The sequence below is a fragment of the Chryseolinea soli genome, from assembly GCF_003589925.1.
Lineage (GTDB): Bacteria > Bacteroidota > Bacteroidia > Cytophagales > Cyclobacteriaceae > Chryseolinea > Chryseolinea soli.
On record NZ_CP032382.1, the window covers coordinates 7,205,031 to 7,262,701 of the forward strand.

Consider the following 57,671-nt stretch of genomic DNA (forward strand, 5'->3'; position numbering starts at 1 on the left):
GCTTTCGTAGGCGCCCTGCTGGCGGCCATGTCCGGAGCGTTTTGGGGATACGACGGTTGGAATAACATCACGTTTATTGCCGGGGAGATCCGGGAGCCCCAGCGCAACATTCCCCGCAGTCTTTTTATTGGATTACTGATTTGCATCATCACCTACACACTCATCACGCTAAGCTTTCTCTATGTGTTGCCGATCGATGCCATGGCGCAATCGGGTATGGTGGCTTCGGATGCGGCACAGGTGGTGATGGGCACGTTGGGGGGTGGCATCATTGCGTTCATGGTGATCATCTCGATCATCGGCGCCACCAACGGCAACATCCTGCCCGTGGCCCGGGTGTTCTTTGCCATGGGACAGCAGAAACAATTTTTTGGATGGGTCGGCAAAGTGCATCCTCGCTACGGCACGCCCGGCAATGCCTTAGTGATCCAAGCACTGTGGACGGTCGTGCTCATTCTCAGTGGCTCGTTCGACATGCTCACCGACATGCTGATCTTTGTGAGCTGGGTTTTCTATGGGCTGAGTGCCTTTGGCATCTTCGTGCTGCGAAGGAAAATGGCACATGTTGAGCGACCTTACAAAGTGTGGGGATACCCGGTGGTACCCGCCGTGTTTGTTTTATTTTCGACGTTCTTTGTGGTGGCTACGTTGTGGATGGATATCTACAATTATGCGATTGGAAAAACACATCTTATCAATTCTTTGCTGGGAATGTTTTTGACAGCGTCGGGGATACCGTTGTATTGGTTGTTTAGAAAGCGGTATGGAAAATCATTTTGAGCCGCCTCATGACTTCACACGCCGTCGCTCAAATAAATATGCCCGTCTTTCACCGTGAGATGGGACGGAACATTATTCTCATAGATCATCCCCGTTCCTAATCCCTGCGGAAGCGTTATGGGATAGTTCGCCGTGAACTGGCAAATGGCATTGAGGCCGACGTTGGACTCCAACGCTGAGGTGATCCACCATCCGATGTCAAGACTTTCCGCCAGTGCGATCCACTCCCGGCAACCGCTCATTCCCCCGTGAAGCGTAGGCTTCAAAATAATGAACTGCGGACGGAGGCGCGTCAGCAGCGCCATCTTCTCCTCGCTCGCTTCCACCCCGATGAGTTCCTCATCCAACGCAATGGGAATGGGCGACTCCCGGCACAACTTCTCCATCTCCGGAAGCCCCGGTTTGATCGGTTGCTCGATGGACTGGATCTTCAACCGCGCCAGCTCGCGCAAGCGCGACAACGCTTCGTCTACTTTGAAAGCACCATTGGCATCCAGCCGTATGGTGATGTTCTCCCGGAAATAACGCTTGCGCAGGTAGTCAATCACCTCACACTCGCGTTCAAAGTCAAGCCCGCCCACTTTCAGCTTGATGCAGCGAAATCCCTGCGCCACCTTTTCGTTGATCTGGCTCATCATAAAATCCAGGCCACCCATCCAGATGAGGCCGTTGATGGGAATGCGCTGGCCATCGAGGAAGCCGTTCTGGAAAATGATTTTCTTGCCGCCGTTCATCAGATCCAGCAGTGCTGTTTCGATGGCGAAACGAATGGAGGGATAACCCACCGGCACCAGGGCCAGTGCTTTTTGCAGCACCGGGTTGTCAAGGGATGGAGGGCCTTGCAGGTCCTCTGTGGAGATGTGGTGTGGGAACTTGGCCAGCACGTCGGCAAGCACGGTCTCAAAGTCCGGGCGGTCATCCGTGCTGAGGCCAGGAAGCGGGCCACTTTCTCCGAGACCGGCGACGTCGGGCTGGGTGTCGTCCCAAAGTTTTACAAACCACGACAATTTATCTTTCATCAATCCCCGCGAGGTGCGGGCGTTGAAGCTGAAACGGAACGTTTCCTGTGAATACGATGTCTGTAGCGCCATAGGCAAACAATGATCTGCTAAAAATAAGGTTTTAGAATTAACTTTGAACCCTTTATTCAGACATGGACATTTCCATCAGCGATTATACTTATACGCTTCCCCCGGAACGGATTGCCGTCTATCCCCTGGCAAACCGTGACCAATCCAAACTGTTGTTCTACGACCGCGGGGTTATCGACCATCAAATCTTTTCGTCGCTTCCCGATCTTTTGCCGGCCGACACTCTCCTGTTTTTTAACGACACCAAAGTGATCCCCGCGCGGCTTCACTTCCAGAAAGATACGGGCGCCGTCATTGAGATCTTTTTGCTGCACCCGGTGCTCCCTTCGCCGCTGGTCATGGAAGCCATGCAGGCCCACCATCGCTGCACATGGCAGTGCACGCTGGGAAATCTGAAGCGCTGGAAAGATGAGCCGTTATTCAAAACATTTCACGGCATCACCTTAAAGGCCACGCTGAGCGATCGCGAAGAAGGGTTGGTGGAATTTGAGTGGGCTACGGAACATTCCTTTGCCGAGGTGGTGAACCTTGCGGGAGAAACCCCCTTGCCCCCTTACCTCCATCGCAAGCCCGAGCAAGCCGATCGCGATCGCTATCAAACCATCTACTCGCACCACGAAGGGGCCGTGGCAGCGCCAACGGCCGGACTGCATTTTACGCCAGCCATCTTTGAACAATTGAAAGCCAAAGGCATCGCACACGACTTTGTCACGCTTCATGTGAGCGCGGGAACATTTCAGCCTGTGAAGGTCGAGAATGCCATGGAGCATGTGATGCACAACGAACAGGTGGTGGTGACACGGGCCAACCTGGATCGCCTTTTGTCAGGACGATATATCGTGCCGGTGGGCACGACGTCGATGCGGACGTTGGAGAGCTTGTATTGGTATGGCGTGAAATTATTGAAAGACCCACGGGCTGTTTTTACGATCTCACAACATGAAGCCTATGCTGCTGCAGACCGTTGGCCCTCTCGCGACGAGGCGCTGCGTGCCGTGGTGGCGTATATGGAACGGAATCAATTGGATCTGCTCACCGGCGAAACGTCCATCTACATCATGCCGGGTTATACGTTCCGGGTATGCGAGGCGTTGATCACCAATTTTCATCAACCCGGTTCAACGCTGATCTTACTGGTGGCCGCGTTTATTGGAGCGGATTGGAGGAAGGTCTATGACGAATCGCTTGCTAACGGCTATCGCTTCCTCAGCTATGGCGATAGTTCACTATTAATCCCGCGTACGGAGGGCTAAGCGCTGCGCCTTTCTTTGCGTCTTTGCGCCTCTGCGGTTTAAAATTCTACCGCTAAGGCGCAAAGACAGCGCGAAGAAGCTGTCGCTATTTTATTTCGGACAGCGCGTTGAGATCGACGATGTGCACTTCTACGCGGCGGCCTTCTTCTTTGGAGGCGCTTTGATCTTTTGTGGCACCATAGCCTTTCGCTACGATCCTGCGACGCACCACGCCTTTATGGTTGATATAGTCAAGCACAGAGATGGCCCGCTTGTTGGAGAGGTCACGGTTCATTTCTTCCGTACCTTCCGCGGAAGCGAAACCAAGGATCTCGATCCCCAGGTCGGGATTTTTATTCAACTCCGCCAGGATACCATCCAATTGTGCATTGTACTGAGCCTTCAGGTCGCTCTTGCCGGCGTCGAAATATATTTTGGCGCTCTTGGCCAGCACCGCCTTGTCGATGACCGAAGCTTTTTTAGCCGTCTGCCCTTTTTGCTTCATGATCTCCTCGTTCACCATGAAGGTGGGCAACGAGAAGATGGTCTTGCCGTCTACCTGCTTTTGCTCGAACTTGCTTTCGTCGCTTTCGTCATAGTAGTAGGTGCGTGTAGCCATCTCAATGCGTGAGTTCTCTTTTTCGTTGAAGTTCACTTCTTCGATCGGGTCCTTCATCTGGATCAGGTCGCTCAGATAGTTGATACCATCCTTGTCCTGCGCGGCCATGAGGTCGAGCATCATGTCGTATACGTCAACATTGCCACCCTGCACCAGTTTGGCTTCATGCGTTTTGCGGAGATCGGCTTTCACATCGCTGTCGGTATCATAGAAAGCGTTCTTCACCTGCACTTCCTGACCCACGACCACGTCGAACTGTTTGATGGTCTTGAGGCTCACCATTTGATACAGCTCGTAGAAATAGGTCTGGTTCGGGATGTTGATGTTCAGCGTATAGGGCAGGAAGCCCTCGGACTCGATCACCATGTCGTAGTTCTTCGATGGCGGCAGGATCACGAGATAGTTACCGGTCTCCGGATCGGGATCATATACGAAGTCGAGCTTTTTATCCGTTTCATTGTCGATGAGATAGATCTTCGTCGGCATGGGCTTGCCCGTTTCGGCGTTCAGGATCTTTCCTTTGATCATGGTCAACGGAATATTGGCCGACTCTGCCGGCAGGTCGATGTAGTAGATGTCCTGTCCCCCCATGCCGCCTTTGCGGTCCGAGGAGAAGTAAGCACGGGTTCCGTCGGCGATGAGCGTGAAATAGTTGTCGTTCACCGTGGTGTTCACGGGGTAGCCCATATTTTCCGGCGACGTCCATTTGGTGCCCACCATGCGGGTCACAAAAATATCGCGGCCACCCATGGAGTTGTGACCGTCGGACGTAAAGAATAAGGTCTTTTGATCGGGGTGGATGAACGGGGCGTCTTCGTTGGCCTTGCTGTTTACTTCGGGGCCCAAATTAACCGGGTTGGTCCATGAACCATTGGCCTGCAACGTGGTTTTATAAATATCCAACCCACCCTGACCGCCCAGCCGATCGCTGGCGAAGTAGATCGTTTTGCCGTCGGGGGTGATGCTGGCGGTGGACTCGAGGTATTTTGGGGTGTTCAACGTCGGCGTGAGGAGGCTGGGTTTTGACCATGCATCGCCACCGGCCTTCGAGATCTGGAACAGTCCGCCGGGATCGGAAGCGCCACCCATGAAAATGAGCATCTTCTGGCCATCGGCCGAAATGCCGGCAGTGCCTACGTTGTAGTCGTGGGCGATGGGTACCACTTTGGGTTCTGACCAGGCTCCGTTGATGTTGTAGGTGATGTATATTTCTTCGATAAACTTATCGCCCGTGCGGGTCTTGCCGGTATTGGGGCGGAGGGCTGTGTAGGCCATCACGCTTTCGTCGGCCGAAACCACCGGGTTGTATTCCGTGTACTTTGTGTTGATGATGGAGTTGAAGTGGGTGACCTTAAAATTCCGGGGCACCGACATCAGGGCGATGGCGTTGTGGCAGGTTTGAATGGCTTCATCGGCTTGCGCCATGATCTTTTTATCGGCCTTGCTGCTCAATTCGCGGAACTTGGTAAAGCTCTGTACGGCATTTTGCAGGTTCTCGTCTTTTAAATACATCGTGCCCAAATCGTAGTACAACGAGGTCGGCATGTCCTTGCCATTTTTCAAGGCATACTCGAAATAGGGAATGGATTTGATCTGTTCGTCGGTTTCCGGTGATTTCTGGTAGCACACGCCCGTTTTGTAATAGACCAGGGGGCTTTTTTCGCCGGCCTGTATGGCCGCCAGGAATTTGGGAAGGGCTACATCATAGCTCCGGACACTAAAATAATGTTCGGCATCCGCCAGCGATTTGCTGTCCTGGGCCTGGAGGGCGACGGCTGAAAAGAACAATAACCAGTAAAGCAGATTGACCTTTCTTGTCATACAGATTAAGTTTTAACCTCAATACTACAAAGAATAAAGACTAGCGAACAGGGATTTTTAGTCAGAACCTTACAAGCGGTGACGTTATCCTGAATTTTGCCCTAGCATTTTGTACCCGCGTTTAGCAATCGGACCCCGCTTCGCAAACCCCTGCCATATACGCTGAGGCAGCCAAAAAAATGGTAGTTTATAGGATTTTTGTTGGAATATAAGCAATTTTAGGGGTAATGGGGGAAATCTATGAAGGCACAAATAATCCGTTTTCTTGATACCGAGCCGGGCGAGACCGGTCGCGTGGGCCTGTTGTTCATCATGAGCTTTTTTATGGGGGTGTTCGTGGCCACTATTACGGTAGCTTCGCAATCACTTTTCCTGGAACATTTCGACGAGCAAACCCAGTTGCCCATCGCCCTGTTGGTGTCGGGTGCGTTCGGATTGTTTGCTACCATTATTTATAACTTCCTCCAAAACCGGATTCCCTTTCAATTGCTGGCCGTACTCAGCTTGGCGGTGATCACGGTGCTGACGGCTTTTATTGAATTTGGCGAAGGCTTTTTCGCGGACCCACGCACTATCTACTTCCTGGGGTTTGCACAGATCATTCCGTTCTCTTTTATTATATACCTCGTTTTCTGGGGCGCCTTTGGCCGCTTGTTCAACCTCCGCCAGTCCAAGCGCCTCGTAGGAACGGTGGATATGGGCGCCATGATCGCTTCATTCATCGCCTTCTTTTCCATCCCTCAATTCCTCGGTCTGGGAGTGAAAACGGAAACGTTGTATTCCGTATCGCTGGCGAGCATTATCTGCTTTATGGGGTTGTTTATTTTCTTGTCGCTGAAATACAAGACACGTACATTCGCCCAGGAAAAAAAGATGTACAAAAAGCTGGTACTCAAGGATTTCCTTCAGAACCGGTACATTCTCTACATGTCGCTTTTCGTGGTGGTTTCCATGATGGCCGTGAACTTTGTGGACTACTCATTCTTCAACGCCACCACCATTTTTCTGAGCCGCGAAGACTTGCCGCGGTTCATCTCCTACTTTGAAATGACCATTGTTATTTTCGGGTTTCTTTTCCAGACGTTGGCCACGGATCGCATTATTAAAGAGTATGGCCTGCGCATACCGCTGCTGATCAACCCGTTCCTCATCTGTCTTTTCACGGTGGTGGCCCTGATTTTGGGAACGATCTTCGGGTACTCGTTAGGTTTCTTCATGGTGATTGCCATCAGTAAGCTCTTTGTCCGGTCGCTCCGCGAATCACTGGACAACCCCACGTTCAAGCTCTACCTGTTGCCAATCGAAAGCAGCATTCGCATCGACGTGCAAACCAAGATCGAGGGGTTGGTCACCGCCTTTGCCAGCCTTCTTGCCGGTGCGCTCATTATCCTGATCACCAAAGCAGAATTCTTTACGCTGATCTATATTACGTTGTTCACCATACCGCTGCTGCTCATCTGGTATTTTGTTTCCAACCGAATGAACAACAGCTATCGCCATACCCTGCAAGACACGTTGGTGCGCAACAAATCTTCGCTATCGGCCCGCGTTGAGCGGGAGTATACGCTGAACACGGTATTGGAAAAAGAGGTGAACAGCTCGGTCGAGCAAAAAGTCGTCTACGGGTTGAAGCTCATGGAAAAACTGGAGCCCGCCCTGTTCGAAAACACGTTGATGCGATTGATTGAAAGCTCCTCGCGGAAGGTCCGGGCATTTGCCGAAGAAAAGATCCAGGCCCTCGGGCTGCGCAACGATGCCGGCAAAACAGAACTGCGTTCGCTAGCCGAAAAAGCCTATGGCGAGTTGGAAGACAGCGACCTGCTGTCTATCTCGCCCGAGAAATTATTAAAACTCAGTAAGTCGGTCAGACAATCGGATCGTGTCCTCGCGGCCAAGCTGTTGCGCAAGTTGGTGGGACCGCGCACCATTTTCGTATTGCTGGAATTGCTTCGCGACGTCGATCCAAAAGTTCGTTTCGAAGCGCTATATACTGCCCGCAAGGTGAAGCTGAGCGAAACCTGGCCGGTGTTGATCGAATTGTTAAACTCCCCTGCCTACAGTCATCACGCCGCAGCCGCGCTGAAGGAAGCGGGTGAAGCCGCCTTGCCCACCCTGGAAGCTGCCTTCCATAAGTCGGGACAAAGCGACCTGGTGATGTTGCGCATCGTGCAGATCATGGGCAGCATTGGCGGCAAGTACGCCTTGCAATTGCTGTGGAAGAAAGCCGACTATCCCGATAAGCGCATCGTGCGTCAGATCCTCAATTCGCTGCGTTTTATAAACTATCAGGCCGAGGGACGTGAGGCGCGCGAGGTGATCAACTTGCTGGAAAGCGAGATGAGCAAAACCATCTGGAACCTGGCCGCGTTGCACGAGCTCCCCGAGGAAAAAGAATTTTTCTTTTTACGTGAAGCGCTCGAAGAAGAGACCCGCGACAATTACGACCAGATCTACATCCTGCTTTCGATCCTGCATGAACCGCGTTCTGTGCAATTGGTGCGGGAGAATATCGAGTCGGGCGATCCCGACAACATCGCGTTTGCCATGGAGTTGCTGGACTTATTCATCGACCCCGAGGTGAAACCTAAACTGATCCCCTTGCTGGATGACATGGCCGTCCCGGAAAAGTTGAAACAATTGCAGATCTTCTTTCCCCGCGAAAGCTATAATCCCATTCAGGTGATCAACTACATCCTGAACCGCGACTTCAACCTGAACAATCGGTGGACGAAGGCGTGCGCCATTTACGCGTCGGCCTATATCTCCGATTTCCGGATCAGCCGCGGTCTGGTGGCGCAAATGTTCAACGCCGACAAGCTCCTGCAGGAAACGGCGGCATGGGTGATCTATAATAAGAACAAAAAAGAGTTTGAGGTCATCTCCGAACGCCTCCCCCTCAAGGACAAAAAATTCCTCGACTCGTCGATCGAAAACAATCAGCTGCTGGATGGTTTGAACGATGGTTTCTTTTTGTGGGTGGAGAAAGTCATGTTCCTGAAACAATTGCCTGCCTTCAAAAATATTCACGGCGCCATGCTCTGTGACCTGGCCGACAAGATCACACCTTTGGATCTCGCCTTCGCCACCCGCGTGAAATTTACACCCGACGATTTCAACACCCCCATCTTTGTGCTTGCGCACGGTGAGGCACAGCTGAAAACGAACGGGATACTCGCCGCCACCTTGAAACGTGGCAGCCTGTTCGGCGACCTGTTCCAGGATGGCATAGCGCCCAAGATCACATCACTGGAGGCCACCGAGCGCTGTGTTGTGTTCAAGATCAACCTCATGGATTTTTACTATGTAATGGCCAACCATCACGAACTGGTGCAAAGCCTCATCAAAAATATTACGGAAGAAACCGAACCCTATTTGCAACAACCTTTAACCTGAAACCATGGCCTTTGAAATTGATGTTTTGATTATTTTTTCCGACCGCGACAACGAGGCGACTGGAAACGAACCGGGATGGGTCACTCAATTCAAAAAATTCCTGGAATCCATGCTCACGCAGATCTTGGGAGAGAAACCCAACGTGTTGCTGAAATCCGAGCACGACACCATGACCTCGCCGCGTCTCGACAACGCGGCCGTGTTGGTGTCTATCCTATCCAAAGATTTTATTCAATCCAGCCCCGGCCTGGATCACCTGGAGAAATTCACACAAGTCGCGAGCACCAAGGGGCAAAACAGAGTGTTCAAAGTTTTCAAAACGCCTGTGCCCGTACAGGAGCAGCCGGCGCGCGTACGCGAACTGCTGGGCTATGAAATGTATCAACTCGACCCTGATTCGGGCGAGATCCGCGAATACACCGACTACTTCAGTACGGAGGCTGAGCGCCAGTATTGGATGGAGATGGTGGATCTGAGCTATGATATTTTCGACACGTTGTCGGCGTTCAAAGACAAGTCGTTGGCGAAGGAAGTGAAGAATGTTTTCAAGCGCAAAACCATCTACCTGGCCGAGACGGGCCACGACCTGTCGGTGCAGCGCAATATTATTACCCGTGAATTGCAACGCCACGGCTACACCGTGCTGCCCAACCAAACCCTGCCCGGCAATGTGGCCGACCTGGAGCGCGTGGCTCGCCGCGACCTGGCCGAGTGCAGCATGTCCATCCACCTCATCGGCGCCGTGTATGGCGACATCCCCGAAGGTACCGACCGTTCCGTGGTAGACATCCAGAACCGCATCGCCGCCGAGCGCAGCAACCGCGGACGGGAGAACAAAGAAGAATTTTCACGCCTCATCTGGATATCGCCCAACCTGAACCACATCACTGAGCGCCAAAAGGGATTCATCGAAAACCTGAAACGCGATGTGGAAGCACAAGAGGGCGCCGAAATTTTACAGACGCCGCTGGAAGATTTCAAGAACATCATGCGCGAAGAACTGGCCGACGCCGGGGAAAAGAAAGCGCTGGACGAGACCGGTGGCCGCGCCGTCTACCTCATGCACGACAAAGTAGATCATCTCGATATAAAACCGTTTGTAGAGCTCATCGAGCGTTCAGGATTCAGCGTGCTCATGCCTTCGTTTGAAGGTGAGCTGTTGGAGCTTCGGCAGAAGCACATCGAAAACCTGCGCAACCTGGACGCCGCCATCATCTACAAAGGCAAGGTGAACGATCAATGGGTGCGCATGAAAGCGCTGGACCTGTTGAAGGCGCCGGGCTTTGGCCGCAAAAAGCCCATTATGGGCAAGGCCATCTTCACCGCCAAAGGCTCGCACGTGAACGCCGAGTCGTTCAAGAGCCAGAACCTCCGGGTCATCGATGGCGACAATCAACAATCCCTGGAATCGTTAAAATCATTTTTGCAAGAATTTAAAGCATAGTCATGCAAGTCATTGACGAAAAATTAGAAACCGCCAACCCGTTCCCCGGGTTGCGACCCTTCAAGATCGACGAAAGTCACCTCTTCTTTGGTCGTGAAGGACAAAGCGACGAAGTGCTGCTCAAGCTTTCGAAGAACCGGTTCGTAGGCGTTATCGGTCCGTCAGGAAGTGGTAAGTCGTCGTTCATTTATTGCGGCGTGATGCCCATTTTGTATGGCGGGTTCCTCACCGACGCCAGCCCCAACTGGGAAGTGGTGGTGACACGCCCCGGCGCAGGTCCCATCGACAACCTGGCTGAAGCGCTGCTGAAAAACAACCCCGAGTACCTCGCGTCCGACACCGAAGAGAAAAAGATCAAGCGCACCATCTTCTCTACCTTGCTGCGCAGCAGCTCGCTGGGATTGGTTGAAGCCATCGAGCAGACCCGCAAGGATGTGGACGTGAACTACCTGGTGCTGGTCGATCAGTTCGAAGAACTTTTCCGGTTCAAGGAAGGTCACGATGTAAACTCGGTGAACGAAACGCTCGCCTTTGTGAACCTGCTGATGGAGGCCGTGAACTATCCCGATGCCCCCATCTATGTAGCGATCACCATGCGGTCGGATTTTATCGGCGACTGTGCGCAGTTCCCTGATCTCACCCGCAAGATCAACGACAGTCACTACCTGATCCCGCAGCTCACGCGCGAACAAAAACGGAATGCCATCGAGGGGCCGGTTGCAGTAGGTGGCGCCAGCATTGCGCCCCGCCTGGTGCAGCAGTTGCTAAACGACCTGGGCGATAACCCCGACCAACTCCCCATTTTGCAACACGCCTTGATGCGTACCTGGAGCTACTGGTCGTTGTATCGCGACTTCGAAGAAGAGCACGTTGACCTGAAACACTACGAAGCCATCGGCACCATGACGGAGGCTTTGTCGCAACACGCCAACGAAGCCTACGACGAACTTTCGGAAGAGCAAAAACATATTTGTGAAGTACTGTTCAAGGCCATCACGGAGAAACGCGGTGAGAACTTTGGCATCCGCCGCCCGACACGCCTCACGGAAATTGCCGCCATCGCCAGCGTGGAGGAAGATGCCGTGATCGAGGTGATTGATAAATTCCGGGAACAGGGAAGATCTTTGCTCACACCTGCGCACGGCGCATACATCACGTCCAAATCCATGGTCGACATTTCGCACGAAAGTCTCATGCGGATTTGGGTGCGTCTGAAGAATTGGGTGGATGACGAAGCGGAGGCCGTGCAAATGTATACGCGCCTTGCCGATGCCGCCACCATGTACCAGGTGGGTAAAGCCGGCTTGTGGCGACCACCGGATTTGCAGCTCGCTTTAAATTGGCAAGCCAAGCATAAGCCCACGCTTGTTTGGGGGCAACGTTATAACCCTGCCTTTGAGCGCACCCTCATCTTCCTGGAATATTCCCGGAAAGAATGGGAAACCGAGCAGCGCATCAAGGAAATGGAGCAGAAGGCCAAGCTGAAGCGGGCCAGAGTGTTTGGTATCATCATGGGTGTAGCTACGGTAGTATGCTTGTCATTTCTGGTGTATGCGCTTTTCCAAAAAGCGCAAGCAGACAATGCCCGAAAACTGGCCGTTGCCAATGCTCATCGCGCCGATAGCCTTCGCGTTGTTTCCGATAACGACAGACTTTTGGCTATCAAGGCTAAGGAAGAAGCCGAAGAGGCTCAAAAAGCTGAAGCTGCGCAAAAGTTGTTGGCACAAGAAGCTGAAAAACGCGCGGTTCAAAACGCCGAGCTGGCAAAGAGAAACGCCATCCAGGCGCAAAAGAATGCCGAGGAGGCAAAACTCAACGCCGAGCGCGCCCTGAAGAACGAGGCCATTGCCAAGGAGCAGGAACAGATCGCCAAGCAACAAGAACAGATCGCTAAAGACAACGCGGCCGAAGCCTTGCGACAGCGTTATATCGCCCAGGCGAAAGCCATGGCCGTGAAGTCGAAGGAGTTGAACGATCCGGAACAAGAAGCCCTCATCGCGCAACATGCTTACAAGTTCAACACTGATCACCGCGGATACGAGTACGACAACGACATCTACAACGGTCTGTATGCCGCGTTGAAAAAATACGACCATCCCCTCACCCAAAGCTTGCAAGCCCACGACCGCGGCGCCGCCCGCGCGTTGGTGACCCGCCCTACCGGCAACGAGATCTATTCCGGCGGCAGCGACGGCAAAGTTTTCCGTTGGACGGAAGTGAACAACAACTGGAAATCGGAAATGCTCGTGAACCGTCCCGACTATCAATACTACACCATCGACGTGAGTGCCGATGGAAAATTGCTCATCGCGGCAGGGTTGAATTCCAACAGTGAAACCAAGAACTATGTAGAGGTCTACAACCTCGACAACATGTCGGACGCACCCAAGAAGGTGACGGGCTTTACGTATGCCATCGAGAACCTGAATTTCACACCGGATGGCAAAGGCTTCTATGCCCGCGACAATTCCGGTAAGAGCATCAAGTACTCGGACCTGAGCACGAGCCGCGAAGTCATCGTGCCGCCGGTGAAGATCAATGCCATTGACCTGAGTCCCGATGGAAACTTCTTGGCGGGTGCAGGTGAGAATGGCAGTCTGTACGTTTGGGACATTCGCAACAACTATACCGTAGCGGAACATAAAAATCTGGGACAACACCTCACCGCCGTTTGCTTCGCGCCCGAAGGACGACGCATCGTGGTGGGTGACAACACCGGGGTGGTAACCCTTTTCGACAACCAGAGCAACCTTGTGCTGCGCGTGCTGTCGGGACACACGTCGGTGATCGAGCAGATCCAGTTTAACCACGCCGGCAAGTTCATGGCCACCGCCAGTAAGGACAAGACCGTGCGCCTGTGGAATGTGGACCGCCTGAAAGAACAGCCCATCGTGTTCAGCGATCACAAAGACTGGGTTTGGGGTGCAGCCTTCACACCGGACGATGAGCAATTGCTGGCCTGCGTGCACAGCTCCATCGAAACCGTGAAAGGTGTTGAACATACCATCCACGCCTGGCCTACAAAAATTCCGACCATGGCGAACATTCTTTGCGGCAGCGTAAAACGCAACATCAACAAAGACGAATGGGAGATTTTCGTTGGCGACGACCTTAAGTATGAAAAGACGTGTGCTGATTTACCGGATAACAATAATTGATTGCATGAAAAGAGTTTTTTACGTTCTTCCCTTTGCTTTTTTTGCCTTTACCGCCCACGCCCAACTGACCTCCTGTGCGCAAACCCTGCGCCTGGCCCGGTCTACTTATGAGCAAGGCCGGTTGCACGAGATCCCCGAGTTGCTGACGCGATGCCTGGAGAATGGCTTTTCACAACAGGAAAAAGTAGAGGCCTACAAGCTGCTTTGTCTCGCCTACATTTACCTGGAGGAGCCCGCGAAGGCCGATGAAGCGATGCTGAACCTGCTGCGCACCGATCATTACTTCGAGATCAACCAGACGACCGATCCCGCCGAATTCATTGCCTTGTATCGCACCTTTCGCACGCATCCGATCTACCGTCTCGGTGTGAAGCTGGGCGCGAATGCGAGCCAGCCCAACGTGGTAAGCTATGTGCCCGCCAATGGAGGCACCAGCAAATATTCGGCCGGCATCTCCTTCCAGGGTGGTGTGGCCGTGGAAGTGCCGCTGAACAAGAAGCTGACGATCGATACAGAGTTGAATTTCGTATTGAAGACCTTCAAATATGAAAACAAAGTGACCTACGACGAGATCGCCACCGGCGACCCCCGGAATTTCACCATCACCGGCAAAGAAAATCAAACGTGGGTCACTCTCCCTGTGATCCTGCAGTATCGTTTTCTGGAAAGCAAATTCAACCCCTATGTGGGCATTGGCGCTTCGCTGGATTACCTGTTGAACGCCACCAATAAATTCTCGCGCACCAAGGAACAGGCCGCATCGCTGGATGAACAATCGCTGTCGCTGAACGACTACCGGAACCGGGTCAATGCCAGTGCCATACTGGCCCTGGGTGCGAAAATGAAAGTGACCGGTGGGTTCGCCTTTCTGGAAGTGCGGGGCTCCTATGGAGTCACCAAACTGAACGACGCGGCCGATATTTACGCCCTCTATGCAAAAACCCTCCCGACCGGCGGTTACGTGGACGGCATTTTCAAAATGAACACACTCAGCGTAACCTTGGGATACGTATACAACCGATTCAATCCTAAAAAACTGAACAAGTAAGTCCCTCCCCAATGAAGAAGCTCTCTTTTATTTCGCTTTCCCTGTTGCTATTGTCGGGCTGTAAGAACCTGGAGGACGCCAGTGTTAGTCAACGCAATACGTTCATGCATTTTTATGAAGGTGCCAACAGCTACGTAGCCACCACTGCCGAAATCACCGAGGATGGCTATGTGATTGCCGGCACCATCAACATACCCGGCGATCAGCCCACCTCCAAGATCATTGTGATCAAAACCGATGCCCTGGGCAAGCCCGAGTGGCAAAAGATCATCGACGGCGGGTCGGCCCGGGGAATTACCGTATCGGCTAGTGGTTACATCCTGGTGGGCGACAGTATTCAATTGAACCCAAATTCAGGCAGCATCCCAGACCTGGAAAACTACTGGTCACGCCTCATTCGTATGGATAACAGCGGATCTATCGTATCGGACGTATCCTATGCCAAGACCGTGAAAAATGGTCAGGGCGATGCGCATGTGGACTTTCATGCCGATGCCCTCACGCTGGACGATCAGGGGAACCTCGTGACCCTGGGCACCTATAAATATCCCGGTCTCAACGAATTCGCTTATATCGCCACGCTGAATCCCACGTCGTTGGATACGGTTTGGAAAAAGGAATACAACTACCTGGAGCGTGACTACATCAACACAAAATCGGTATTCTACAATAGCGGCCGCGTGATGTGGGGAGCTACCGTATCGGGTACGGCCAGCAACTTCACGACCTCGTATGTGGCCATGCCGGTGGTGGAGAACAATTCCGTGTTTGTGAATTGCGACTACTTCGGACAACTGACCGAGCAATCGCTGGTGATCAATGATCTCAAGGCTGCCCCCATCGGCTATGGTGCCGTCGGCACGTATGCCGGCACCGATGGCAACAAGGGAAATGTCTTTTTTGTCCGTACCGACAAGCTGGGCAATTTCCAAAAGGAATCGGTCCATTATTATGATGGTGCCTCCGAGAGCATTGCCGTATCGGATCCCACATCGTCGTCCAGCGAAGACACCGGCGAGTCGTTGACGTCGACGCGCGACGGCGGATATGTTTTGGCCGGCACATTAGAAACCACACCCACCCGCGGTAACGGTGGTACGGATATCTGGCTGATCAAGGTCGATGCTTATGGCGCACCGATCTGGGACAAGATCATTGGCGGGCCCACGAATGAAATTGTGTCGTCCATCCGCGAAGCGGCTGATGGCAGCCTCGTGATCTGCGGAACCATCCGCGACGCCTCGGAAGAAACGGGCGGTCTATCGTCGATCTTTTTGATCCGCACCGACAGCCAGGGAGAATTGAAGAATTAATTTTTAGCATACGAATTAACGATATCTGTCTATGGACTTTTCTTTACAACGGAGACGCCTGTTCACCTTTTTGCTGTTTTTCATGGCAACGGGGTCAGCATGGGCCAACAACACTGTAACGATCGAGCAGGACGGCGCACAAGTGGATCCCACCAACGCGTCGCCTATCCTCTTTGTGGTCACCTTCAATGAAGCCGTAACCGGCTTCACTTCCGCCGACGTGGACCTGAGCACGTCCACGGCAACGGGAACGCTGGCAGCCGCCGTAACAGAAATCGCCCCCAACAACGGTACCACCTACCGCGTGAGCGTGACCGGCATGACGGGCAACGGCAATGTCATTGCCCAGATCCCCGCCGCGGCCGCCAAGTTGGTTTCGGATGGAACAACAAATACGGCGGCTAGCACCAGCAGCGACAATTCCGTACGCTTCGACAACACACCGCCCACGGTAAACAATCTTACGCCCAACGACAATGCCACCGGCGTAGCGGTATCCACCAACCTCGTGATCCAGTTCAACGGCAGTTCCCTCGTCAAGGGCACGGGAACGATCGAACTGCGCAAAGACTCCGACGACTCCATGATCGAAAGCTTTGACGTGGCCACGTCATCCAACATTTCGATCAGTGGACAGACGGTCACCATCGACATCAGCAGCAACCTGGCGGTTAGCACCAAGTATTATGTGATCGTCCCCGCCGGCTCCTACACCGACGCTGCGACAAATCCTTTTGCCGGCCTCACGGCCAAAAACGATTGGAACTTCACCACCAACAATCCTGCGCCCTTCGGTTTGTCGACGGTCCCCGCCGACGATGCGACTGGCGTCTCCCTGAGTACGAGCAGTGTAAGCATTACCTTCTCGGAGCCTGTGGTGAATGTGGGTGACAACTCCAACACCAACAATAGGATCAGCATCAGGAACGTGACCGCCGGTAGTACGTTTGAAACCATTGACCCCACTGCCGCGGGAAAAGTAGTGATCGCCGGTTCGACGGTCACCATTAACTTTGTCGGAACGCTTTCTCCCGGCGTCACCTATGCGGTGAGGATCGGTAATTCGGTTTTTGAAGATGTGGATGGTGCGGGCTACAGCGGGATATCCAATGACACGGATTGGAATTTCACAACGATAGCGCTGCCGACGTTCACCTTTAAGTCACCGATAACCATACCCGCTTCTACAACCTCCGCCACGAACACCTGCGTTGGTGAAAAGGTATCGCTGGATGGTACCAACTTCGGTACGACACCCACGGTAACCATCGATGGCACCCCGGTTCCTATGGCCAACTATGTTACCCAGACCTCCACCAAAGTCGAGTTCATCGTGCCTTCGGTAACAGGTTCCTTCGATGTGGTATTGACGAACAACGACAACAGCTTGTCCAGCGCGCCAGCGACGATCAACTTCAAGCCGGCCATCCTGACCAACCTCAATGTGTTTGCCAGCCCGGCCAGCGCTGCCGTTGGCGGATCGTCTGCGATCAAAGTAGACAACTCCCAGTCGACTGTAACCTATCAAATGATCTTGAACCCGAGCACCAACATCGGCAATACGCAAGGTGGTAACGGTGCCCAGCTTTCGTTTGCTACCGATGCTACGCCCGGTGGTGCCGTCTACCCTACTCCTGGCCCGACGAGCTACACGTATAAATTTCAAGCTACCTCCAGCGGTTGTGCCACGAAAACACTCACCAATACCGCCACCGTCAATGTGTCGGCTGTAACCGCTTCTGCCGGTCCGGACAAGGACCTTTGTATCGGCGACGCCGTGACCATCGGCGGCAGCCCGACCGGTTCTGGCGGCACGGGTTATTTCAGCTTTTCATGGTCGAGCCCAGGCGGCTTTACCAGCACGGCAACCAACCCGAGCGTGACGGCACCCGGTACATATACCGTTACGGTGAAAGACAACACGGGCGCAACCGACACCGACGATGTGGTGGTCACCGGCCTTACAAAACCCACAATCGATTTTATGGTCGGAATTCGCACCCAGTTCAACTACGATGAAAGTGCCTACCTGCTTAGCGACAAAACTATCGTTATCCCCAACGATGGCACAGGTGTGTTCAGCGGACAGGGGGTGACTCTCAACTCCACCGACGGCAACTATTACTTCAACCCTCAGGCCTTTACTTCCCAGGCCGTGGGCGTACCGATTACCTACACGCACACCTCGGCCAATGGGTGTTCGAATTCCAACAGCTTTCCTGTGGATGTTAACGTTCCGGGGTCGGCTGTCACCAATTTTAAAACGAAATACTGTTACAACGACAATCCTACCACCGGGCTCGTTTTTAACCAGTCAGTATACACTATTCCCCCCGGAAAAGAGTTTAGCTCTTTGAAGGCGTATGGCTATAATGCGGCAACGGCCCTCTACGGGTTTTATGACCCGTTAGACCCCAACTACCCGCTTAGCAAAAGCGGCCCGACCTATACCTTCAACCCCGTAAAAGCCTATGCCCTTGCGGGGCAAACCTCATCGGTGTATGTCATGGTGTATCTCAGGAACTCTACTCCTGACAAAATTGAGGATCCTTTCTATTTTACCTATTCGGGCGCTATTATGTGGGGGCCCGGCGCCGTACCTGAAATACTTCCCATGAGGGAGGACGCGATTGTCTGCGAAAAAGATCCTTTGATCACGCTCTCCTCCACGCTGGATGCGCCCGGCTTTGGCTATACAACCTTAAATTATCAGGAAACCAGCTACAACTCTGTGTCGGGGTCGGGCACGGGACCTTACACGTTCAATCCCGACCTGGTGAACTTTGGTAGCTTCAATCAGAAGGCGGTTACCGTCAAGTTTAACTACAAGGACAACAACGGCTGCGTGGCCTCGACGCAGCGGTCGGTGACCGTCGTCAAGAAAGTAGGTGGTCCCATCTCCCTCGACCAACAATATTGCCAGTTCTTTGACGGCAAACGCGTGTTATCGGCCGAGTCGCAATACCCTAGCGAAAAAATTACCTTTGCCTGGTATACTTCCTCTTCGCTGTCGGATGTCACGCCCGGCACCGGATCAGTGTTCGATACCGACATCAACACGCAAAACCCTGTCACCAAAACCTATTATGTAACACAAAACTTCCGCAGCTGCGAAAGCGACTACACCGCGGTCAACATCGTGGTTGCCCCGGCGCCGGTGATCAACCTCAACTTCCCGTCGCCTTGCGAAAACCGCGCTACGACCTACGTGGGTCCCGTGCCGCCAGGTTCCAATCCCAGCTATAGCTGGAGTTTCTCAGGCGATTCGCAGAGCTACAACACCAAGGATGTCGTACACACCTTTGCCAACAACGGTCCGGCCAGTGTATCGCTGGTTGTAAAATCAACCAGCAACGGGCAGGAGTGCTCCTCATCCGCCACACAATCCCTTGTGGTGGGACAAAATCCGACGGCGGACGTCACCTTCAATCAATTGTGTGATGGCGACAACACCAACTTGCAAGCGTTGTCGGATCTTAACGCCGAAACCATTTACTGGGATTTTGGCGACGGCGATGTGTGGGCCAAGAGCCCGCAGGGCACGGTGATCAACGATCCCGCAGGTCGCACCACGGGTACTTATCTTGCGCCCCATCACAAATTCACCAATGGTGAAGGCGAGTATACCGTCGAATTGCGTGTATATACCAACCTGAATTGCAGCGACACGGTGAAAAAGACCTTGCGAATTCTCCCCTACCTCAAAAACTTCAACTCCCTCAATCCCTATCACATGGAAGCGCTCAACGGGGGCGACGGTTTCTGGGCAGTCGACAGCAGCAGCGTAAACTCCAGTTGGCAATTCACGGCGCCTAATGATACCGTGATCCACAACATCAACAAGGCGTGGGTAACCAATGGCGACAAGAATGTAAATTTCGGCGATTACAATTCCAACGAGCACTCGGCGGTGAACAGCCCCTGCTTCGACATCACTGGCTTTGAGCGCCCCGTCTTTGCAATGGATTTCATTGCGAATACGGGTTCTGATTCGGGTAAGGATGGAGCAGTATTGCAGGTGTCGACCGACGGCGGCTTGAGCTGGAAAGTGATCGGCGACAAGAACTCCGGTTTGAATTGGTACAATACTATCGGTGTATCGGGTAGCGCGCCCGGCGAGCAGAGCGTGGTGGCCTGGTCAGGCGACCTCTGGACCACCAATATCGACAAGACCGACTCGATCTGGCTGCAAGCCAAACACACCCTGAACCTCCCCGAAAATGTGTTGCCATCGGCCAAAAGGAACAAAGTGCGTTTTCGCGTTGCCTTCGCCAGCAACGGCGATACGGAGTTTGAAGGGGTTGCTTTCAACAATGTGCACATCGAGGACCGTAATCGCATCATGCTGGTAGAGAACTTCACCAACGTGACCGCTGCGGGCGCGGGTGTCAACAACACCCGTTTCAATACTCCCCAAGACGATGTGGTGAAGATCCAATACAACGTGAGCTTCCCCGGTGAAGATGAGATCAACCTGCAAAATCCCACGGACCCTGGTGCCCGCGGAGCTTTCTATGGCATTGCCAATACCGACCAGGTGGTGCCCCGTGTCTACGTTGATGGCACGAGCGGTGGTAAACTTACCGGTCCCACCGACTGGTTTGACCAGAGCAAATCCCTTCGCTCGCTGGTGACGTCGCCTTTGGACATCAGTATCTCCACGGTGCCGGCCAGTACCAGCCAGTTGTCGGTGGTGGCACAGATCACGCCGAATCAAACCCTTACGGAAGGCAAGCTGATAGCCCACGTCGTCATTGTCGAAAACCCCGTGGACGGCAACGAATTTGTTTTGCGTAAAATGTTACCCAATGCGTCGGGCACTGTGCTGGCCATGCCATTGACCACGGGGGTACCTGTCACTTTGCCGACATTGACCTGGCAAGTGGACAACACGCATGTGGACCCGGCCAACCTCTCGGTGGTGGTATTCGTGCAGAACGAAGACACGAAGGAAGTACTGCAGGCGGCCATGCTCGAACATCCGTCCAATCTGCCCACCGCGATCGTGACCGGCACAGAGCCTTCCTTCAGCCAACAGACGTCGCTCTATCCCAACCCAGCCGATCATCAACTCATCATCCACATGCCACAAGCCGCGCGGAAAGACATGCCGCTGTCGATCTTCGACACGTTTGGCCACGAAGTGTTACAACGCACGATCGTTACCGGCGAGCAGCAAGTGGTCGTGAATACAACATCTTTTGCGGCGGGCGTTTACCTGATCCAATTCGAGGCTTCTCCAGGGGTACAGGTACGCAAGAAAGTAGTGGTCACCCACCGCTAATCTCATACCCATTTTCTCCCTTTCGTCTTTATGGCCATTTCGTGGCCGTAAAGACGTTTTAAGGGTTTGAAAACGGACTTTTTATAATTTATAACCCCTTTGGAGGAGATGGTTAGTTGTCCTATTTTTAACGCGTAAACTTCATAACCCCCGTACATGGAAATTTTCCTGAAAGCGGAGACCTGGCTCGCTTTATTAACGCTTACATTTTTTGAGGTCGTGCTGGGCATTGATAACATCATTTTCATTTCCATTGTCTCCAACCGTCTTCCTGTAGAGATCCGCGCCAAGACCCGTAACCTGGGGTTGGTGCTGGCCATGTTTGTGCGCATCCTGCTCCTGCTCACCATCACCTGGGTGATGCGCTTCAAAGAACCCCTGTTCTCCATACCCGGCAACTTCATCTTTCAAGACACCGACCTCGCCATCAGTGGCCGCGACCTCATCCTCATCCTGGGCGGGTTGTTCCTGATCGCGAAAAGTACGCGCGAGATCAACCACGAGATGGAAGGTGAAGAGGAAACCCTGGAAGCGGGCGGCGGCAAAGTCAACGTGGTGGGCATCATTGTGCAGATCATCTTGCTGGATATTATTTTTTCGTTCGACTCCATCCTCACGGCCGTGGGGCTCACCAACCATGTGATCATCATGATCATCGCCGTGGTCCTTTCCATCGGCATCATGATCATCTTCTCGGGAGCGATCAGCGATTTCATTCACCGGCATCCCTCCATGGAAGTGCTGGCCCTGGGCTTTTTGATCCTTATCGGTTTCATGTTGTTCCTCGAAGGACTGCACAAGGAAGTGCCGAAAGGATACATCTATTTCGCCATTGTCTTTTCCATGATCATCGAAATGGTGAACATCCGCGTGCGAAACCGACGAAAGAAAGCCAAAGAAGAATTCCATGACGAATAACGACGACCACCTCCGTTACCCCATCGGCAAATTCACGCCGCAAGAATCCTACACCACGCAGGACATGCTGGCCAACCTGGCACAGATCGAAAAGCTTCCCGTAGAAGTGGAGAAGATCGTGAACAGCCTCACCGCCGAGCAACTGGACATGCCTTACCGCGAAGGCGGATGGACCGCCCGCCAAGTGGTGCACCACATCGCCGACAGCCACATGAACGCCTACATCCGCTTCAAGTGGACGCTGACCGAAGAAACACCGCTGATCAAAGCGTATGAGGAAAAGCTATGGGCTTTAACTCCCGAGACAACCCTGGATCCAGTCATTTCCGTTAGTCTGTTAAAAGCGCTGCACACAAAATGGACAGCGTTGATCAGACTCATCCCGGTGACGGACCTGAAGCGATCGTTCATTCACCCGGATACGAAAAAGCACGTGCCGCTGGACCGGCTCACCGCCACCTATGCCTGGCACGGAAACCACCACCTGGGGCACCTGAAGATTGTGGCCGCCCTCCGGCCCTGAACATCGAAAAAGAATTTTGCGGGCTGTGGACTATCAACGACCATTCTTTCTTTTTACCCCGCACCTGGAAACCATCTACCCGGCTACCCTCCGCCAAGTGCACGGAGTGGCCTATACGCGCGAACGGATCCCTACACCCGATCAAGATTTCCTGGACCTGGACTGGCTCCAACGCGGCAGCAACAACCTGGTGATCATTTCGCATGGCTTGGAAGGGAATTCCAGCCGCGCCTATGTGAAGGGCATGGCACGGGCCGCCTATGGGCAGGGCGTTGATGTGCTGGCCTGGAATTTTCGCGGCTGCAGCGAAGAGATGAACCGCCAACTGCGCTTCTATCACAGCGGTGCTTCCGACGACCTGGAGACGGTGGTTGAGCATGCGCTTGCCAAAGGGTACAAGCAACTCTACCTGGTGGGCTTTAGCCTGGGTGGCAATCTGACGTTGAAATATTTGGGCGAACGTCCTTCGTATCCCGAGATCAAACGCGCCGTGGTGTTCTCGGTGCCGCTGCACTTGCACAGCAGTTGCCTGAAGATCTCGGAGCCCTCCAACTGGATCTACAACCAACGCTTTCTGAACAACCTGAAAGAAAAGGTGATCCGCAAGGCAGCGCAAATGCCCGGGTTGGATGTGACCGGCATCGGAAGCATTAAAACACTGATGGCGTTCGACGACCGATACACGGCGCCCCTACACGGATTCGAGAGCGCCCTGGACTATTACACGCGTTGCAGTGCGTTGAATTTCCTGCATGCTATACAGGTCTCCACGCTCATCGTGAACGCGCAGAACGATCCTTTCTTAAGCGCAGCGTGTTATCCGACGGCCGCGTTGAAAGATCACCCGGTGGTGAAATTTGAAAGCCCCCTGTTCGGCGGGCATGTGGGCTTCGCGCAATTCCGTAAAAATGGATTATATTGGTCTGAAGAGCGTGCGTTATCTTTTTTGTTTCCGGAATAAATCACTGTACTTCGCACCAAAACCAACCCCAACCCTCTCCATGATCGAACGCTACAGCCTTACCGCATCTGCCGACCAGATCAAAGAACGCTTTCTGGCAGAAGCACTGGGTGCGATCGATCCGCGCTACAACGCCGCCCCGACGCAACTGTTGCCCGTCATCACCCACACGGCGCCCCAAGGCATTTCCACATTCTACTGGGGAACGTCGCCCGAGTGGGCCAAGAACAAAACACCCGGTGAGAAGATCATCAACCTGCGCGCCGAAACCATCACCGAAAAACCCTCGCAAAAAAAGGCGATCATGAAGACCCGTTGCCTCATCCCGGCCGACAGCTTTTACGCCTGGAAAAAAGTGGGCAAGAAAACTGCCATCCCCTATCGCTTCACCACGCTCGACCAGGAATTGTTCGCCTTTGCCGGCGTCTGGGAAGAATTTGAAGACACCGACGGCCACGAGTTCCACACCTTTTCGATGATCACCACCACGGCCAACGAAATGGTGGCCACCGTGCAAGATCGCATGCCCGCCATCCTCACCGTGGCCGCAGAGAAAACATGGCTGAACCCCGAAAGCACCGAAGAAGAACTGCTCGCGGTGCTGGTACCCTACCCGGCGGATAAAACAAATTATTATCCTGTGTCACCCCGCATTAATGACATCAACACCAACGTGCCTTCCCTGATATTACCGACGCCGCCGTCGGATCAGTTTGGAAATTTGACTTTGTTTGATTGACGTGTAGATGTACTGAATGAATGCACGACGATGCTGAATGATGTTGTTGGCGGAATTCCAACAACGGCGGTGATGAATCTAATGAAACAGCTGGACGAAGCACAGCCAACTAAGAAATACTGACTACTGACTACTGGCTACTGATTACTAGCTCCTGAATATTGCTCCCTCAGAATCCATCATCCTTATCCTCTTCCTCTTCGCCGTCCTTATCCGCTTGAAGCTTGCCCTCATCTTGCTTCTTTGCCTTTTTCTCTTTCTTTTTCTTCTTAGGCTTTTCTTCGGCCGGTTGGCTTTCGGTTTTGTCTTTTTTCCTGAAGAGTCCTTTCTTCTTTTTGGGCGCTTCAGAAGGTTGTGCCTGTCCTTGGGCTTGAGCGGCTTGTGCCTGTTGTTCGTCTTCGTCTACATAGTCGAAGTCGTCATCCGATTTTTTGGGCGGCGTGGTGATGGCCGTGGAGTCGACGGCGTCTTTGTTCTTTTTCTTGAAGAGGTTTTTAAAGAAGCCTCCTTTTTTCTTTTCCTTTTTGCCACCGCCTTTGGCTTCTGCCTTGGACTCCTGTTGTGTTTGCTGGGCCAGGCGTACGTCGGGGAGAATGAGGTTGTGGCGCAGGTACCACATGTAGTTGTCTTGCTCCACGTTATAGCGAACTTCGGTGATATAGTATTTAGGCACCTTGGCTACGTATTTGCCAGAGGCCTCGTCGTAGATGAGGCTGTCTTGCGTGCTGAAGCGCAGCATGCGCACTTCCTTGTCTTTGGTGATCACATAGACGCTGTCGGTTGGTGCCTCGGTCGTGTCTTTCGGGATGTCGACGATGTAGGTGCTGTCGATCACGGAGCGGGCGGCGGCGTCAAGCTCAGCGCCCGGCACAATGCCGGTTTCGCCCAGCACGCCCTCTTCGTCGGAGATGGTGAGCGAGTCGGGGACGTACACTTTCACGGGCTTCATGGCCACGGTTTGCAGGCTGCGCACTTTTTTGCGATAGGAAACCGGCTCGGCCACTAAATAGCGGTTCTTACTGGCCGTAAAGACCTTTGGAGTGGAGTCTTCCTGGAAATAGCTAAATTTTTTGCGCAGCTCATTTTTGTCATAAATGAACGCGCTTTGGTAGGCAGGGCATATCAGTCGTTGCGTGCAGGCGCCCAGAACCAGGCTAAGACTTAATAAAACGAAAAAATGCCTCGCCATGAAATAGGTAAATCAAACAAAAATAGGGATTTTAGACACAACTCTGTTTAAAATCGGCGGATTTGTAACCGCTTGATCCTCAAAATCTACTCGTTTAAACGCTCAATTCCGGCTTTTCGTGAGCCACGGCCGAAATTTAATTCAACCGGCATCCGCACCGGATAGGCTTGCAGGACCCTTCCTCCGTTTGTTCGTTTGCGAATCCGCCTTGTGTTCTTTCATCAAAATCGAAGAAGACCCATTTTCAAAATTTAGACTCATCTAAGTTTTTAGTAATTCTTGTTAGTGAAGAACACCAACAAGCGCGGGGTCCAAAACAAGTAAGGCCGCCCTTTGAAGGCGGCCTTACGCTAAACCATTAAAACCAAATTTAACCTTACGCTCCCTGCTAGGGTTGCAGTCATACTTACGAAGCGGACGGAGGACCCGGATCTCAGGTTTTAAAATATTTATTTGCTTACCAGCACCGCCTGGTCGAGGATGAAATTGACGTGATCCATGTTGTCGGTATTCAGCCGCAGTTTTCCTTTGATGGTGATGAGATCGTCGACCTGGAATTTTGACGGTGACTTTGCAAAATTCACTTCCGCGATAGACTCGGGACCCGCGCCGCCACAGAAAAAGCATTGGCTCATGGGATATTTCGAGATGATGATGTAGGTCTCTCCTTCGGGGCTGAAAGGCACGTAAAATCCTTCCATCGTGATCTCTTTGCCCTCCAATGCTTTCAGCTCGGCGGGAAAGGTGGGATAGAAGAGGTATTCTCCCAACTTCTCATAGTACTTCGGTTCAAACTTGGTTTTGGCAAACTCTGTCCAGAAATCCTTTTTTGTCTGCGCAAACGAAACGCTGCAGGTGGCCACGCAGGCCCATACGATCATCCACTTTTTCATCCGCTGTGTCATTTATGCTGTTGACTCATGTATTCTTATTCCAATGATTCCCTTTTCTTATCCTCCGGTATGCCGTTTCTAAGTTTAGTTAGACGCCAGCACCTTCGAGATGTCGGTGCGGTAGGCCTGTATGGCCGGGATCAGGGCACACACTAAACCCAGCAACAAACTTCCGCCCAAAATTATCCATTCTTGCGAATAGAACACCATGCCTCCGATGCCCGCCTTTTGGGTTTCTTCCACCAGGGTGTTCAAAAGCATTAAGACGCCGTGTCCCATCAGCAACCCAATGGCACTGCCCAGAAACGTGAGCAGCCCGCCCTCCAACAGCACCGACACGAACAACTTGGTGCGCGTGGCGCCCATGGAGCGCATGATGGCCATGTCGTAACGTCTTTCTTTCAGGGAATTGTAGAGGGCGATAAAAATGCTCAGGCCCGAGATCACGATGAGCACGTAGGCAAACGCCATGATAATGTCGGCGCCCACGCCCAGGATCGAAAACAGGCGGGCGGTTTCAAATGCGGGCGATGCAGCTTGCAAACTGCTTTGTGCATTGACCATTCGCGGCAACTGGATGGCCCCCATCGGCGAGCGGTATTGCAAGAGCAGCGACGTCACTTCCTTCACCGAGTCATTGGCCGCCACCGAAGGCACGAGGCGCGAGGGCATCGCCGGGGAGTTTGATGTTTCGTGCGCATGGCTGGTGGTGTCGGCATGTTCGTGCACTTCCCAGATGCTCTCCACGGCGGTGAGGATGATGTTGTCGAGCACGGTGTTATTTTTTTTGAGCACCCCCTTCACTTTATAGAGGTGGTCCTTGTGATCGTCGCCAGTGGTAGTAAGGCCGTGGCTGCTGGCGAAGGTGTCGCCGATCTTGAGTTGGGTGAGGCTTTGCACGTTGGCGCCGATGGTCACGTCCAGGGGATGCTCCCACCAATCGCCTTGCGCGAGTTCGCCTTTGTAGAGATCGGCATAGTCGCGGGTGGTACCCACGATGCGATAGGTTTGGTAGCTGTCGCCGAGCGCCAGTGGGATGGCGCGTTTTACCAGGCGGTTACGGGCAATTTTCTCGGCTTCTTTTAGTTTGATGTTGCCGGTGGGAAAATCGACGTGAAAGATGTTGCAAAGAATGAGTTGCAGCGGACTGCCTTTGGCTCCCACCACGAGGTCGATGCCGCGGGCATTGTCGGTGATCTTTTGTTCCAGTTGCGTATTGAAGAGCAGCAATATGGTGACGACGGCGATGCCGAGCGAGAGCAGGATGATGTTGATGGCCGTGTTGAGCGGACGCGCTTTGAGATAATTCCAGACGAGCGTGAAGAGTGTCATGCGGCGCAGGGTGTAAGGTCCGGCCGCTGTGACGCTGGGGCACAAGGTTGGCGTAGCGTTCTCATGAGGCGGTGAGTTGGATTTGGTGGGTGAGGTGTGACTTCAGGCGTTGGTCGTGCGTGGCGATGATGAGCGTGGACTCATGTTGACTGGCGGCTTCCAGCAACAGGGAGATCACCCGGTCACAGTTCTTGTCGTCCAGGGCCGACGTGGGTTCGTCTGCGAAGATGATGGCGGGTTTGTTGAGCACGGCACGGGCGATGGCCACGCGCTGGGCCTGGCCCTGGCTCAGGGTGGTGACCCGGCTGTTGCGTTTGTCGGCCAGCCCCAGCGTGGCCAGCACGTCGGTGATGCGCCCAGAGTCGATCGGGAGGTCGGCAAGGTAGGGCGACATCATCAGGTTTTGTTCTACGGACAGGGCCGAAAGCAAGTGGTTGCGTTGAAAGACAAACCCGATCTTCCGCCCGCGGAAGGCGTCAAGCGCCGTTTCCGAAAGCGTGGCCAGTTCGGTGTTATCTACCGAAACCGACCCTTCATAATGCCGGAGCAGACCCCCCACCAGGTGCAGCAGTGTTGTTTTGCCGCTGCCGGAATTGCCCAGCAACAAAAAATGCTGGCCCCGCGCCACCGAAAAATCCGGGAACCGGAGGGCGACCGAGGGCGAATAGCGGAACGCAAGGTTGGAAACCTGTATCATAGATCAATTATCACCTTCCGGGTGGAATTAAATCGAAAAATAAAAAACCCCGCTCACAAACCATCAACAATTTCAACCAACGGGCGCTTTCTGCTTTATGCTAACGTTACTTTTCATCGCCTTTGCCTGTTAAAAACTTCACATTGCTAAATTACCCCCCACCCTATATCTTGTCGGTTCACAATTTTCATAACCCATGTATACCCAACAACGCATCAGTTCCGAGGAAGCCCTGAAAATGATCCAGCACGTCATTCACGAGGCGCATCAACTAAAGAAAGAGATCGCCGTGGCCGTGAGTGGCCCGGAGGGTGAACCGCTGGCTTTTCTGCGCATGGATGGCGCCAGTCCCGCGGCGTCGCGCATTGCCCGGAATAAAGCCTATACGGCGGCAATCGATCGCAAAGACACCAAGCTCATGGGCGAGTTCATGAACGACAACGACCGTCCTCCGGCGTTCTGGGGAGACGATGGTGTTACGGGGTTTGGTGGTGGTGTGACGGTCCGCAGCAAAGGTGTGGTCGTAGGTGGCATTGGTGTGAGCGGATTATCAGAGGCGGAAGATGAGCGGATTGCGTATGCGGCGATTGCCGCAGTGTATGGTAAGGATCATAAGAATGATTGATGTCACCAAGATCAACATCCTCATGAACGGATAGGGCTACAAGACCACGGAAACCATTTTACTCAACACGGTTTCCGCGATGGTGGACAATTTGCCTTATGTATCCATGCAAGCATCGTTGGCGAGCCAATACTACTCGTGACTATTTAGCGTAGCGCTTGATACACTCCAATTCTGAATTTGTGTGTAAAATCGTCTGAATGCGCATAGGGCTCCACGTTGGTGAATACGAGGAGGATCAGGTTTTCTTTTGGGTCGATCATGTATTCGGAACAGTACATGCCGCCCCACGTGAGGGACCCGACGCTGGCGTTGTCGCCATAGTGTGTGTTCTCGGTGACGACCTGGAGGCCGAGGCCGAATTTGTCTCTGCGTTCCCAAACTTCGAGGGCACCGATCTGGTTTCGGAACATCAGCTCAACGGTTTTGCGGCCGAGGATCTGGTGGTTGTTGAAACGGCCGTAGTTGAGCAGCATCTGGCAGAAGCGGGCATAGTCTTCCGTGGAACTGATGAGGCCCGCGCCGGCGGAGAAATAGGTCTTCGCACCGGTGGTGGCGAAAGAACGATAGTCCTGGTTGGAATTTAATTGCAGGGGTTTGTCGACGGAAGGTTTGGAATACAATTCCACCAAACGCGACGCCTTCTCGGCCGGCAGATAGAAATACGTGTCGTTCATGCCGAGCGGATCGGTGACGGCCTCTTTCAAGTACACATCCAGTTTTTTGCCGCTCAGCAGTTCAATCAGATAACCTAGCACGTCGGTGTTGAGGCCATAGACAAATTTCTCGCCGGGGTCGGCGGTCAATGGACGGGCGGCGATCTTCTTCACCACGGCGGCCAGCACGTCGGGTTGGGTAGAGTTGAAGTAGGGTACCTGGAATTCGGGCAACTTTTCAAGGGGATGTTGATAAGGAATGCCAGCCGTGTGGGTCAGCAGGTGCCGGATGGTGATCTCGCTTTTGGCGGGGCGTGTTTCGTATTTCAAGGTGGCCGCGTCGAAGCTTTCCAGGACGCGGGGTGATTTAAACTCGGGGATGTATTTGCTGATGGGATCGTCCAGCAGAAACTTGCCCTGCTCAAAGAGGGTCATCAGCGCTACCGTGGCGATGGCTTTGGATTGGGATGCAATGCGGAAGAGGTCGTCCTTTTTCAAAGGGGTCTTTGTTTCCAGGTTGCTGTAGCCATAGGCCTTGTAGGAAACCACCTTGCCGTTGCGGGCCACAAACACAGTAGCGTTGGGTGCCAGGCCGTCGGTGATGAAGCTTTGCATGACGGCATCGAGGCGTCTCAAGCGGTCGGTTGAAAAGCCGGCATCTTCAGCGGTTTTTGCAGGGGTGAAGGTTTGTGGGGTTTGCTGAGCCCGTGCGGTGGTGATGGCGAACAGCAAGAGAACGAGTCCGATTCTTATTTTCATGAAGATGAGGTTTGCGGTGACGGTCAAAGATAAAAGAAATGGGAAAGGGTGAATAATGTATTCTTTCCTATGGAGTCACCACCCTCAAAAACCTCATCGACCTCCCTCGTTCCTTCCTATTCTTTTGACTTGGCACCCGGGCCAAACAAACCACCGAATTTGGAAAGTAATGCCAGCGCACCACTCAGCGCCAAGAGGAAGGTGTTCAGGTTGTCGAACAGTTCTTTTTGGGCCAGGGCCACAAACACCACGATGCCCAGCAGCACCATGACCAGCACCAGGCGGATGCTGTGCCAGGTGCCGTTTCGCGAAACTTCTTTTTCCATATCGAGCTCTTCGTCCTCCTTGAACACGTTGAGGATAAAATTATTGAAGCTTTGGTTCATGAGCCGCAGGGAGTCTTTCATTTCGATCACTCCTTTTTGCATCAGGCCCCGGATCAACTTCTGATTTTTCAGGTTTACAAAACCGTCTTTGGCCAGGTCGAAAAGAAAATATTTTTCGATTTTGGACAGCGAGTTCCACACGGCGTGATAATAGGGTTCTGCCGTTTCTTCCACCCGCAAAATAAAATCCTCTTCGTCGTGACCGCCGTGGGTGATGTATTTTCGTTTTTCCAGTGTGCGCAGGTAGTAGCAGGCTTTCAATTCCCGATCGACCAGGCTTGGGGTGGGCGATAGTTTTTGTGACGGGCGGATGGATTTGTAGCACACCTCAAATTCGCTCAGCATATTTTTCCAATTCCGGAGGGCTGCTTTGTATTCCGATCGCTTATCGTCTTCCGATTTGTCGGCGGGGACTTTTTGAAGGTCCTTGATCTTATGACGGTACACTTCCAGGATCACCGTGGGCTGGATGGTGGAGGTGATGATGATCTGGTTTGATTTCCCGGCCAAAAGCTTCTGCAACAGGTCCAGCTTTTTCTGATTGAACGCATGGTCGTTGACGGCAAATTCAAAATGGCGTATCACCTTCACGGGCTTGCCCTCGGAAGGCACCCAGGCATCGGGACCTTGTTGACAATCGAAGACGTCGGCATTGGCGATGACGCGGCTGATGAATTCGTGCTTGGACGATTGCGGCAGTCCCACCACAAACAAGCGGGGCACGTTGCGGATCTTGAAGGGCAACCCGCCCAACCGTTGCTTGCCAGGGATCCATCCTAATCCAAAAATATATTTTACAGAAAAACTAATGATCCTTCCCACCAGGAAAAACGACAGCACGACCAACAAGAAAATAAAAAGTCCGTACTCGCCACACACGGGATTGAAATCTTTAATCGTTGTCGAAAGATATTGCTCTTCATACCGGCCTTTGCGCGGATCGTTCCGGAATTCGATGCCCACTTCTTTTTTGTCGGACATGCTCCACTCCCACTTTTCGTCGTTGGCCTGTTTGAATGCGCCGGTACTCGACATGCCCAGGGCGCTCGTGAGCCGTGGCCAATATTGAAACAGCAATTTCTGAAAAGCCGAATTCGAGTCGTGTTCGTCGTTCACCGGCGTGGACGAATAGGGCAAGTAATTGCCCAACGAGTCGATCTTCGCGCGCACTTCGGGATCACCAAAAGGGGCTAATGTGACGTCGAAGGCTTTTGTTCGTTTGAAGTTCGCTTCAGCGGCCGTCAGTTGCTGATAGCGCGTCCAGATCACCGCTTCCTCGAAGTGTGCCGTCCGGTAGAAGTAGGTCACGGGAATGATGCTGACCAACACCACCCACATCATCAGCTGGGTGCTGTAGTTGCCGGGGTAGGTCAGCATGTCGCGCATAAAATGAGGCGATGGCCCGGCCCCGTAGGGCTCGCGCACGTCGGCATAGAACCACCGTTGCACGATGAACTCCGACGCAAAATAAGAACCGGTCAACACCAAGGCAAAGACCACTTGCAACAGGAACGTTTCCCAGGAATTGTCCCAATACGAAAACGAGCTCCAGTCCAACAGCAGGATGAGGATGACGCTACACGCTGGGAAGACATAGCGTTTCCAGCCGTCTCGTTCGTGAAACACAACCCAATAGAACACGAGCAGCATCATGGGCAGCGAGACAAAAGTGACCCCCACCGCAAGATCGCCCGCCCACCAGAGCAAGACCAGCGAGAAAAGCATGACCGCACCCTGCACGACGATGACGCGCTTGTATTTTTCAGACCGTTCGCGCAACGGCAGCAGCCAACGCAAAAAGAAACGTCGCTTGTTCAATCGCGACGTTTTATAGTCGCAAAGGAACAACACCAGCAATTGCAAGCCCAGCGAAAAGAAGAGCACGCACAAAAATGAGAACGCAAAAAAGATCGTGAGCACCACCGGCGAACGCTGGTCGTCTTTGTTGTGAAACACGACCAGGTGCAACGGAACGTCGTCGATGGGTTGGGTGTACATGCGTTGTTGATTGCCTTCGTAGTCGGTTGAGAAGTGTATCGTGGTCCGGCCTTGGATGGCGGCGGCCAGCTTCTCGCGGTGGTCTACTTCCAGCAAGAGATTTTCCTGGTGGTTCTTTAGGGTGTTGGCATGGAACCATACTTCGCCGGTCTCGTCGATGATGCAGAAACCATAGCCTGGGGGAAGTATGGGGTCCATCACGGAATGAAGACGCGTGGACATGGCCAGCACGCTGGTCGATGCCATGGTGCTGTGGGCAATGCCGATGCCGGCCTCGGGTGAGTGGTCGGTCCAGGATTGGATCGATTGCAGCGTGAATAATTTCGGCTCCACTCCTTTTTTGATTTTCCCGGTGCCAGGCAAATACCACAGGCTGTCCTCCAGCACGCGGCTGAAATATTTGCGCGAGCGCAAGTTCGGCATGGGATAGTTGCTTTCCTGGTCTTGGGTGGTCAGTGTAATGATGGGTTGGCCGTGGTCGTTGATGTAGAGGATGTAGTTGAAATAAGGATATTTCCTCACCGTCTTTTTCAGGAACGCCTGCCCCACCCCGAGGTCACGGACCCCTCTCCGTTTCTGTTCGTGGAGTACATCGCCAAACACAAACCGCTTCTTTTCGGTGGAATCGGCCTCCATGTAGTCTTGCGTGAGCTTGCCCGTCAGGTTGTCTTTCACGGAATTGAGCACGCCGTAGATCGAATCCAACTCGTTCTGAAAACGTTGCTTGATGGTATTCGAAAGGCCCGTCAGGTCGCGGTCTACCGCCTCGTTGGATTGCAGGTTGTCGCTTCCCGTCCAGATCATCAGGAAGAGCACGGCGCTGCCGAACACGATGCTGAACCCGGCAAACCACACGTTCAATATGTTGAGGCGCTCGATGGCGTTCATGACCAGCAATTTCAAAATGGGCATGGCCATGAGCAGGAACAGCATGATCAGAATGGCACTGGTGATGATGAGCGGGTCCACTTCACGGGTTTGCTCGTTGAACGTGTCGGCTTTGATCAGGCCGCACAACATCCAGTTTTCTCCCTCCTGGAATTCGATGGTATGTACAAACAGCTTATACTTGGTGTCGGCCAGTTCGATGTCGCCAAACCGGCTGGTGAAGATTCCTTTGCGCGTCACCATGAGCGAATCCACATTCCGGAGATCGATGCGGTTCTCCAGCGTTTGATAGGCTTCGTTCGCCGACTGGGGAGCGGTCTTTTCATCCTGGTGCAACGCATGATCGTATCGCTTGATGATAAAGAACTCATCGAACTGATCGGGGCGATAAGCAAAATGATCCATCGGGAGACTGAAGACGCCATGCCGGTCGGGATGGGCGTTGGGGTAGATGAAGTAGATCCGTTCAAAATGATTGTGCATGCGAACATCGATGTCGGCATCTTTCAGGTATCCCTCGTAGGTGACCTTGTCGAGGTCTCGCTGGACGATCTTGGTGACGCTGTCGTTGGGGATGTTTTTCTTTCCTTCCAGGTATTCTTTTGCACGCGACCACGACCGCACGATGGTCTTCGCATAGTCTGACCGCATGGCCACCATGTTCTCGCCATACCGCGCCAGGGCCCGGTATTTTTCTTCGCGCAATTTTTCTTCGCGACCGTGAACGTATACCATCAGGTAGTAGGCAAAGAGTCCACCGATAACCAGGAGTGTGGTGATGGCTACCCAGAATTTTCTTGAGAGGCTAGGGAATTTCATGGTACACAAAAATTAATCGACAAAGGCCTTCCGGTATTTTTATTGATGACGATAACCGGATCCGGTAACCCACGGACACTTACCTGAATTCCGGTAACGCCTCTTTATTTTTTGTACGACTTGTCTTGTCAGCTAACGCGATCCAAAAGCAAAGCCCACCGCCGTGCTTTCATGCTGCAACGCTGGGATGGGCTCTTGGTCTAAGTTAGGGATTTTAGCGCGACTTCAAACTATGGCGGCAGACCCTCAAGACACAAAAGGGATCAGGCCCCGGGGTATTTTCCTGTCCCTGCTTTCCGTTTTTGCCGTATCTTTTTATCTTGAGACCTTCAACCCGAATCCTGTCCGCCTATGAAACGGTCCGTCATTTTCCCGCGCCGTCTCGCTCCCTTGAACCTCACCCTAAACTACATCTATTGATATGAAATGTATCCGCCTGATCATGCCTGTGCTGGGATTGCTCCTCTTTTTCAGCGCCTGTAAACCCAAAAAAGAAACGGCCGCCGGCCCCTCGCCTGACTCCACGTTCGCCAAGGTTGCCGACGAGTTCCTGGAAGGTTACTTCACTTTCCGCCCCGGCGTGGCCACTTATCTGGGCCTGCATCAATACGACCGGGCCAAAAGAGACTATAGCAAAGCCGGTCTCGCAGCCGAGCTCGACCGCCTGAAAGCCTTCGAACAGAAACTGGCCCCGCTGGGCGACTCCCTGAGCCCCAAGGCACGTTTCGATCACAAACTGTTGTTGGCGGGCATCCACCAGGAGATCTTTGCCATGGAAGACCTGGCCATCTATACGAAAAATCCCATGACCTATGCAGGCTCCATCAGCCTCAACATCTTTGTACAGCGCGACTTCGCCCCGCTGAAGGAACGGGTGAAATCCATTATTGCCATCGAAGACCAAACCCCGGCCATCTTCGCCGCAGCCCGTGAAAACCTGGCCGACTCGCTGGCCAAGCCCTACGTGGAAACCGCCATCCTCATTGCCCGCGGCGGCGCCGACTTTCTCGAGAAGGAATTGGTTGAGGCTTTATCGCAGGGTGTGGACGACTCATTGAAAACGGCGTTCACAGCATCCAACAAAAAAGCCATCGCCGAACTCCGCGGGTTTGCCACCTGGCTGGAAAAAGAAAAGCTTTCCAAGGTGCATAACCACTATGCCATTGGCAAAGCAAACTACAAGAAGATGCTGCTCTACAACGAAATGCTCGACGTGAACCCGGAGGACATCCTCACCCAGGGCCTGGCCGAGTTGAAAAAAGAACAGGAGCTCTTTGCCCAGGTGGCCAAGGTGATCAACCCCAACAAAAAGGCCATCGACGTATTTGAAGACCTCAAGAAAGATCATCCCACCGCCGACAACCTCATTCCCGACGCCAAGAAAAATCTCGAAACGATTCGCCAATTCCTCATCGATAAAAAGATCATCACCGTGCCTTCGGAAGTACGCGTTGAAGTAAAAGAAACACCACAGTTTGCGCGCTCCACCAGCACGGCCTCCATGGATACGCCCGGACCTTTTGAAAAAGCCACACAAGCCTTTTACTATATCACACCTACCGAGAAAAACTGGTCGGCCAAACAAAAAGAAGAGTGGCTTTCCCAATTCAGCTACTACGTCACCGACATTATTTCGGTGCACGAAGCATACCCGGGCCACTATGTGCAATTCCTCCACCTGAACGCCTCGCCCATCTCGAAGATCCAAAAAACATTTGGCAGCTATGCGTTTGTTGAAGGCTGGGCACACTACACCGAAAAGATGATGATCGAAGAAGGCTTTGGCGCCAAGGATCCTGTCACGCAAGCCAAGTATCACCTGGCACAGCTGGACGAATCGCTGTTGCGTCTCTGTCGCTTGTGTGTGTCTATCAAAACCCACACCGAAGGCATGACCCTGGCCGATGCCACCAAGTTTATCGAAGACAACGCTTACTACGCATACAAGCCGGCTTACCAGGAAGCGTTGCGCGGCACGTTCGATCCGGGCTACTTGTCGTATACCCTGGGCAAGCTGCAGATCCTCAAGTTACGCGAGGAATATAAAGCGCAAGAGGGCGCCAGCTTTTCGCTGCAAAAATTCCACGACCAATTGCTGGACAATGGCATGCCGCCCATCACATTATTGCGCGAGGTGCTCTTGAAAAATCCTCCTGCGGGAGCGTCGTTCTGATTTGTAAATCTCTTCCCTCGAAAAGGTTTATGGCCACGGTCGTAAACCCTTTTTTATTTCATCAAAATGCATTGTGCCGGCGCGTTCCAACTTTATCGGTACACGGGGTGTCAAAGTATCAAAGCCTGATTCAATGGCCCGGACGCCTATGAAAAAATTGATCTTCTTCTCCCTGATGGTCCTGGTTGCATCGGCATGCCATCACGACTGTGTCGAACCCGATCCGGGGCCGCGGGTATGTGGTGTAGCCAATCCCGCCGAAAACCTGCCTTGGCTGAAAACCATCATCGATGACTTTAAAAAAGACACGACCACTCTGGCATCGCTCCATTATGTACAGCAATCGACGTATCACGGCAACACCGTTTTTATCATAGGCACGTGCATTCCCTGGTGTGAATTGAGCTGCTTTAGCATCATGGACTGTGAGGGAAAGGATCTTGGCTTTCCCCTCGGACTTGATCTTGACGGCCCGGCCACGGTGATCTGGAAAGCTGAAAATTCTTCATGCACCTTCGGGTCATAATAAAAAGTGCAAAGCGACCCAACCCTTTTCTGCCACCCTGTGTCTATACGTGAAATAGAAACACCCCATGAAAGCCACCCTGTTGTCCCTATTACTTCTCGCGATCGCCGTTGCCTGCCACCGCGACAAAAATGAACTCGATCCCCTGGTTTGCGGCGTTGCGAATCCCACCGAGAACCTACCCTGGTTGAAGGCCGTTATTGACGAGTACAAAAAGGATCAGGACGGATTGATGAAATACAAATACGTTCTGCAGTCGACCTACAAGGGCAGCACCGTGTTTGTTTTTGGGAACTGCTGCCCCTTCTGTCTTTCGATGATCCTGGTGAGGGATTGCGAGGGCAATCGAATCGAGGTGAAGGCAGGTGAAGGGGAGCCTACCACCGTGATCTGGAAGCCTGAAAATTCCACCTGCGAACCTACGAAATAGTTTAAGGCTGTGGGTCTCGTTAAATCTAAAGGGTTTGTTTTGGCGTTGCTTTCCGAATATAGAAATTAGCAAGAATTGTCATCTGGCTTTTGCGTTGCTTCGCGTTGATTAGCGTAAATTGATTTTGCGCTATGAAAACCTCTTATCTTTTTACATCACTCGGCTTTGCGGCCGTAACGCTCGCTACCTGGTATTTCTTTTTCAAGATCTTTCGCAAAAGCCTCCACGCCACCCCATTCCCGGAAGAACGACGGAAGCGACTGTTCCGCAATACGCTGCTGGCCGTTGTGGGATGGATGATGGTGGTGAGTGGACTTTCGCTGAGCGGGGTGCTGAGCGACTTCTCTGCCCTGCCGCCCCGGTTCACGATCGTGCTGCTCGTGCCGCTGATCACCGTTATCCTCGTGGTGCGGACCGAAACGGTGAAGGTCATTCTCCAGCACACCGATCCAGCTGCGATCGTTGTGTTGCAATCTTTTCGCATCGCGGTCGAAGTGCTCCTGTGGTTGCTGTTTGTCCAGAACCTGGCGCCGGTGCAGATGACGTTTGAGGGAAGGAACCTCGATGTGCTCTCCGGCCTTACGGCCCTGCCCGTGGCATGGCTGGCCTCTCGCAAACAGCTTTCGTCTTTTTGGCTGGCCGCCTGGAACCTGGCTTGTCTGGGGTTGCTCATCAACATTGTGGCCACGGCCCTGCTTTCGATGCCCACGCCGCTCCGGGTTTTTATGAATGAACCGTCCAGTGTCATCGTGACCCGTTTCCCCGTGGTATGGCTCCCCGCGTTGCTGGTTCCGATGGCCTATGGACTTCAATTCCTGTCCCTGAGGCAGGTGCTGGCCGGCAAGAAACGCGGAGCCCCTTTGGGTGCTTAAGGTATTGGTTCGGGGGAGAGGCCGGCGCTGGCTTGATTTTCAGCTGATCTTCTTCCCTTTGTGGATTTATACGGGTGTATGTTAATTTTTTGAGTTAATTTTTGGCACTACTAACTACACCCTATGAAATACCTGATCGCCTCTATGCTTGCCGTTGCCTTGTTTGCCTGCGGCAAGAAGGAAAAACTAACCAGCACGATCGAACGCATCGACCCGGCCTTCGACGCCCTCGTGGACAGCGACGCCGAGGTGGAAGTGATAGCGGAGGGATTCGAATGGAGCGAAGGGCCGCTGTGGTTGCCGTCGGCCAACATGCTCATCTTCTCGGACGTGCCCACCAACACCATCTACAAATGGACACCCGAGAAGGGCAAAGAGATCTATCTCATCCCCTCGGGCTATACGGGCAACATCCCGCGCGGTGGCGAGATGGGCTCCAACGGCCTTGCATTGAACAATGAAGGCAAACTGGCGCTGGCCCAACACGGCGACCGTCGCGTGGCCGTGATGAATGCCCCGCTCGATGCACCTGCACCCAACTTTGTGTCGCTGGGTGACAACTATGAAGGCAAGAAGTTCAACAGCCCCAACGACCTCGTGTTCAACGACAAGGGCGACGTGTTCTTTACCGACCCGCCCTACGGTCTGCCCAACCAAGAGAATGACACCACGCGCGAGACCCCGTTCCAGGGTGTCTACAAGGCATCACAAGGAAAAGTGACGCTCATCACCGACTCGATCACACGACCGAACGGCATTGCGTTTCTCCCCGGATATAAAACGCTTATTGTCGCCAACTCGGATTCAAACAAGGCCATTTGGTATGCCTACGACATCCTGGAGAATGATTCGGTTGCCAATGCCCGCATTTTCCACGACGCCACGGCGGATGCAAAAAAAGAAAGAGGCTCGCCCGACGGGTTCAAGATCGACAGCCAGGGAAATGTTTTTGCCTCCGGACCCGGTGGCTTGTGGATCATGAACAAGGAAGGCAAGCTGCTCGGCAAAATAAAACTGTCGGAGGCCACATCAAACTGCGCGTTGTCGCCGGATGAGAAGACGTTGTATGTGACGTGCGATATGTATGTGGGAAGGATCAAGCTGCGGAAATAGTTCTACTTCGCTGAAGCAAATCCGGCGTAAAGAAATTAAAGGATGACATGGTTGATCGATATATTGGGCTGGGTTGGGTCGGTGCTGGTGGTGGCGGCGTATGGGTTGAATACGTATAAGAAAATCACGGCCGACTCGCTGGCGTTCTATGGGATGAATATTGTCGGGGGTATTTTCCTGGTGATCTATTCGTTGGAGAAGGGAGCGTATGCCAATACGTTTATCAATGTGATCTGGGTGCTCATTGCGATCCCTGCTATTCTCCGGTATTGGCGAACCGCGAAGTGAGCGAAATCACGGTGGCAAAAGTGACGAGTTTTAAATAAATACTACACCACTTTAAATAAATACTACACCACCTTGCGGTGCAGCCCTTCGGAGTGTTATTTGCGTCCCCATTTTCAACTATGGACCAGCAACGAAAAAACATACGCATACAACGAGGGGTGGCCATCCTTTCGGTGGTCTTGCTGCTGATCAAGCTGGTGGCCTATTACCTCACGCACTCCGTGGCCGTGCTCACCGACGCGTTGGAGAGCATTGTGAATGTTGTTGCCGGCTTTGTGGGGTTCTACAGCCTCATCGTGAGCGCCAAGCCAAGAGATGCCGACCATCCCTATGGTCATGGCAAGGTAGAATACCTCTCGGCGGCGTTGGAGGGGAGCATGATCGCCATTGCCGGTGTACTCATTTTTTATAAGTCCATCACCAACCTGATCCATCCCGAACCGATCCACCAACTCGATGTGGGCATTGTGCTCATCACGGCGACGGCATTGCTGAATTATTTTGCGGGAAGCATTTGTATCCGTGAAGGCAAAAAAAGTCATTCGGTAGCGCTGGTAGCGAGCGGCAAGCATCTGCAGTCGGATACGTATTCAACGCTTGGCATACTGGTCGGCCTGGTGGCCATTTACCTCACCGATCTGTATTGGCTCGACAGCGTGGTGGCGATGTTTTTTAGCGGGGTGATCCTGTTCACCAGCTATAAGATCATCCGCACGTCCATCGCCGGCATCATGGATGAGAGCGACAACGAACTGCTGGCCGAATTGGTGACCACGCTGAACAACAATCGGCGCGAAAACTGGATCGACCTGCACAACCTGCGCATCATCAAGTACGGCAGCATCCTCCACCTCGATTGTCATCAAACCGTGCCGTGGTATCTCAACGTGAACGAAGCCCACGCGGAGATCGACGCATTGGCAGAACCCGTGCGCAAGGCGTTTGGCGAGTCGCTGGAACTCTTTGTCCATTCCGACGGCTGCCTGGAGTTTTCCTGTCGCATCTGCAGCAAGTCGGATTGCCCGGTGCGGAAACACGCCTTTGAGAAACGCGTGCAGTGGACGGTAGAAAATGTATCGGTCAATAAAAAGCATTCCATCGAAACGGCCGATGGCCCGTTAACGGATCGTAACGGAAAATGAGACAAACCACAGCCGGTGCTGTTTCGGGAAAGAAGGAGAATTGTCTTATTTTGAGTCCGCGTCAATTTTACACACCTAACGGTTTGTTGATCCTGGCGAAACGACCGTGTTCTCATAAATCGGAGACTACCTTAACCTTTTATTTATACTTATGAAAAGATGTTTACCTCTCTTCCTGGCTGTGATGGTCGTTGCCTGCACGGCGCCACCGCCTCATCCCGACCGTTCGCTGTATACGCTCATCGATGAAGAATGGTCCTTCCGCATAAAAGAATTTCCACTCTTTGCCACCTACAACGACGACACGACGCAAAACGACAGGCTCGGTTCGTACGCCCCGGAAGACCTTGTCCGTCGCGAAAAATTCTATACCACGCTTTTAAGCAACCTGAATCAACTCGATCGCAAGTCGCTTTCGCGTGAAGACCTGGTGAACTATGATTTGTTCACCTTCTACACACAGGAAGAGCTGGATTACTACCTCAACAAAGAATACCGCATCCCCATCCTGGCCGACGATGGTTTTCATATCTCTTTTGCATACATGCCTTCGTCGTTGCCTTTTTTCACCGAGAAAGATTATCGCAACTACATCGAACGCCTGAAAGCTTATCCGGCCTATGTCGACCAGAATATTCATTGGATGAAACAAGGTCTGAAAGACGGCTTCACCATGCCCAAGGTGGTGCTGAACGGCTATGAAGTGACCATCACCTCGCACATTGTGACCGACGCCGAGCAGAGCCTGTTCTTCAAGCCTTTCCAGAATATGCCCGCCACCTTTCCAGCCGCCACCAAAGAAAAGCTGATCGCCGCCGGCAAAGAAGCCATCCTGAAAAGTGTGGTGCCCGGCTACCAGACCTTCCTGGATTTTATGACGAAAGAATACATCCCCGGCTGTCGCGAGACCATTGGCACATCGGCTTTGCCGGGCGGTGAAAAATATTATCAGAACCGCATCCACTACTACACCACCACCAACATGACGGCCGACGAGGTGCATGCCCTCGGCTTGAAAGAAGTGGAACGCATCAAAGGCGAAATGATGGACGTGTTAAAGCAAGTGGGCTTTAAAGGCGACCTGGCTGCGTTTATAAAATTCTTGCGCACCGACCCGCGCTTCTATCCCAAGACCGCGGAAGAATTATTGAAAGACGCTTCCTTCATTGCCAAGAAAATGGACGGCAAGTTGCCTTCCCTCTTTGGAAAGTTACCACGCCAGCCCTATGGCGTTGCTCCGGTGCCCGACCACCTGGCCCCCAAATACACAGCAGGCCGTTACTCAGGCTCGCCCATCAAAAGCACCGAGGCCGGTCACTATTGGGTGAACACATATAACCTGCCAAGCCGCACACTGTATACCCTGGAGGCCCTGACACTGCACGAGGCCGTGCCAGGCCACCACCTGCAAGGTGCACTTACCCAGGAGCTGGAGAACCTGCCAAAATTCAGACAGCAAATGTACATCAACACCTTTGGTGAAGGTTGGGGACTGTATTCGGAATGGCTGGGCATCGAAGCCGGGTTCTACCAGGATCCCTATTCGAACTTCGGACGGCTTACCTATGAAATGTGGCGCGCTTGCCGGTTGGTGGTAGACACCGGCATCCACGTGAAAGGCTGGACACGCCAGCAAGTGATCGACTACCTCGCGGCCAACACCGCCCTCTCCCTGCACGAATGCACGACCGAAACCGACCGCTACATCTCCTGGCCGGGTCAGGCCCTGGCCTACAAGATCGGTGAACTGAAGATCAAGGAACTGCGCAAAAAAGCCGAGCAGGCACTGGGCGAAAAATTTGATGTGCGCGCTTTTCACGATACCGTGCTCAGCCAGGGAACCGTAACACTTCCCATACTGGAAGATATGATCAACGCGTTTATTGAAACGTCGAAAAAGAAGTAGTCATTCCCTATCCAAAAAAGAAGGCCTTGATGTAAAGTCAAGGCCTTTATTTTTTTACGCTGAAGCGATCAACCGATCTCGATCACCACATCATCGGTGAGCGGGTGGCCGACGCAGGTGAGGACGTAGCCTTCGTCGCGTTCCGACTTGGAGAGTCCCTCCTCTTCGTCGAGTTTCACTTTGCCCGACAACGCTTTGCCGCGGCAGGCCGTGCACAAACCGCTTTGGCAAGAGTAGGGCAAGTCGATGCCCTGGTCAAGCGCGGTTTCCAGAATGGCTTTGCCGGCAGGGACCAACACTTTGTATTCCTGGCCGTCGTAGCGGATGGTTACTTCGTGATCTTTTGCAGCGCCCTCCTCAGCAACGGCGGGCGTTTCTTTTTTATCGATGGTGCCCTGCACAAAGCTCTCCTTGAAGATCTTTTCTTTGGGAATGTGGCGCGCCTCCAGCAAGGTGTCCACGTTTTTCATCATGCCTTCGGGACCGCACATGAGGTAGGTGGTTTTGTCGATGCCCCAGTCGGGGATGCGCTCGAATAGTTTGGTGAGCATGTCGTGATTCAAAAGGCCCGAGTAGCCTTGCCAGTTCATGGGGGCATTGTCGAGGATATGGATCACGTGCAGGCGGCCTTCGTCTTCGGTCTGCATGCGGTCGAGGGTGCTTTTGAAAATGATGCTGTCGATATCGCGGTTGCAATAGATGAGGGAGCAGATGCTGTCGGGCTCCTGCGTGAGAATGCTTTTGATGAGCGACATCATGGGCGTGATGCCCGAGCCGCCGGCAAACATGATGATGTGGCGTTTGTTGGTTTTGGCAAACTCGGTGGTGAATTGTCCCATCGGTTCCATGATCCGCACTTTGGCGCCGGGCTTCAAATTGTCGGGCAGCCAGTTGGACATCAACCCGTTCTCTACACGCTTGACGGTGACGACCAGGTCGGAGTCGGTGAACGGCGACGAGCAGAGGGAATAGGCGCGGCGCACATCTTTGCCCTGCATGGGCACGATGAGCGTGAGAAATTGTCCGGCTTTGTAGCTGATCTTTGGTTCGGGCTGGACGAAGGCCACGGAGACGGCGTCGTTTGTTTCCTGGATGACGTTCTTTACGGTCAGGTCATAATAGCGCGGGCCGCTGTGGTTTTCTTCCTTTTCCTTGGGTGGTGTTTTATCTGATTTTTTAAAGAAGCTAAAAGCCATAATGTATCATTAGTTTTTGTCAGTCGTCTCGCCATCCCTTCCCTGTTTCCAGAGTATCCGTAGATACAACAAAATAATCAGGAGACCAGTTTTAAAGCGTCGGGCAAACGGTTGCCGGTACAAAAGTAATGAGGAATACGTTATCCATAAAAGTTACCTTTTTCTTTGACAGCCTTGGAGCACTGGTCAATCAACCCCGTATTCCTGCCTCGGGCACCGGGATGGCAGTTTGTCGCGCTGAAAAACCGTGCAAGAAGGCGCTTGAACTATCAAAAAAGCGGTCCCCGGCCGGTAGCATCCCAGGAAGGGATGGCAGGTTTGGCAGGTTCAGCCCCGCCCCTTACTTTTGGGGCTTAATACGATAGACCGTGCAATTAAATCCACTTACCGCCATATCCCCCGTCGACGGGCGATATTTCGAAGCTGTCAAACCCCTCTCACCCTATTTTTCCGAGTTTGGCCTCATGCGCTATCGTGTGCAGGTGGAAATCGAGTACCTCATTTCGCTTTCGGGCGCCATCACGGAACTGGAGGATTTTCCCGTCCACAAGATCAACGACATCCGCCGGATCTATAAGAACTTTACGGAAGCCCACGCCACGGAGATCAAGGAGATCGAAAAGATCACCAACCACGATGTAAAGGCGGTGGAATATTTTATCAAGAAAGAATTTGAAAAGCTCAAGCTGGACAGCTTCAAAGAGTTTGTCCACTTCGGGCTCACCTCGCAGGACATCAACAACACGGCCATTCCCCTGCTCCTGAAAGAATTCCTGGAGCGCGAATATTTCTCCATGGTCGACGTGCTGGTGACCCGCCTGAACACCATGGCCATCGAATGGAAAGACATCCCCATGCTGGCCCACACCCATGGACAACCGGCATCGCCCACCCGCCTGGGCAAAGAGATCATGGTGTTTGGCGCACGGCTTGAAAAGCAGCTCACGCAACTGAAAGCCGTTCCCCATGCCGCCAAGTTTGGGGGCGCCACCGGCAACCTGAACGCCCACCACATCGCCTACCCGTCGATTGACTGGAACAAGTTTGCCGACGAATTCTGCCACCACCTCAACCTGGTACGCAGCTATCCCACCACACAGATCGAACACTACGACAACATGGCCGCGCTGTTCGACAACCTGAAACGCATCAACACGATCCTCATCGACTTCAGCCGCGACATGTGGCAATACATCTCGATGGAGTACTTCAAACAAAAAATAAAAGAAGGGGAAGTGGGCTCCTCGGCCATGCCCCACAAAGTGAACCCCATCGACTTCGAAAACGCCGAAGGCAACCTCGGCTTTGCCAACGCGATCTTTGAATACCTCTCGGCGAAACTGCCCGTCTCGCGCCTGCAACGCGACCTTACGGACTCGACGGTGTTAAGAAACATCGGCGTGCCGCTGGCCCATACCTACATTGCGCTGCAGTCGCTGTTGAAAGGCTTGAGCAAACTCGAACTTAACGAGGCGGCTATCCACGCGGATCTGGATAATAACTGGGCTGTGGTAGCGGAAGCTATTCAGACGGTGTTGCGAAAAGAAGGGTATCCTAATCCTTATGAGGCATTGAAAGCACTGACGCGGAAGAATGAGAAGATCACGAAGGAAAGTTTGGCGGTGTTTATTGATGGATTAGCGGTGAAGGATGCAGTGAAAGAGCGATTGAAGGGAATTACACCTTTTAACTACGTAGGGATCTGAGGGATTTGAAGCCAAATTCAGGAGCCGGGAGACCTGAACTCAAATGCTCTCAACACTTCTCAATCATGTCCAATGTCTGCTCCTGGATATCTCTGGTGGTAGCGGCAGCGTCCATTTTCCTTCTGCCAAATATCAATACGATTAATCCAATGATCGCACAGCACGCCATGACACCCGCCAACGGAGTGGGTGTCTGTGCATTCAGAAGTCCGATCGCCGCAGAGGCGAGTGAGCCAAGTCCCATCTGAATGGCACCCATCAGGGCCGATGCACTTCCCGCTTCTTTTGTAAACGGCGCCATGGACAATGCTGCGGAGTTGGGGAAGATTAGTCCCTGACAACTCAGAAAAAGAAACATCAGAAAGATGGTTGACACCAGTCCCAAGAACCCAGCCCCGGCACCGGCATACAACACTATTCCAACCGAGACTTGTACGACTAAAGCCCACTTCATCAATTGCTCGCTGCTGTAATAGCGCAGCAGCAAATTATTGAGTTGACTGCTGCCGATGAGTCCTGCTGCGATCAAAGCAAAGATCCATCCGTACTGTTGCTCGGTTACCGTGTAGTATTTCATAAACACAAACGGTGAACCGGACAGATAGGCAAACAATCCGGCCGAAGCGATTCCGCCGGAGAAGGCATAGGTAAAAAATTGTTTATCTTTTATAACCGTTGTGAAGCTTGCCAGGATCGGTCTCGGACGCAGAGAAAATGTAGGATCGGGTTGTTTACTTTCTGGAAGCCACAGCATAAGCGCAATCAGGATGACCAGGGTCACTACGGCCAGTAAAACAAACACCCAGCTCCAGCCCCAGTGTGCGATCACAAGACTGCCCACCGTCGGCGCCAAGATGGGCGAAACACCCAGCACCAAGATGAGCAGGGACAATACCTTCGCATTTTCTTCTACCGGGAACAAGTCGCGTACAATGGCACGGGGTGCCACCATACTCACACAGCCGCCCAAGGCCTGAAACAGCCTGAACACAATCAGCATTTCAATCGACGTGGAGAGTGCGCAGCCGATGGACGCAAACAAATATACAATCAGTCCAATAACGAGCGGTCTTTTTCTGCCAAAACGATCCAGCAGAGGACCGATCAACATTTGCCCCAGACAAATTCCAACAAAGAAGCTGGACAATGAATAAGACACGGCATCAACACTCGTGTGCAAGCTATTGGCAATGGCGGGGAATCCCGGCAGGTACATATCGATCGAGAATGGACCGATGGCCGAGAGTAATCCCAATATCAGAATGAGGACAAAGCGATTTGAGTTTTTCAAAATGATGGGCGTAAGGGGTTGTAAAAATCAAAACAATCGAATAAAGCCCAACGTGTCGGGAAGATGAAAAGTTTGCATTTTACCCTTACCTAAAATATTTAACTTGATTGATGTTCAAGGACCTTGAATCTGGTCCAAAATTAACTATCCCGTCATGCACCTGCTCCGGAATTTCTAAAGGAACTTTGACGCCTGAACGCTGAATTTCAACTCCTGGCTGCTGGATTCTGGCTCTGATCTCAGACTTTCTCCTTCTCCTCCACCAACCGTATAGACGCCGAGTTAATGCAATACCGCAACCCCGATGGTGCCGGTCCATCCGGAAAAACGTGTCCCAAATGTCCATCGCAAACGTTGCACATCACCTCCACGCGGACCATGCCGTAGCTGGTATCGCTTTTATATTGAATCGCATTTTCTTTCACGGGCACATTGAAGCTGGGCCAGCCGGTGCCGGATTCAAATTTCTGGCGTGAGTCGAATAGCGGGGTGCCACAGGCGCGGCAGGCATAGAGGCCAGGCTCGTGAATCTCGCAGTACTCGCCCGTGAAGGCGCGTTCTGTTCCTTTTTTGCGAAGGATTTGAAATTCTTCGGGGCTGAGGAGCTCGCGCCATTCTTCGTCGGTTCGCTCCACTCTTCTGTCGGGAACGAGGTTCCCGTTCTTTGCGAGGGTTAATACTTCTTTCCAGTTCATGCTTTTTCAACAAATAAAATAAATAGAATGTTCAACGTGTGGGACGCTCCTCTCTCCTTTTCTGGCTCTGTTTTTTTAAATTTTTCGCGTAGAGTTCCTCACCACCAGGGTCGTCTTCATCACCTCGGTGGCGGGAATAAAATTATCCTGATCCTGGTTTTGCTGTATGAAAAGCTCGATGGCCTTCTTCCCTATCTCATGCGAGGGCTGTGACACGGTGGTCAGCGAGGGTTCGATAAATCCCGATACGGGTTCGTTCGTAAAACCCACCACGGAAATATCGTCCGGCACGCGGATCGACTGCTCTTTCAACATTTGCAGGACGAGCAGGGCAATGGGATCGTTTAAACAAAACAACGCGTCGGGTCGTTTGTCGGGAGGCAACTGGAGCAAGCGCTTCACCCGCTCTACCGGCTCGTGGTGCAGCTCGTCACAATGCACGATCAGTTCTTCATCGGGGGCGATGTTGTATTGTTTCAGCGCATCGAGGTAGCCCCGTTTGCGCTGGTTGCTGATGTAGAAGGTGAGCGGGCCGCCAATGTAGGCGATGCGGCGGCAGCCGGTCTTGATGAGGTGCTCCACGGCCTTGAAGGCGCCGTCGTGATCGTCGACCACCACCTTGGCCACCTGCAGGCTATCGGTTACGCGATCGAACAGGACCACGGGAATGTTTTTGTTCAGCAGTTGCTGAATGTGCGCATAGTCCTTGGTTTCGCTCGACATGGAAATGAACAAACCGTCTACGCGGTTGGCCGCCAGCATGTGGACGTTCTGCTTTTCGGTTTCGTAGGATTCCAACGACTGACAGATCATGATGCTATAGCCATGGTGCGACGCCTCTTCCTGCATGCCGCTGATGGCCGAGGAGAAGAAATGCAGCGCGATCTCGGGGACGATGATGCCCAGGGTGTTGGTGCGCTTGATGCGCAGGCTTTGCGCCACGCGGTTGGGTTCGTAGTGAAGTCTTTCGGCCATCTCCAACACGGCCTTTTTGGTTTCGGGATTCACGTCGGGTGCACCGCGCAAGGCCCTCGACACCGTGGAGATGGAAATGTTCAGCTTAATGGCAATGTCACGGATGGTCGCTTGGGTGTTTTTCATCTGCGGGTGCCCGGTATGTCGCCGGTGTTTTGATCAAAGTGGGGAGGGCGCCGGCGGCGGTGCTCAAAGGTATACAAATGATAACGTTGCCGGAATCGTTTTTTCAAGAAAGCAGTGTTCATCGGGCTGTTTATCTCGCGGAAGTGACCGTATTTAGCATCGCTAAGTTAATAGTTTGGGTTAAATTTTAATTTGGCACTGATAGAAGGCCGCTGGCTGCGGGCCCTTTTCCCCAGCCACGCCTCTATCTCCCTAAACCATTTTTTAATCGCTAACCGATCATGAATCAGCCAAACGTGTTGACGCAAAAAGGATCCCTCCCCGAATTCCAACCTTCCGAGATCCGGAACAAGTTTCTAGAACGCTATAAAACCGAACCACTGCTGGTACGCTCCCCGGGCCGCATCAATTTCATTGGCGAACACACCGACTACAACGAGGGCTTTGTGATGCCCGCCGCCATCGACCGCGACATCCTGGTGGCCATTGGTGCCTCGGCCGACTCCCGGTCCACGCTCTACTCCGTGAAGCACGACGAAACCCTGGAGTTTGATGTGCAACATCCCGAAAAAGTGACGTTTCCCGCCTGGGCCAACTACCTGCTGGGGGTGGTGCGACAGTTTGTGGACAAGGGCTATGACGTGAAGCCCATTCATGCCATCATCGACGGCAATGTTCCAACAGGAGCAGGGTTGTCGTCGTCGGCCGCGTTGGAGTGTGGGTTTGCTTTTGCACTGGATCACCTGCACGGATTTGGGATCCCCAAGCTCGATCTCATTCACATCGCGCAATGGTCGGAGCACAACTACGTCGGCGTGAAGTGTGGCATCATGGACCAGTTCTCCAGCATGATGGGCGCCGCCGGGAAGGCTTTTGTGCTGGACTGCCGTTCGCTGACCTACGAATATTTTCCCCTCAATCTGAAAGACTATGCCATCGTGCTTTGCGATACGATGGTGAAGCACTCGCTGGCCAACTCGGCCTATAACACGCGACGCGCCGAGTGCGAAAAAGGCGTGTCGATCCTGAAGGCCCACTACCCGACCATCCAAAGCCTGCGCGATGTTACCCTGGAGATGATCGAGGCCCACCGCGAAGAATTTTCCCCAAAAGAATATGACCGCTGCACCTATGTGGTCGCCGAAAACCAACGTGTGCTGCTCGCCGCAGACGACCTGGCCAAGGGCAACCTGGCTTCCTTCGGCCAGCGCATGTATGAAACCCACGACGGACTTTCGCGCCTTTATGAAGTGAGCTGTCTCGAGCTGGATTTCCTGGTGGATGAGGCCAAAAAATTTGGCGGTGTGATCGGGGCCCGCATGATGGGTGGCGGATTTGGTGGCTGCACGATCAACCTCGTGCAAAAGAGCCGCGTCAATGAATTTATCGAAACGCTCAGCAGCGCCTATCGCAAGAATATTCACCGCGACATGCATGCCTACGTGGTGGCCTTGAAAGACGGCACCAGCGTTATTCCCGCCATTGCCAAACCTTCCTTACTTTAACTTTCCGTATGGCTTTTGATGTTTCAGAACATTCTCATCGCAGATACAATCCGTTGACGGGCGAATGGGTGCAGGTGTCGCCACACCGCTCCAAACGCCCCTGGCAGGGACAGCAGGAAAAGACCGAGGGCGAAAGCATCCCGCCCTATGACCCCACGTGCTACCTGTGTCCCGGCAACAAGCGCTCCAACGGCGAACACAACCCGACCTATACCGGCCCGTTTGCGTTCACCAACGACTTTAGCGCCATCGTGGAAGACGTCCCGGAGGGCACGATCGACGATGGCTTGTTCCAGGCAAAAACCGAAAAAGGAATTTGCCGGGTGATCTGCTTTTCGCCGCGGCACGACCTCACCATTCCCGAAATGGAAGTGGACCACATCGCGGCCGTGGTGCGGCTGTGGCAAGACGAATATGCGACGCTGGGCAGCAAACCTTTTGTGAACCATGTGCAGATCTTCGAGAACAAAGGGACCGTGATGGGATGCTCCAACCCACACCCGCACGGGCAGATCTGGAGTCAGGCCTCGGTGCCGGTGGAGCCCTCGAAAAAGCAGCAGCACCAGGCGGCTTATTTTGAACAGCACGGCCGGACCCTGTTGAGCGACTACCTGCAGCAGGAGCAGCGCGCCGCGCAACGCATCGTTTTTGAAAACGACCATTTTGTGGCGCTCGTGCCGTTCTGGGCCACCTGGCCATTCGAGACCATGATCGTTCCCAAACGCGCCATGGCCGCCATCACGGAAATGACGCCGGCCGAAACCAACGCATTTGCCGACGCCTATAAGCGCCTGACCACGCGCTACGATAATCTTTTCTCCGTATCTTTCCCCTACTCGGCGGGCATTCACCAGGCGCCAACAGACGGGAAAGCACACCCGGAGTGGCATTGGCATATGGTGTTTTATCCGCCGTTGTTGCGGTCGGCTACGGTGAAGAAATTTATGGTGGGGTATGAGATGTTGGCCAATCCGCAGCGCGATATTACGCCGGAATCCAGCGCCGAACGCCTGCGTTCGCTTTCGGAGGTTCACTATAAAAAAGGAAAATACTAACCCCAGCCCTTTGCTATGAGAAAATACCTGCTTTATTTGCCTGTAGGCCTTGCCATAATGCTTATGACGAATTCGTGCAAACCCAAAACGGACCAACCCGCCGAAACCCAAGCGGTCGACTCGGCAGCCCATGGTCCCACCGTTAGCGAGGCCCCCTATGGCACGCTGCCCGACGGCACCGCCGTGACCTTGTACACGTTGAAGAACACCCAAGGCACGGAAATGACCGTGACCAACTACGGCGGCCTGATCACCACCCTGAAAACCGCCGACAAGAACGGCACGTTTGAAGACATCGTGCTTGGTTATGATTCCCTTCAGGGCTATCTGAAAGCCTCTCCTTTTTTTGGCGCACTGGTGGGCCGCTACGGCAACCGCATCGCCAAAGGAAAATTCACCCTCGATGGCAAAACTTATAGCCTGGCCGTTAACAACGGCCCCAACGCCCTTCACGGTGGACTGAAAGGGTTCGACAAGGTCGTGTGGACCGCTACCCCTTCCTCCACGGCCGACGGTGCTGCACTTAAGCTCACCTACCTCGCCAAGGATATGGAAGAGGGCTACCCCGGCAACCTGCAGGTGGAAGTGAACTACACGCTCACCAACGCCAACGAACTGAAGATCGACTACAAGGCCACCACCGACAAGAAAACAGTGTTGAATCTGACCCAACACACCTACTTCAATTTATCGGGCAACACCAAAACCGACATCCTGGGCCACACGCTCACGCTGGCCGCTTCCAAATTTGTTCCCGTAGACAAAGGCCTCATCCCCACCGGAAAGTTACAAGATGTGAAAGGCACGCCCTTCGATTTTCTGACACCCCACAAAGTGGGCGAGCGCATTAACGACGACAAAGATCCCCAGATCAAAATGGGCGGTGGCTACGACCACTGCTGGGTGCTCGACAAAACCGGATCCGGCCTCACTCCCGCCGCCACAGTCTACGACTCCGCCAGTGGCCGCTTCCTGGAAGCGTTCACCACCGAGCCCGGGGTTCAATTCTATACTGGAAATTTCCTGGACGGCTCGATCACCGGCAAACACAACACCGTCTATGCCAAGCGTTATGGCCTCTGCCTGGAAACGGAACACTTTCCGGATTCGCCAAATCAACCTCAGTTCCCCACCACGGTGTTGAACCCGGGTGAAACGTATACTTCTCAGACCGTCTTCAAGTTCTCGACAAAATAAAAGGACTCATCAAGTCATAAAAAAAGAAGCTGCCTCGAAAGGGCAGCTTCTTTTCATTCAAGGAGAGGCTCACCTGGGCTCTGCACGAGCCCACGAGTGTAATAATCAATTCTTCCCCGTCAAAGACTTTATCAAAGCCACTTCATCCTTCTTATACGGCTTGCCGTCCTTCCTGAAAATATCATGAAACCACAATTTAGGCTCGCCTCCTTTTGGCATCGGCGCACTCCACGCATAGATCGTGTTGGTCTTTCCGGAAACAAATCCCCAGTTATACGCTCCAATATTTTCCGCTTTCAGCATAGGCATGACGTTGCTGAATAAGCTGCCCCGCGTACGCGCCATATACTCCGTGCAAATCAAAGGGCGTCCATAGGCCTTCAGACTGTCGATCAGTTTTTTATGCTCTTCGGGCACGTCATAGTTGTGATAGGTGATCACGTCGGAGTTGGCCAGCTGATATTTATTCAGGTCAACCAAATCGCCAGCCCACACGCCAGACGACAAAGGCTGCGAAGGATTTACTTCACGTCCCCATTGAAACATCTTTTCTAGTAGGGGCAGCGATTTATTTTTGTTGTTGCTGTTGCCCGGTTCGTTATACAGATCCCACAGCACGATGCGCTTGTCATCTTTGAAATGCGTGAGCACGTCTTTGGTGTACTTCTCAAGTGTGGCCAGTTGTGTGGAGTCAAATGTGGTGTGTGTGGTGTCGGCGAAGATGCGCGGGCCGGGGTCGCGGACCCAGCCGGAATTGTGAATGCCGGTTTTGGGTTCGGGTTGTTTGCCGGATTGGTATTCGGGATTCCAGCAGTCGTCGAGGAACACAAACAACGTGGAGATGTGATGTTTGTCGGCGATGGTGAGGTAGGTGTTCATGCGGTCCTTAAAACCTGCGGGATCCACTTCCCACGCCAGGTGGTGCAGGTAGACGCGCATCGAGTTCATGCCGATGGACTCCGCCCATCCCAACTCGCGGTTGATCGTGGCCGTGTCGAACGATTCGGCCTGCCACATTTCCAATTGGTTGATGGCCGTGCTGGGTATGAAGTCGCTGCCGCGCAGCCAGCCCCATTGGGTATACCAGGCGTTGGCTTGTTCTTTCGTCCACACCTCGCGCACGGTCTTCACGGTGTCAGCTACTGTCGCGGTGTCGGCCGGCTTTTCTTTTTTCGCGCACGACAACAGGGTTAATGCAAAACAAAATGCGAGGAAGGGAATGGTTTTAAAGATATGCTTCATGTTAAAATGATACGTTAATAAATTACGATGTTGATAAAATGCGATATAAAATTGATTTAGGATGCTCGTTGTCGATCAATTGACTTCCAGATCGTTCTTCGCCGGCAGCTTTGGAAAGGGTGCATGGGGTTCGGTTTGATACCAGTAGACCACCGCGCTGATGTCGGACTGTTGTGGCAAGTAGCGTCCTTCGCTGCGCCAGCCCAGGTCTTGGATGGTCACCTTCAAATCTTTTTCAAACCGGATGGGATCCATGATGTGCCAGCGATACAAACCAAAACGTTGCTGTGAGGTGTAGACCCCGTCGGGGCGGATGACCTGGTGAAGCCCGGTGTAGGCCGTGGAGAATTCCTGGTATTGGTGCGTCTTCCGGTTTTCGAAATTATAGGAGCCGCAGAAATAATCTTCCGTGCCGGTGCCGGCGATGGTGGGAAATTTCGTGTCGCCGTCCATGAAGAATTTGATCTCGCCTTCGCCCCACCAGCCATTGTTGTTCACGCCCCAGGCGAGGTAGGTGCCCACATAGTGTCCCTTGCCTTTCACACCGTCAATGAGCGTGAAGAGCGAGCCCTTGGTGGGATTGCTGCGACGGAATTGGGCATGAAGATAGGCGGCGTCTGCCGGCACGTCGGTGAGCGTGTAGTCCACCTGATAGTACAGCGTCATCTTCTCGGCAGCGATGTTCTCCATGGTGATCTTGCATTTTTTGCGGAAGGGCATCGACCAATAGCAATTGAATGCGCTGCCGGGGTTGACCGTGACGGCCTGCGAATTCAGGTGGGCATACTCACCCCATCCCATGCCAAAGAAATCGCCGACGGGCACTTCGATGGAGGGCTCTTTTTCATCGTCCCAATAAAAGCGAAGAATGGAGTAACGCCAGTTGCCCGTGGGCGTGATCCAGATGTGTTGTATGGCGCCCGAGCCGGTGATCTCCGCCATGGTGTAGGTCTGGCCCGGCTCGATCACCACGAAAGGATTCACCTTCCATCCCTGTCCCAGATCGCGCGCCGCATTGCGGGCACTCCCCTGCTCCAATGTGGCGGTGCCACCTTTGCCCGGTTCGCCCGTGGGATTCTCGGTGCTGATGGAACGCGTTTTTGCATTGGACAAGCGCGAGAGATTGCCCAGGTTCATCTCGAGCCCATTGAAATTAGAGGACTGCGCCATGACGGACGCGGCCAGGAAGGACAGCGCCATAAGGCTGGTAATTTTTTTCATAAGCATAAGTCGTTCTGGTTTTCCCTAAGATAATTATTCCAGGCATTTCGCCTGTTATGTACCCCGGGGCTTCGCAGATCTTCTTGCCTACTTGTCCAGCAATTTTATAAAATATCCACCCACCACGCTACGGGCCTGGAACCCGACTTGTCGTCCATCCAAGGTCTCGTGCCAGTCGCTCAGCGGCACCCGCGTGGGGGTTTCGGTGGCAAAGGTGTAGATGGGTTTTACCAGCGCCTCGAAATCTTTCCGGTTATCCGCCAGGGTGGCCGTCCACAAGATCCAGTCCGATTTGGTGTAGGTCTTGCGGCTGTCGAGCGGCAGGCCGAAGGCATTTTGTTTGGTGAGATAATATTTCACTTCCGTGGCGTAGACTTCTTTGGGGAACAGTTCCAGGCCCAGCAGTTTGTCCCACACCAGGTTGTATTTCTGGCTCCAGGTTCCCGGCTGGCCAAAGGCCAGCGTATAGTGGTCGCCATCGGCGGCGAGGGGCATCCATTTCGTGGCCAGCTCTTTTGCCAGAGCCTTGTATTTGGTGGCGGTCGCGGTTTCGCCGAGTGCTGCGGCCAACTGCGCATAGGCGCCGATGCCCACGATGGCTTTCACCGACAGGTTGGCGTTGCGCGCCAGGTGGCCCGCAAAATCGTCGGTGCACAATTGGTTGCCGGGATCGAAGCCGTCTTTCTCCAGGAACTGCACCCATTGGGTTAGGGTGGTCCAATGCTTGCGTGCATAGGACGCGTTGCCTTCGGCTTTGGCGATGGCCGCCGTGAGAATGATCATGTTGCCCGACTCTTCCACGGGCATGTCTTCGCCATAGGTTTGGCCATTGGCCAACGGGTAGGTGCCGAGGTCGTGGGCCGCGAAAGGCTTGGCCCATTTTCCGGACTCACTGTAATAGAAAATGCCGTTGAGCATTCCCTTCAACAAATCGGGATTGTAGACCAGGAACAACGGCGCCGAGGGATAGGTGACGTCTACCGTGTTGATCGACCCGTTGCTAAAGTTTTCCTTCGACAGAAAAAGAATGTCGCCCTGCGGGCTCTTCACCAACTGATGCGCCGCAATGGCCTGGCGGTAGGCGATGACACACAGCCTGGCATATTGTTCGCCGCCGGCGCGCAAGGCGTCGGCATAAAGTTTTTCGTCAAATGTTTTGCAGGCCGACTGGATGGACCGAAAATCTTTCCAGGCCTTGCTCACGACTTGTTGGATCGTGGCTCCGTCTTTGCTCCACCACGCTTTCAGGTTTTGGTTGAAGTATTGGATGGCCTCGCCATCGTCGTAGGCCAGCAGCACGGTCTTGTCAACGGCGGTGCTGCTGATGGTGCCCACATCAAAGTATGTGTTCAGCCACAGCGATGTGCCGGTGACAGAGGGTTTGCCGGGTGAAGGCTTGGTGGATGAAAATCCTTTGAGCAACTCGTCTATCGTGGAGATGGTTTGCCACGGTTTTTCATTATCGGAGGCCACGGCATAGGCATAGCCCCAATCGATGCGCACGTCGTCGCCCTTCCGTTTCAGGACCGGCTGCTCGACGGTGCCGGCCTTCAACCATTGAAAGCCTCCCTCCCCTTTGCGCTCGGCCACCACCGGCTGGCGCCACGAGTTCACGGCGAGGTTTGAGGACGCGCTGATGTTCAGTTGCACAGCGTGTTGCTTGTTGTCGGTAGAGCGCACGCTCACGTTGATGTAGGAGACGGGACGCGACAGCAGGTCGAGGTCGCTCATTAAGAGCGGGCTTAGGAAGGTGAGGTCCAGTGCCACCGGGCCGCATTGAAACGTGTATTTGGTTTGCGTGGCGGTGACCCACACTGCCGTCTGTGTGGCCGGGGTCAATTCTTTTGGCGACGTTTGTTTGGCCAGGCCGGCGTCGATCCAGCCATTTCCTCTTGGGTTAATGCAATGCATGGCCAACACATTTTTGCCTTTAACGAGCTTGCTCTTCACGGCATCGGACACGGGATAGGTTGTGTAGTCGCCGATCCAACAATTTTCGCAGCTGTATACTTTCTCGCCGTTCAGGTACACCTCCACATCGTCGTCATGACGGAGTTGGAGGAGGAGCTTTTCGAACGATGTGCTTTCTTTAAAGTCGAAGGTGCGCCGCACCCAGATCTCGGGCGAGGACCAGACGGTGGCCGGGTTGGCTTCGGGTGTGCCGAAGGGAGCCTTGCCGACAGTCCAGGCGGCATCGTCGAACTTGGGATCCATCCAGCCGTCGGCGGGTTTTTGTTCGGTGTAGCGGCAATCGTAAGGCTTGGTTTCGCCGGTGGGCAGCACGTCTTGCAGCGGGTATTCGGGTTGGCCGAGGAAGTTATACATCTTTCCATCCACCTTGATCAACCCCAGCAACGGCTGCGGCTTGCCCGTCCAATGCCGGGTAGGGCTTTCGTTGACGCGGTCGGTGAACGACCACAGGCTGAAGTAGGGATTGTGGGTCACC

General features: G+C 53.3%; 40 protein-coding genes (2 of these 40 cut by a window edge). 25 read left to right on the forward strand and 15 right to left on the reverse strand.

The features are described 5' to 3' along the window. Positions 1-780 carry the 3' portion of an APC family permease gene (locus D4L85_RS29880; protein ID WP_119757792.1) on the forward strand. Its footprint begins 657 nt before the window's first position, so only the last 780 of its 1,437 coding nucleotides appear in the window; its start codon lies beyond the left edge, outside the window; it ends in the stop codon at positions 778-780. Positions 781-794: 14 nt separating this feature from the next. Here D4L85_RS29880 and D4L85_RS29885 read toward each other — a convergent pair whose 3' ends face one another. Then, the gene (locus tag D4L85_RS29885) at positions 795-1,871 is read right to left on the reverse strand and encodes an o-succinylbenzoate synthase (RefSeq protein WP_119757793.1); all 1,077 of its coding nucleotides are present in this window, start codon (positions 1,869-1,871) and stop codon (positions 795-797) included. A gap of 62 nt (positions 1,872-1,933) precedes the next feature. On the opposite strand from D4L85_RS29885, the gene D4L85_RS29890 reads away from it, so the two are divergent. Further along, complete coding sequence (locus D4L85_RS29890) at positions 1,934-3,124, forward strand: S-adenosylmethionine:tRNA ribosyltransferase-isomerase (RefSeq protein WP_119757794.1); 1,191 nt, start codon at positions 1,934-1,936, stop codon at positions 3,122-3,124. An 85-nt stretch (positions 3,125-3,209) separates the two neighbouring features. Here D4L85_RS29890 and D4L85_RS29895 read toward each other — a convergent pair whose 3' ends face one another. Beyond that, a complete protein-coding gene (locus tag D4L85_RS29895) occupies positions 3,210-5,543 on the reverse strand; it encodes an OmpA family protein (RefSeq protein ID WP_119757795.1) in 2,334 nt (777 codons plus the stop codon). Between the two features lie 240 nt (positions 5,544-5,783). Here D4L85_RS29895 and D4L85_RS29900 point away from each other — a divergent pair, with 240 nt between their 5' ends. The 10 genes from D4L85_RS29900 to D4L85_RS29945 all read left to right on the forward strand — a co-directional run bounded on the left by D4L85_RS29900 (position 5,784) and on the right by D4L85_RS29945 (position 24,324). After that, positions 5,784-8,936, forward strand: coding sequence for an MFS transporter (locus D4L85_RS29900; RefSeq protein ID WP_119757796.1), 3,153 nt, complete (start codon positions 5,784-5,786; stop codon positions 8,934-8,936). 4 nt (positions 8,937-8,940) lie between these two features. Then, entirely contained in the window at positions 8,941-10,380 is a 1,440-nt protein-coding gene (locus D4L85_RS29905) for a hypothetical protein (RefSeq protein ID WP_119757797.1), read from the forward strand. Positions 10,381-10,382: 2 nt separating this feature from the next. Continuing rightward, positions 10,383-13,538: an nSTAND1 domain-containing NTPase gene (locus D4L85_RS29910; RefSeq protein WP_119757798.1), complete on the forward strand. Its 3,156-nt coding sequence runs from the start codon at positions 10,383-10,385 to the stop codon at positions 13,536-13,538. A gap of 4 nt (positions 13,539-13,542) precedes the next feature. Beyond that, positions 13,543-14,586 (forward strand): porin family protein, encoded by a 1,044-nt coding sequence (locus D4L85_RS29915; RefSeq protein ID WP_160144092.1) that lies wholly within the window; start codon positions 13,543-13,545, stop codon positions 14,584-14,586. A gap of 11 nt (positions 14,587-14,597) precedes the next feature. Beyond that, on the forward strand, positions 14,598-15,899 hold the full coding sequence (locus D4L85_RS29920) for a hypothetical protein (RefSeq protein ID WP_119757800.1): 1,302 nt from the start codon (positions 14,598-14,600) through the stop codon (positions 15,897-15,899). A gap of 31 nt (positions 15,900-15,930) precedes the next feature. Continuing rightward, the gene (locus D4L85_RS29925; RefSeq protein WP_119757801.1) at positions 15,931-21,183 is read left to right on the forward strand and encodes an Ig-like domain-containing protein; all 5,253 of its coding nucleotides are present in this window, start codon (positions 15,931-15,933) and stop codon (positions 21,181-21,183) included. Positions 21,184-21,339: 156 nt separating this feature from the next. Then, entirely contained in the window at positions 21,340-22,101 is a 762-nt protein-coding gene (locus D4L85_RS29930; RefSeq protein WP_119757802.1) for a TerC family protein, read from the forward strand. Further along, a complete protein-coding gene (locus D4L85_RS29935; RefSeq protein ID WP_119757803.1) occupies positions 22,091-22,624 on the forward strand; it encodes a YfiT family bacillithiol transferase in 534 nt (177 codons plus the stop codon). The genes D4L85_RS29930 and D4L85_RS29935 overlap by 11 nt, the downstream gene beginning before the upstream one ends. Before the next feature lie 25 nt (positions 22,625-22,649). Further along, positions 22,650-23,585 carry a YheT family hydrolase gene (locus D4L85_RS29940; RefSeq protein WP_119757804.1) on the forward strand — a complete coding sequence of 312 codons (936 nt, stop codon included), beginning with the start codon at positions 22,650-22,652 and terminating at the stop codon, positions 23,583-23,585. Positions 23,586-23,625: 40 nt separating this feature from the next. After that, positions 23,626-24,324, forward strand: a complete 699-nt coding sequence (locus tag D4L85_RS29945; protein ID WP_119757805.1) for an SOS response-associated peptidase — start codon at positions 23,626-23,628, stop codon at positions 24,322-24,324. Between the two features lie 169 nt (positions 24,325-24,493). Here the strand turns inward: D4L85_RS29945 and D4L85_RS29950 are convergent, their stop codons facing one another. From D4L85_RS29950 to D4L85_RS29965, 4 genes are all read right to left on the reverse strand, one after another. After that, complete coding sequence (locus tag D4L85_RS29950) at positions 24,494-25,513, reverse strand: hypothetical protein (protein WP_119757806.1); 1,020 nt, start codon at positions 25,511-25,513, stop codon at positions 24,494-24,496. 449 nt (positions 25,514-25,962) lie between these two features. After that, positions 25,963-26,406: a hypothetical protein gene (locus tag D4L85_RS29955; protein ID WP_160144093.1), complete on the reverse strand. Its 444-nt coding sequence runs from the start codon at positions 26,404-26,406 to the stop codon at positions 25,963-25,965. 84 nt (positions 26,407-26,490) lie between these two features. Further along, positions 26,491-27,738 (reverse strand): ABC transporter permease, encoded by a 1,248-nt coding sequence (locus D4L85_RS29960; RefSeq protein ID WP_119757808.1) that lies wholly within the window; start codon positions 27,736-27,738, stop codon positions 26,491-26,493. Positions 27,739-27,799: 61 nt separating this feature from the next. Continuing rightward, on the reverse strand, positions 27,800-28,435 hold the full coding sequence (locus tag D4L85_RS29965) for an ABC transporter ATP-binding protein (RefSeq protein WP_119757809.1): 636 nt from the start codon (positions 28,433-28,435) through the stop codon (positions 27,800-27,802). A gap of 196 nt (positions 28,436-28,631) precedes the next feature. Between D4L85_RS29965 and D4L85_RS29970 the strand changes: the two genes are divergently transcribed. Next, entirely contained in the window at positions 28,632-29,060 is a 429-nt protein-coding gene (locus D4L85_RS29970; RefSeq protein ID WP_119757810.1) for a GlcG/HbpS family heme-binding protein, read from the forward strand. 146 nt (positions 29,061-29,206) lie between these two features. Here D4L85_RS29970 and D4L85_RS29975 read toward each other — a convergent pair whose 3' ends face one another. Both D4L85_RS29975 and D4L85_RS29980 read right to left on the reverse strand, forming a co-directional pair. Beyond that, positions 29,207-30,475, reverse strand: a complete 1,269-nt coding sequence (locus D4L85_RS29975; RefSeq protein WP_119759001.1) for a serine hydrolase domain-containing protein — start codon at positions 30,473-30,475, stop codon at positions 29,207-29,209. A gap of 116 nt (positions 30,476-30,591) precedes the next feature. After that, positions 30,592-34,566, reverse strand: a complete 3,975-nt coding sequence (locus tag D4L85_RS29980; protein ID WP_119757811.1) for a cache domain-containing protein — start codon at positions 34,564-34,566, stop codon at positions 30,592-30,594. A 421-nt stretch (positions 34,567-34,987) separates the two neighbouring features. On the opposite strand from D4L85_RS29980, the gene D4L85_RS29985 reads away from it, so the two are divergent. From D4L85_RS29985 to D4L85_RS30020, 8 genes are all read left to right on the forward strand, one after another. Further along, complete coding sequence (locus tag D4L85_RS29985) at positions 34,988-36,739, forward strand: DUF885 domain-containing protein (protein ID WP_119757812.1); 1,752 nt, start codon at positions 34,988-34,990, stop codon at positions 36,737-36,739. A 148-nt stretch (positions 36,740-36,887) separates the two neighbouring features. Next, positions 36,888-37,265: a hypothetical protein gene (locus D4L85_RS29990; protein ID WP_160144094.1), complete on the forward strand. Its 378-nt coding sequence runs from the start codon at positions 36,888-36,890 to the stop codon at positions 37,263-37,265. Positions 37,266-37,332: 67 nt separating this feature from the next. Next, the gene (locus D4L85_RS29995) at positions 37,333-37,695 is read left to right on the forward strand and encodes a hypothetical protein (RefSeq protein WP_119757814.1); all 363 of its coding nucleotides are present in this window, start codon (positions 37,333-37,335) and stop codon (positions 37,693-37,695) included. Between the two features lie 131 nt (positions 37,696-37,826). Further along, the gene (locus tag D4L85_RS30000) at positions 37,827-38,567 is read left to right on the forward strand and encodes a hypothetical protein (protein ID WP_119757815.1); all 741 of its coding nucleotides are present in this window, start codon (positions 37,827-37,829) and stop codon (positions 38,565-38,567) included. A 123-nt stretch (positions 38,568-38,690) separates the two neighbouring features. Beyond that, a complete protein-coding gene (locus D4L85_RS30005; protein WP_119757816.1) occupies positions 38,691-39,680 on the forward strand; it encodes an SMP-30/gluconolactonase/LRE family protein in 990 nt (329 codons plus the stop codon). A 42-nt stretch (positions 39,681-39,722) separates the two neighbouring features. After that, positions 39,723-39,968, forward strand: coding sequence for a CBU_0592 family membrane protein (locus D4L85_RS30010; RefSeq protein ID WP_119757817.1), 246 nt, complete (start codon positions 39,723-39,725; stop codon positions 39,966-39,968). Positions 39,969-40,087: 119 nt separating this feature from the next. After that, entirely contained in the window at positions 40,088-41,110 is a 1,023-nt protein-coding gene (locus D4L85_RS30015) for a cation diffusion facilitator family transporter (protein ID WP_119757818.1), read from the forward strand. Between the two features lie 151 nt (positions 41,111-41,261). After that, positions 41,262-43,016: a DUF885 domain-containing protein gene (locus D4L85_RS30020; protein WP_119757819.1), complete on the forward strand. Its 1,755-nt coding sequence runs from the start codon at positions 41,262-41,264 to the stop codon at positions 43,014-43,016. Positions 43,017-43,084: 68 nt separating this feature from the next. Here D4L85_RS30020 and D4L85_RS30025 read toward each other — a convergent pair whose 3' ends face one another. Further along, on the reverse strand, positions 43,085-44,212 hold the full coding sequence (locus D4L85_RS30025) for a ferredoxin--NADP reductase (RefSeq protein WP_119757820.1): 1,128 nt from the start codon (positions 44,210-44,212) through the stop codon (positions 43,085-43,087). Positions 44,213-44,580: 368 nt separating this feature from the next. Between D4L85_RS30025 and purB the strand changes: the two genes are divergently transcribed. Continuing rightward, entirely contained in the window at positions 44,581-45,918 is a 1,338-nt protein-coding gene (gene purB, locus D4L85_RS30030) for an adenylosuccinate lyase (protein WP_119757821.1), read from the forward strand. Between the two features lie 49 nt (positions 45,919-45,967). Here purB and D4L85_RS30035 read toward each other — a convergent pair whose 3' ends face one another. The 3 genes from D4L85_RS30035 to D4L85_RS30045 form a co-directional block, all read right to left on the reverse strand. Further along, the gene (locus tag D4L85_RS30035; RefSeq protein WP_119757822.1) at positions 45,968-47,209 is read right to left on the reverse strand and encodes a multidrug effflux MFS transporter; all 1,242 of its coding nucleotides are present in this window, start codon (positions 47,207-47,209) and stop codon (positions 45,968-45,970) included. Between the two features lie 239 nt (positions 47,210-47,448). Continuing rightward, positions 47,449-47,904: a peptide-methionine (R)-S-oxide reductase MsrB gene (msrB, locus tag D4L85_RS30040; RefSeq protein WP_119757823.1), complete on the reverse strand. Its 456-nt coding sequence runs from the start codon at positions 47,902-47,904 to the stop codon at positions 47,449-47,451. Between the two features lie 75 nt (positions 47,905-47,979). Continuing rightward, entirely contained in the window at positions 47,980-49,005 is a 1,026-nt protein-coding gene (locus tag D4L85_RS30045; protein WP_119757824.1) for a LacI family DNA-binding transcriptional regulator, read from the reverse strand. Positions 49,006-49,286: 281 nt separating this feature from the next. Here D4L85_RS30045 and galK point away from each other — a divergent pair, with 281 nt between their 5' ends. The 3 genes from galK to D4L85_RS30060 are packed head-to-tail and all read left to right on the forward strand — an operon-like array spanning position 49,287 to position 52,762. Further along, positions 49,287-50,510: a galactokinase gene (galK, locus tag D4L85_RS30050; RefSeq protein WP_119757825.1), complete on the forward strand. Its 1,224-nt coding sequence runs from the start codon at positions 49,287-49,289 to the stop codon at positions 50,508-50,510. Positions 50,511-50,518: 8 nt separating this feature from the next. Further along, positions 50,519-51,565, forward strand: a complete 1,047-nt coding sequence (locus tag D4L85_RS30055) for a UDP-glucose--hexose-1-phosphate uridylyltransferase (RefSeq protein WP_119757826.1) — start codon at positions 50,519-50,521, stop codon at positions 51,563-51,565. 15 nt (positions 51,566-51,580) lie between these two features. After that, a complete protein-coding gene (locus D4L85_RS30060) occupies positions 51,581-52,762 on the forward strand; it encodes an aldose epimerase family protein (protein ID WP_119757827.1) in 1,182 nt (393 codons plus the stop codon). A 105-nt stretch (positions 52,763-52,867) separates the two neighbouring features. On the opposite strand, the gene D4L85_RS30065 is transcribed toward D4L85_RS30060, so the two are convergent. The 3 genes from D4L85_RS30065 to D4L85_RS30075 form a co-directional block, all read right to left on the reverse strand. Next, complete coding sequence (locus D4L85_RS30065; protein ID WP_119757828.1) at positions 52,868-54,004, reverse strand: glycoside hydrolase family 2 TIM barrel-domain containing protein; 1,137 nt, start codon at positions 54,002-54,004, stop codon at positions 52,868-52,870. A gap of 75 nt (positions 54,005-54,079) precedes the next feature. After that, positions 54,080-55,225, reverse strand: coding sequence for a glycoside hydrolase family 172 protein (locus D4L85_RS30070; RefSeq protein WP_119757829.1), 1,146 nt, complete (start codon positions 55,223-55,225; stop codon positions 54,080-54,082). Between the two features lie 87 nt (positions 55,226-55,312). Then, a protein-coding gene (locus D4L85_RS30075; protein ID WP_119757830.1) for a glutaminase family protein crosses the window boundary here: on the reverse strand, positions 55,313-57,671 show its 3' portion. 83 nt of this gene lie beyond the right edge of the window; only the last 2,359 of its 2,442 coding nucleotides appear in the window; its start codon lies off the right edge, out of view; the stop codon is at positions 55,313-55,315.

Bases quoted from the DNA above. Each gene is read 5' to 3' on its own strand.
- D4L85_RS29990 (WP_160144094.1), top strand. From the start codon at position 36,888: ATGAAAAAATTGATCTTCTTCTCCCTGATGGTCCTGGTTGCATCGGCA.
- D4L85_RS29895 (WP_119757795.1), bottom strand. From the start codon at position 5,543: ATGACAAGAAAGGTCAATCTGCTTTACTGGTTATTGTTCTTTTCAGCC.
- D4L85_RS30060 (WP_119757827.1), top strand. From the start codon at position 51,581: ATGAGAAAATACCTGCTTTATTTGCCTGTAGGCCTTGCCATAATGCTT.
- D4L85_RS29945 (WP_119757805.1), top strand. From the start codon at position 23,626: ATGATCGAACGCTACAGCCTTACCGCATCTGCCGACCAGATCAAAGAA.
- D4L85_RS29890 (WP_119757794.1), top strand. From the start codon at position 1,934: ATGGACATTTCCATCAGCGATTATACTTATACGCTTCCCCCGGAACGG.
- D4L85_RS29995 (WP_119757814.1), top strand. From the start codon at position 37,333: ATGAAAGCCACCCTGTTGTCCCTATTACTTCTCGCGATCGCCGTTGCC.
- D4L85_RS30070 (WP_119757829.1), bottom strand. From the start codon at position 55,225: ATGAAAAAAATTACCAGCCTTATGGCGCTGTCCTTCCTGGCCGCGTCC.
- D4L85_RS29970 (WP_119757810.1), top strand. From the start codon at position 28,632: ATGTATACCCAACAACGCATCAGTTCCGAGGAAGCCCTGAAAATGATC.
- D4L85_RS30055 (WP_119757826.1), top strand. From the start codon at position 50,519: ATGGCTTTTGATGTTTCAGAACATTCTCATCGCAGATACAATCCGTTG.
- galK (WP_119757825.1), top strand. From the start codon at position 49,287: ATGAATCAGCCAAACGTGTTGACGCAAAAAGGATCCCTCCCCGAATTC.
- D4L85_RS29950 (WP_119757806.1), bottom strand. From the start codon at position 25,513: ATGGCGAGGCATTTTTTCGTTTTATTAAGTCTTAGCCTGGTTCTGGGC.
- D4L85_RS29985 (WP_119757812.1), top strand. From the start codon at position 34,988: ATGAAATGTATCCGCCTGATCATGCCTGTGCTGGGATTGCTCCTCTTT.
- D4L85_RS30045 (WP_119757824.1), bottom strand. From the start codon at position 49,005: ATGAAAAACACCCAAGCGACCATCCGTGACATTGCCATTAAGCTGAAC.
- D4L85_RS29925 (WP_119757801.1), top strand. From the start codon at position 15,931: ATGGACTTTTCTTTACAACGGAGACGCCTGTTCACCTTTTTGCTGTTT.
- D4L85_RS30005 (WP_119757816.1), top strand. From the start codon at position 38,691: ATGAAATACCTGATCGCCTCTATGCTTGCCGTTGCCTTGTTTGCCTGC.
- D4L85_RS30020 (WP_119757819.1), top strand. From the start codon at position 41,262: ATGAAAAGATGTTTACCTCTCTTCCTGGCTGTGATGGTCGTTGCCTGC.
- D4L85_RS30025 (WP_119757820.1), bottom strand. From the start codon at position 44,212: ATGGCTTTTAGCTTCTTTAAAAAATCAGATAAAACACCACCCAAGGAA.
- D4L85_RS29980 (WP_119757811.1), bottom strand. From the start codon at position 34,566: ATGAAATTCCCTAGCCTCTCAAGAAAATTCTGGGTAGCCATCACCACA.
- D4L85_RS29885 (WP_119757793.1), bottom strand. From the start codon at position 1,871: ATGGCGCTACAGACATCGTATTCACAGGAAACGTTCCGTTTCAGCTTC.
- D4L85_RS30065 (WP_119757828.1), bottom strand. From the start codon at position 54,004: ATGAAGCATATCTTTAAAACCATTCCCTTCCTCGCATTTTGTTTTGCA.
- D4L85_RS29915 (WP_160144092.1), top strand. From the start codon at position 13,543: ATGAAAAGAGTTTTTTACGTTCTTCCCTTTGCTTTTTTTGCCTTTACC.
- D4L85_RS29910 (WP_119757798.1), top strand. From the start codon at position 10,383: ATGCAAGTCATTGACGAAAAATTAGAAACCGCCAACCCGTTCCCCGGG.
- D4L85_RS29935 (WP_119757803.1), top strand. From the start codon at position 22,091: ATGACGAATAACGACGACCACCTCCGTTACCCCATCGGCAAATTCACG.
- D4L85_RS29955 (WP_160144093.1), bottom strand. From the start codon at position 26,406: ATGAAAAAGTGGATGATCGTATGGGCCTGCGTGGCCACCTGCAGCGTT.
- D4L85_RS30010 (WP_119757817.1), top strand. From the start codon at position 39,723: ATGACATGGTTGATCGATATATTGGGCTGGGTTGGGTCGGTGCTGGTG.
- D4L85_RS29905 (WP_119757797.1), top strand. From the start codon at position 8,941: ATGGCCTTTGAAATTGATGTTTTGATTATTTTTTCCGACCGCGACAAC.
- D4L85_RS29975 (WP_119759001.1), bottom strand. From the start codon at position 30,475: ATGAAAATAAGAATCGGACTCGTTCTCTTGCTGTTCGCCATCACCACC.
- D4L85_RS29920 (WP_119757800.1), top strand. From the start codon at position 14,598: ATGAAGAAGCTCTCTTTTATTTCGCTTTCCCTGTTGCTATTGTCGGGC.
- D4L85_RS30000 (WP_119757815.1), top strand. From the start codon at position 37,827: ATGAAAACCTCTTATCTTTTTACATCACTCGGCTTTGCGGCCGTAACG.
- D4L85_RS29900 (WP_119757796.1), top strand. From the start codon at position 5,784: ATGAAGGCACAAATAATCCGTTTTCTTGATACCGAGCCGGGCGAGACC.
- D4L85_RS29930 (WP_119757802.1), top strand. From the start codon at position 21,340: ATGGAAATTTTCCTGAAAGCGGAGACCTGGCTCGCTTTATTAACGCTT.
- D4L85_RS29960 (WP_119757808.1), bottom strand. From the start codon at position 27,738: ATGACACTCTTCACGCTCGTCTGGAATTATCTCAAAGCGCGTCCGCTC.
- D4L85_RS30015 (WP_119757818.1), top strand. From the start codon at position 40,088: ATGGACCAGCAACGAAAAAACATACGCATACAACGAGGGGTGGCCATC.
- D4L85_RS29965 (WP_119757809.1), bottom strand. From the start codon at position 28,435: ATGATACAGGTTTCCAACCTTGCGTTCCGCTATTCGCCCTCGGTCGCC.
- msrB (WP_119757823.1), bottom strand. From the start codon at position 47,904: ATGAACTGGAAAGAAGTATTAACCCTCGCAAAGAACGGGAACCTCGTT.